Source organism: Acinetobacter sp. ANC_7553 (assembly GCF_056779895.1).
In genome coordinates this window covers 1-57,671 of sequence record NZ_JBWYIV010000015.1, presented here as the reverse complement: position 1 = coordinate 57,671, position 57,671 = coordinate 1, and the positions used below count along the sequence as shown (strand labels likewise).

Sequence of the window (57,671 nt, the reverse complement as noted above, 5' to 3'; positions counted from 1 at the left end):
GGTTGGTGTTGTCACCACTCCATTTAACTTCGAGGGTCGTCGTCGTCAACGTTCTGCTGAAAAAGGGATCGAAGAACTTGAAAAGCATGTTGACTCATTGATTATCATTCCAAACCAACGCCTACTTAGCGTTTATGGTGATATTTCGATGCAAGATGCTTATCGCAAAGCGGATGATGTCTTGCTTAACGCAGTACGAAGTATCTTTGATCTAGTTGTGCGTCCTGGTCATATCAACCTTGACTTCGCCGATTTGAAAACAGCGATGAGCACACGCGGTTATGCGATGATGGGTGAAGGTAAGAGTAGCGGTCCAGATCGTGCTGAAGATGCAGCGCGTCTTGCGATTCGCAGCCCGTTACTTGACAACGTAAATATTATGAACGCGAAGGGTGTTTTAATTAATATCACTGGCGGTAATGATGTTACCTTACGTGAAACCGAAATTATCACAGATGTTGTCAATCAGATTGTTGATCTAGATGAAGGTGAAGTCTTCTTTGGTACAGTATTTGATCCAGATGCGCGTGATGAAATCCGTGTTACTGTGATTGCGACAGGTTTAACTCGTAATGCGAATGAAACGGAAGTGAAGCGCCGTGCGCCAGTGAGTGTAAACCCATCAGTTGGTGGACAAGCTGCTGCTTTGGATGAAGATGATGTTCCAGCAATCAGTAAACGTCAGAATCAAGAGAGTGTAGCCCCAGAGCCTTCTGCAGCGCCTCGATCTGCACCCATGAGCATTCAAGATTATCTTAAAAATCAACAGCGTAAATAACATGTAACATAATGTGTTTACGATGATCAAACAGAAAAGGTGGCTCTTATGCCACCTTTTTGATTTTTATCAATGGCTAAATGTGCTAACGTATACTAGATTTTAGATGAATATTGAAGAAACATGTTGAAACAACGCACCCTGAAACGAGTCGTGAAAGCGAGTGGTATCGGATTACACAGTGGGCAAAAAGTAATGATTAACTTTGTACCACATGTAGCTGATGGGGGTATTGTTTTTCGCCGTATTGATTTAAATCCGCCTGTAGATATTCATGCCAATGCGATGCTGATTCAGGAAGCATTTATGTGTTCGAATTTGGTACAAGAAAATGCCAAAGTTGGGACTATCGAACATATTATGAGTGCGATTGCAGGTCTTGGTATTGATAATCTGATTATTGAAGTATCAGCTTCAGAAGTTCCAATTATGGATGGAAGCGCTGGTCCATTTATCTATTTACTCATGCAAGGTGAGTTGATGGAGCAAGAAGCGCCTAAAAAATTTATAAAAATATTAAAGCCTGTTGAAGCATTAATTGACGATAAGCGCGCTATTTTTAATCCGCATGATGGTTTTCAACTTAATTTTACGATTGATTTCGATCACCCAGCCTTTGCCAAAGAATATCAGTCTGCCAGTATTGATTTCTCAACGGAAACATTTGTTTATGAAGTCAGTGAGGCACGTACTTTCGGCTTTATGAAAGATTTGGATTATCTTAAGGCGAATAATTTAGCTTTGGGTGCTAGTTTAGAGAATGCAATTGGTGTTGATGATTCAGGTGTCGTGAACGAAGAAGGCTTACGATTTGCTGATGAATTTGTACGTCATAAAATATTAGATGCGGTGGGTGATCTTTATTTACTCGGACATCAAATTATTGCGAAGTTTGATGGTTACAAATCTGGACATGCACTCAATAATCAACTGCTTCGCAATGTTCAGAGTGACCCATCTAATTATGAAATTGTAACATTTGATGACGAAAAGTCTTGTCCAATTCAATATGTAAGTGTGATCTAAGTCATTGTCTTCAGGTTAAATGTTATAGTATAACATTGTTAAGTGTGACTTAATTCTCCTTTAAAATAGTGAATGACGTTTAAATCAAATGGTCCTGTTACTTTTTATTGCTTGCCAAACGTATCATAGCTTGGCTAAGCTTAGGATCGTTCACAAAACTAGCAGCGTTGAGTAACATTTCTTGCGTTGTCGGACATAAGGAAGTTTTGGAATTTTCAGTTTGTGTTTGGGGAATTTCTTTTTTTGCTCGAAGACGAACTTGGATTTTTTGTAAATCTTTGAGTTCAGGGATTTGTGATAACTGAGAAATATACTGTTTTTGAAGGTAACCGAGTTGACTAATCATGGCTTGATTTTCACCGGTGATGGTCAAAATACCGTATTGATAACAGACAACTTGCCATTGTTCATTTTTGGGCAATAGCGGTTGAATTAATTTTGTAAGTCTCTGCCAGTCAGCAACTTGCTTTGTGAGAAACGATAAGTTTCCTGTTTTTATGTGTTGTCTTGTTTGTTGAAACATATTTTTTGGTTCTGACATACATTGTTCCTACATTGTTTTGTCTTAATCTTAAACGCTTGTTTCTTTCGATATCAAGGAAGAGATCACACAAGAGACTTGAGTAAGAACAGTTTAATGAGGTTTATATGTATACGCGACGTATTTTATTAGCGTTTTCTTTAGCAGCTTCAGCAGCTTCGGTTGCATTTGCAGATTTAGTTCAATTAGATGCCACACAAGCCTCCAATCCTGATCGATTGGAAGAGTTAACAAGAACACTATCACAAGGTTCTTATAGTCATCCTGATGACATGGACATTCCATCGACAGCACAAGTCGATGTGACAGTTCGAGCGAAGGCGGATCCAATCGAATTAAATAATGCGCTGCTTAATAGTAAATACCCTGCTCAAAAAACTACAACGACAAGTTCAAATCGTTACTCTTCAAATAATGCGTATTCATGGTTAGTGACACACCCACTTCCAAGTGGTCGTGTCAGTTCAAATTATGGCGGCCGAACAATGGGCGGACGTGCTGAAAACCATTCTGGTTTGGATCTTGCGGCACCAACAGGAACTCCAATATATGCAACTGGTCCAGGAATAGTGACTAAATCAGGTTGGGGTACAGGTTATGGTCAATATGTCGAAATCAACCACGGTAATGGGTATATCACACGATATGCACATGCTTCACGCTTAATTGCTAAAGTAGGTGATAAAGTCACTGCTGGTGAGCATATTGCCAATGTAGGTTGTACTGGACGCTGTACTGGTCCTCACTTACATTACGAAGTGGTCAAAGATGGTCAGCGTAAAAATCCTTCAACTTACCTAGCGATGTTGCCTTAATTAATTATCAAACCTCATTAATACACATCCATTGTTAAGTCATTTGAATAAATCGCCAAGCATAGTCTTGGCGATTTTCGTTTTTGCAGTCAGGTCACCTGACTAAATTCAAGATTAGAATAAAGCTTTGTATAAAAAAACAGCAAAATTGGCGTTTTAGTGTTAATTTGTGTAATAAACGGTCAAGTACTATTTATTATCGAAATATTAGTCTAATGTCGTATTCATTTATAGCCATAACTGCGTATCGCGAAAATATGTTAAATATAGGGCATACAAATAGGCATGAATATAGGTGTAATATGGCGTATTACGGTGATACCGACGCACAAGAAACCCAAGAGTGGCAGGACGCTTTTGACTCTGTTTTACAGCATATGGGGACGGAAAGAGCAGCCTTTCTTCTTGAAAAACTGTATCAACGTGCGATTGCGAAACATGTTCCCATTCAGCGTCTAAATACTCCTTACTTAAATACGATTTCAGTAGAAGAGCAACCTGCAATGCCTGGCGATCCAGATATGGAGCGCCGAATTCGTGCTTTGATTCGTTGGAATGCTTTAGCAATGGTGCTTCGCGCCAATAAAACAGGCGACGATCTTGGTGGTCACTTAGCCAGCTTTGCATCCTCTGCAACTTTATATGATGTTGGCTTTAACCATTTCTTCCGTGCGAACAGTGATAACTTCGGCGGTGACATGATTTATTATCAAGGTCACTGTGCACCAGGGATTTATGCGCGTTCATTTTTGGAAGGTCGTTTAACTGAAGAGCATCTGAACAATTTCCGTCGTGAAGTTGATGGTATTGGTTTACCTTCGTACCCACATCCGTACTTAATGCCAGACTATTGGCAGTTCCCAACGGTATCGATGGGTTTAGGTCCAATCATGTCCATTTATCAAGCACATATTCAAAAGTACTTGATGAACCGCGGTTTGATTAAAGAAGAAGATCGTAAGGTTTGGGCTTATCTCGGCGATGGTGAGATGGATGAACCAGAAAGTACTGGTGCAATCTCCTTGGCAGGTCGTGAAAAGCTAGACAACTTGGTTTGGGTTGTAAACTGTAACTTACAACGTTTAGATGGTCCAGTTCGTGGTAATGGTAAGATCATCCAAGAACTTGAGTCTTTATTCCGTGGTGCAGGTTGGCGCGTGATTAAAGTAGTATGGGGTCGTCATTGGGATCCACTACTTGCTAAAGATGAATCTGGTGCGCTTAAAGCCATTATGGAAGAAGCTGTAGATGGTGATTATCAGCGTTATCAAGTGAAAGGCGGCGCTTATACACGTGCGCACTTCTTTGGTAAATACCCTGAAGCTGAAGAGTTAGTTAAACACTTAAGTGATGAAGATATCGATAATTTAAATCGTGGCGGCCACGATCCTTACAAAGTATATGCTGCTTATGCAGAAGCCATGAAATCTACAGGTCAGCCAACGGTTATTCTCGCGAAAACTGTTAAAGGTTACGGCTTATCTGAAGAAATTGAAGCGGTCAATAAAACGCATCAAATCAAGAAAATGCAACTTGAATCGCTTAAATATGTACGTAACCGTTTCAACTTGCCATTTACCGATGAGCAACTTGAAGAAGTTCCATTTTATCGACCAAGTGAAAACTCGCCTGAAATTAAGTATATGAAGGCTCGTCGTGAGGCTTTAGGTGGTTACTTACCAGCACGTCGTAAAGAAAGTGAATCTTTAGCGATTCCTGAGTTGTCTGTATTTGATGCAGTGTTAGCTGGTTCTAATGGTAAGCAACAATCAACGACCATGGTGATGGTACGTTTGATTTCTGCACTACTGAAAGAAAAAGCAATTAAAGACCGTGTGGTACCAATTGTTCCAGATGAGGCGCGTACTTTCGGTTTAGAAGGGATGTTCCGTCAATTGGGCATTTATGCCGCGCACGGTCAAAAATATACCCCTGAAGATCAAGAGCAGTTGATGCATTACCGTGAAGCGAAAGATGGTCATATGCTTCAAGAGGGGATCAATGAAGCAGGTGCGATGAGTGCTTGGGCTGCTTTAGGAACAAGTTATTCAACCAATAACCTTCCTATGATCCCAATGTACATGTATTACTCAATGTTTGGCTTCCAACGTATTGGTGATATTGCATGGGCGGCAGGTGATGCACAGGCGCAAGGTTTCTTATTGGGTGCAACTGCTGGTCGTACTACGCTGAATGGTGAAGGTCTACAGCATCAAGATGGTCACTCACATATTCTTGCGAATACGATTCCAAATTGTATTTCTTATGATCCATGTTTCGGATATGAACTTGCGGTGATTGTACATGACGGTCTAAAACGCATGTATGTGGATCAGGAGCGTGTGTTCTATTACTTAACTGTAATGAATGAGAACTATGAGCATCCAGCGATGCCACAAGGTGCTGAAGAAGGCATTAAACGTGGTATGTATTTACTTGAGGAAGATGAAAAAGCCACAGTTCAGCTTTTAGGTTCAGGTGTAATTCTGCGTGAAGTGATTAAAGCGGCTCAAATCTTACGTGATGAATATCAAATTCATTCGAATGTCTACAGCGTAACAAGCTTTAATGAGCTTGCACGTGATGGTATGGCGTGCGAAGAATATAATCGTTTACATCCACTTACTGAAGATGTGAAAGAAGCATGGGTGTCGAAGCAGTTGCGTGGTACGAAAGGTATCGTCGTTTCTGCAACAGATCATATGCGTGCTTACAGTGAACAAATTCGCGCTTACCTTCCAGATAATCGTCCATTTGTAGCATTAGGTACAGACGGTTATGGTCGCTCAGATACACGTGCAAAACTTCGTAGCTACTTTGGTGTAGATGCTGCGCATATTGTGGTTGCGACACTGAAGAAACTTGCCGACGAGGGTGAAGTAGATGCGCGTCTAGTTAAGGATGCGATTTCTAGCTTTGAATTAGATACTGACCGTCCAGTCGCTTGGGCACCTCAAACAACGCCTGAACTTCACGCTGTAGCTGACTACAAAGAGGAGAACTAAGCATGCAAATTACGACTCCTGATATTGGTGTAGATAAAGCCACAGTGGCTGAAATTTTGGTCAAAGTGGGTGATACGATTAGTGTCGATGACAGCATTGTTTTGTTGGAGTCTGACAAAGCATCTGTTGAAGTGCCAAGCACTTCAGCAGGTGTGGTGAAAAGTATTTTGGTGAGCCTTGGTGACGAAGTTGCTGAAGGTGCGATTTTGGTAGAGCTTGAAGCGGAAGGGCAAACGTCATCTGAAGCACCTACAGCACAAGTTGAAGAATTGAAAGCACAAGCTCAAGCAGAACCTGTAGCTCAATCTCAAGTGGAAGCACCAAAAGCAGCAGCAACGGCATCTGAAACCGTTGATGTACAAGTACCAGACATTGGTGTTGAAAAAGCCACTGTGGGTGAAATTTTGGTTGCTGTTGGCGACGAAATTGATGTCGATCAAAGTATCATAGTCGTTGAGTCAGACAAAGCAACAGTCGAAGTTCCAAGTGCTGTTGCGGGTACAGTTGAATCGATTGAAATTTCAGTTGGTGATACAGTGAAAGAAGGTGTTGTGATTCTGAAAGTGAAAACAGCAGCTTCAGTATCAACCGCGGCGCAAGCTGCTGCAGAAACTGCATCGTCTTCTGCTCCAGCTGCAGAAGCACCACCTGCAGAATCAACAAAAGCGACAGTTGCTTCAGCGCCAGCAGGTAAAGTTGAGATTGCTGTCCCTGACTTAGGTGTAGACAAAGCTGCTGTAGCTGAAATTTTAGTGGCTGTTGGTGATAAGGTTGAAAAAGACCAAAGCATCATTGTGGTTGAATCGGACAAAGCGACCGTTGAAGTACCAAGTACTACCACAGGTGTGATTACCGCAATTCATATTGAATTGGGTCAAAACGTGTCTGAAGGCGTGGCTTTAGTTACGATTGAAGCTGAAGGTCGAGTAACCCCAGTTACAGAAGCCCCTGTAGCAGCACCAGTGAGTACAAAAGCGGAAGCACCAAAAGCAGTCCCTGCGCAAGCTGCTGCTCCTGTACAAACAGCTGCTCCTTCAGCAGATAAGCTGACCAAAGAGCAAAATGCAGCAAATGCTAAAGTATATGCTGGTCCTGCGGTACGTAAGTTGGCGCGTGAGCTTGGTGTTGTGTTGGCAGAAGTGAAAGCTTCTGGTCCACATGCACGCTTAATGAAAGAAGACATCTTTGCGTATGTGAAAACACGTTTAACTGCACCAGCACCTGTAACTGCTGCACCGACAGTTGCTGCACCAGCAGGATTGCCTAAATTACCAAGTTTTGATGCCTTTGGTGGTGTAGAAGAAAAAGCGTTAACACGTTTACAGCAAGTGTCTATTCCACAGTTGTCATTGAACAATTATATCCCGCAAGTGACCCAATTTGATGCGGCAGATATTACGGAGCTTGAAGCATGGCGTAATGAGCTTAAAGGCAACTTTAAGAAAGAAGGCATTAGCCTGACCATTATGGCTTTCATCATCAAGGCTGTAGCGCATTTGCTAAAAGAAGAGCGTGAGTTTGCAGGTCACTTGTCTGATGATGGCAAAACCGTATTACTGCGTAAAGAAATCCATATGGGCATTGCTGTTGCTACACCAGATGGTTTAACAGTGCCTGTGCTACGTAATCCAGATCAAAAATCAATTAAGCAAATCGCAGTTGAACTCGGTGAGTTGGGTCAAAAAGCACGTGATAAGAAATTGTCACCGAAAGATCTGCAAGGTGCCAACTTCACGATTTCAAGCCTAGGCGCAATTGGTGGTACTGCATTCACTCCGCTTGTCAACTGGCCGCAAGTGGCAATCTTGGGTATTTCACCTGCAACGATGCAACCTGTGTGGAATGGACAAGGTTTTGATCCACGTTTAATGCTTCCATTGTCATTGTCTTATGACCATCGTGTCATTAATGGTGCTGATGCTGCTCGATTTACCAATAAATTGACGAAGCTGCTTAAAGATATTCGTACATTGCTTATCTAATTATTTTTAAAAGCATTTTGGATGCAGAATCAAAACCTCACTTCGGTGGGGTTTTTATTTGTAAAAACAAAAAGCCAGGCTTATAATGGAGAAACTTCATTGGGGAGTAGCCGCTGTTCTGCAACAGAACAGGTGATGGTCAACATATTTGCTCTAAAACGAGCATGGTCATCATAGCAAAGAACCAAATGAGCTCCTTTCGAGCTTTCTTTCTTTTGTTGGCAAGACCTTTGATTTACCATTCTGCAGATTTTTGGCTAGCAGGGGTGGTGGGTCATTGGTATTTGTTATGCTAGCCAGAGAAAGACATCATGTATGAATTCCTTCTGTCTACAGGTATCGTCGCATTAGCTGAAATGGGTGATAAAACCCAATTGTTGGCTTTACTGCTTGCTGCACGTTTTCGTAAACCCGTTCCAATCTTAATTGCTATTTTGTTAGCGACAATTGTCAATCATGGGGTTTCAGCTGCTCTAGGACAATGGGTTACAACAATTTTAAGTCCCGAGATCCTCATGTGGATTCTAGCAATAGGATTTATTGCTATGGCTGCTTGGATGTTGGTCCCTGATGAATTAGAGGATGAGTCAGGTAGTATTCAAAAATGGCAAAAATTTGGCGTTTTTGGAGCGACATTTATTTTATTTTTCTTGGCTGAAATTGGCGACAAAACGCAGATTGCGACAGTGGCACTTGCTGCACGTTTTGACAGTATCTGGTGGGTGATGGCTGGAACGACATTAGGTATGATGATCGCTAATGCGCCGGCAGTATTTATTGGTGATAAATTGGCGAATCGATTACCTATTTCCTTGATTCACAAAATTGGCGCAATAATTTTCCTTGTCATTGGTGTGGGCACTTTAGTACAACACTATTGGTTATAAATGGTTGTATTCGCTTAAATATTTGAATCTTCAAAATTTTTGATTCATTTATAAATCGCGTTGAAAAAATGCATCATAAAAGTGATTCATAATGGTGCATTTTTTTAACAGAAGTTATTGATTAATAAACGAATATAATAAAAAAATTCTTGTTTTTGAAATTAAGTTTTTTTAGGATTTCGTCACTAAAAAATTATTTTTAAGAGATTTAAAAATGCTCTCTCAGATTTCTGCACAGGATGCGTGTTTAAGTTGTGGTGCTTGTTGTGCCTATTTCCGTGTTTCATTTTATGGTGCGGAAGCGATGAACATCCCTACCGAGATGGTTGAGGATATTAACCCTGTATATGCTTGTATGGTGGGGACGAATCAAACTAACCCGCGATGCGTTGCTCTAGAAGGAGAAATAGGGAAGCAGGTCTCTTGCTCGATTTATACGGTTCGCAGTTCATCGTGTAGAGAGGTCCAAGCCGGAGATGCGCAATGTGCCAAAGCTCGACAAGCCCATCATCTGATCCCATTAATTGATATTGAAATTGTTCCATCGTCGAATGATGACGATTACGATCAGGTCAGTTAATTTGAATGATTTAAAATATGCTTCTGTTTTATATGTTCTTATTATGATTTTCTCGGATAGTAAGTTGCATAAAAATAGGGGTGATGGGTAAATTTCATAAAATTGTCGATAATAAGAAATGAAATTTACCTTAAAATTTGTATATAATGGCGCACGGAAATTACCAGTGAGACTGTTATGTTGACCATCGTTCAAGACGCGTTAACTTTTGATGATGTCCTATTACTCCCTGCCTACTCTACTGTTCTCCCAAAAGATGTCTCTCTAAAGACACGTTTAACTCGCGGCATTAATTTGAATATCCCTCTTGTGTCTGCAGCAATGGATACGGTGACTGAATCCCGTATGGCAATTGCAATGGCACAAAATGGCGGTATCGGTATCCTTCATAAAAATATGGATATTGCAGCGCAAGCTGCTGAAGTACGCCGTGTTAAAAAATTCGAAGCAGGCATGGTGAAAGATCCAATTACAGTAACCCCTGAAACGACTGTGCGTGAGTTAATCGCAATTACGCACGCGAACAATATCAGCGGTGTGCCAGTGGTGAAAGATGGCAAAGTAGTTGGTATTGTGACAGGTCGTGATACACGCTTTGAAACTAATCTTGAACAGCCAGTAAGCAACATCATGACTGGTCAAGATCGTTTGGTCACTGTTCGCGAAGGTGAATCGAAAGAAAACATTCAGGCACTTCTTCAAAAAAATCGCATTGAGAAAGTGATTGTTGTTGGCGAAAACAACGAACTAAAAGGTTTAATCACTGTAACAGATTTTAATAAAGCTGAGCTTTATCCAAATAGCTGTAAAGATGACTTAGGTCGTTTACGTGTGGGTGCTGCAGTTGGTACAGGTGTAGAAACTCCAAGCCGTGTTGAAGCATTGGTTGATGCGGGTGTAGACGTGATTGTGGTCGATACTGCACATGGTCACTCTGCTGGTGTTATCGAGCGCGTACGTTGGGTTAAAGCCAACTACCCACAAGTTCAAGTCATTGGCGGTAACATTGCGACTGGCGATGCTGCATTGGCTTTACTTGATGCAGGCGCAGATGCTGTGAAAGTAGGTATCGGTCCTGGTTCAATCTGTACGACTCGTATTGTTGCAGGTATTGGTATGCCACAAATTTCGGCGATCGATTCTGTTGCTAACGCACTGAAAGATCAAATTCCATTGATCGCAGACGGTGGTATCCGCTTCTCAGGTGATATGGCAAAAGCGATCGGTGCAGGTGCAAGTACGATTATGGTGGGTTCTTTACTTGCTGGTACTGAAGAAGCACCAGGTGAAGTTGAATTCTTCCAAGGTCGTTATTACAAAGCTTACCGTGGCATGGGTTCATTGGGTGCAATGGCGGGTGCAACAGGTTCTGCGGATCGTTATTTCCAAGACTCTAAAGCAGGTGCTGAGAAGTTGGTTCCAGAAGGTATTGAAGGCCGCGTACCTTACAAAGGGCCAATGGGCAACATCGTGCATCAAATGATGGGTGGTTTACGTTCATCTATGGGTTATACAGGCTCTGCAGTGATTGAAGATCTTCGTCAAAATGCGAAATTCGTGAAAATCACGTCTGCGGGTATGTCTGAATCACACGTTCACGATGTGACCATTACTAAAGAAGCACCGAATTACCGTGTTGGTTAATTGCCTGTTATAAAACAATTTTTAAAAAAAACCGTCATGTAAATGACGGTTTTTTTATTTTGGTGTAAAGTGGTGCGCATTGAAAAAGGATGATGTTAATCACCCGCTAAGAAGTGAGAGAATGAATGAGTTATTTTGGTACTGATGGTATTCGTGGGAAATTCGGTGTATTTCCAATCACACCTGAGTTTGCACTCAAATTAGGGTTTGCTGCGGGTAAAGTACTTAAGCGTAGAACAAAAAGAAATAAACCGATTGTGGTGATGGGCAAAGATCCTCGTTTATCAGGTTATATTTTAGAAGCGGCTTTACAATCGGGTTTAAACGCAGCTGGTGTTTATGTGCATTTATTGGGTCCATTACCTACGCCTGCCATTGCTCATTTAACTCGTGCTTTGCATGCCAGTTTAGGGATTGTCATCTCAGCTTCACATAACCCTTATCATGATAATGGCATTAAGTTTTTTTCTTCAGAAGGAAAAAAATTACCAGACGAGTTTCAAGATGAGATTAATGCTGAACTCGAGAAAGATATTGTCATTGATGATATTGCGAGTCTAGGAAAAAGTGTGCGTGTTGATGATGCTCCAGGTCGTTATATTGAATTTTGTAAATCAACGTTCCCATACCATTATGATTTAAACAATTTAAAGATTGTCGTCGACTGTGCCAATGGAGCAGCATATAACGTGGGTCCTGCGGTATTCCGTGAGCTCGGTGCCAAAGTGATTGCGATTCATAATGAACCGAATGGTTTGAATATTAACCAAGGCTGTGGCTCAACTCATCCTGAGAGTTTGCAAGCTGCTGTTGTTGAGCATCAAGCAGATTTGGGTATTGCATTTGATGGCGATGCAGATCGTGTCATTCTAGTGGATCAGAATGGAAAGCTGATTGATGGCGATCATATTCTATATATCTTGGCGACACAAAGTGCCAATAAACCAGCCGGTATTGTCGGTACGCTCATGAGCAATATGGCACTTGAATTAGCACTTGAAAAAGCAGAAGTTCCACTGCTACGTGCCAAAGTTGGTGACCGTTATGTATTGCAAGGTTTAGAGGAAAACGGTTGGGTTATTGGTGGTGAACCTTCAGGTCACATTTTAACTCTAGACAAGAGCACCACAGGTGATGCGATTATTGCAGCCCTACAAGTCTTAACTGTCATGGTTGAACAGAAGAAAGCATTGCATGAGTTGGTTGCTGACTTTAAATTACTGCCAAACGTGCTTGTAAATGTCCGTTTAGATGCAATGTTTGATCCATACTCAGTACCTGCATTGGCTGCAGAATTTGCCAAAGCCGAAGCGCAACTTAAAGGTCGTGGTCGATTACTGATTCGTAAGTCAGGGACTGAACCTGTAATTCGTGTGATGGTTGAAGGTGATAATCTTCAAGAAGTGACTGCACTGGCACATGCTTTGGCAGATGCTGTACGTGCTAATGCAGCAGCTTAATCGGGGATTGACTCATGAGTGATTTGATTAAAGATCTCAGTGAACTGCGCCTAAATTATCAAAAAGGCGAATTACATGAGGATCAAGTGAATGCTGATCCACATGAACAGTTTCTATTGTGGTTTAACCATGCGTTAGAAGCTCAGCTTCACGAACCGTATGCCATGTCATTGGCTACGGCAAATGCCGATGGTCGACCGCACGTACGTACCGTATTACTTCGAGGTGCAGATGAAAATGGTTATGCGTTCTATTCCAATTATGACAGCCAAAAAGGACTCGACTTAGTAGCCAATCCTTATGCGCAAATTCTGTTTTATTGGGCAGAACAAGAACGCCAAATTCGCATTTCAGGTCGAGTGGTAAAAATTTCGGAACAAGAATCCGCTGATTATTACCATAAGCGTCCGCGTGATAGTCAAATTGCAGCGCATATTAGTACCCCACAAAGTGGTGTGATTGCGAGCCGTGACGAGCTACAGCAACGCTTTAATGATTTGCATGAGCGTGTGGCAGATCAACAAACTTTAGATAAGCCTGGCTTCTGGGGTGGTTACCGTATAGAGCCAGATTATTATGAGTTCTGGCAAGGTCGCCCAAACCGTTTGCACGACCGTTTGTGTTATGAAAAAATCGACGGTGCGTGGAAATTACAACGATTGATGCCATAAATGCCAAAATTTGAAATCAAGCAACGTCCATTTTTAACACGCCCTGAAAATTTTCAGGGCGTGCCTTCATTTATTGCCGAAATTTTGGCACGTAGAGGCGTTGAATCTGAACAAGAACTAGAACTGAAATTAAAATACTTATTAGCGCCAACTATGAAGGGGTTAGATGCTGCAATTCAGTTGATCGACCAAGCCATTGATCAACACAAAAAAATTGTGATTGTCGGTGACTATGATGCTGACGGTGCGACCAGTACAGCACTGATGATGCTTGCACTACGTGACATGGGGGCAGATGTTGATTATTTAGTCCCTGATCGCTTTAAGTATGGCTATGGTTTGACACCTGCTATAGCAGATCTTGCGTTTGCCAACTTTACGCCTGATTTGTTGATTACGGTTGACAATGGTATTTCAAGTCATGATGGAGTTAAGCAAGCCCAAGATCATGGCATGCAAGTGATTATTACTGATCACCATCTCACAACCAAGCCAACGCCTATGGCTGAGGCAGTGGTGAATCCGAATCAACTCGGTTGTGAGTTTCCAAGTAAAGCTTTGGCAGGAGTAGGAGTTGCCTTTTATGTGTTGGCGAATTTATCTAGTCATCGTAAAAAAATGGGCAAGTCTTTTGCACAAATGATCAGCTATTTGGATTTGGTTGCGCTTGGGACCTATGCCGATGTTGCCAGTTTGGACTATAACAACCGAATCTTAATCGACAGTGGTCTAAAGCGGATTAAACAAGGATTATGTCGCCCTGGGATTTCAGCCTTATTAGATATTGCCAAACGTGATCCTGCAGGACTGAAAGCGCAAGACTTAGGTTTTGTGATTGGACCGCGAATTAATGCGGCAGGGCGTATGGAAACCATGGACATTGGCATCGAATGTCTCTTGGCATCCGACTTGGCTACAGCATATCCTTTAGCGGAACAGCTGAATCAACTCAATGTGGAACGTCGTCAGGTAGAAGGTAAGATTAAACAAGAAGCATTGACTGCATTAGATCAAATTCAGCTAGATAAGGATGCAATACCTGCAGCGTTAATTATGTTTGAGCCACATTGGCATCAAGGCGTGATTGGAATTGTGGCAGGACGCTTAAAAGAGCAGTTCCATCGTCCGAGTATCGTTTTTGCCCGTGATGAAGATGGCATTCATATCAAAGGTTCAGCGCGTTCAATTGAGGGAATTCATATTCGGGATGCGATTGAGCGTGTGGCTGAGCAATATCCACATATTGTCAGTCACTTTGGTGGGCATGCTGCAGCTGCAGGTCTAACCATTCAAAAAGAACATTTTGCTGAGTTTAAGCAGGTATTTGAGCAGTTGATTGCCAGTCAAGATGAAAGTCTGTTTACTGCAACCTTATGGACGGATGGGGAGTTGCCAGCTTCAGCTTTCCAAATTGAAACGGTGGACGTATTACAAAATTTAAGTCCTTGGGGGCAAAAGTTTCCTGCGCCTGTATTCGAGGGAGTATTTAAAATTTTGGATTATCGCTGGCTGAAGGATGTGCACTTGAAACTGCGTGTAGCTTTAGAAAATGGTCAAGTGGTAGAGGCAATCGCCTTTAACGCAGCAGATAAATATCAGTTTGATCCGATGCTCAATGAAATTCGCTTGGTCTATGAGCTGGATAAAAATACCTTTAATGGCAATACCAGTTTACAAATGCGCATTGTACATATGCATCAATAAAAAAACCGCTCATCAGAGCGGTTTTTAGCACTCAAAGATCAGAAGCGGTATGCACCACGTATAGCAAAGGTATTACCGTCATCTGCAAAACCAATTCGACCTTCGACACTTACTTGCTGATTGAAGAATTTTTTAGCATTTACACCAAATTCATCAAAAGATCCGCCGTTGAAATCTTGATTGAAATAGTCGACACCCACGCTGAGTGTTTTATCAATGTAATAATCGCCTCTTAAAGAGAACTTGTCTAAATCACCAAATGCAGCACCAGCCTCTAAATTCACATCGTTTGCGCCAATTTGAGTGACATATTTTGCTCGAATAGTAGGGTCAATGCCATCATCATAATCATGATCCCAACCACGTAAACCAGCTGCGACCAATAAAGATGGTGCTAAGAAATAACCAGCTTCAACTTTATAGAAAGTTATATCAAAGTCGGGAGTATTCGGAGCTTTTTCAGTTTCCTGAGAAATATTGGCATTTAGATAGAAATCAGTGTTTGGAACAAAATATTCAACTCCAACACCATAATTCCAATATTCGTTTACATCAAAGTCGTCATAAGACACTTGTGCATTCACGTTGCTTGAACGATTTAAAAATGCAGCTTCGTTTAATGGAGAGTTCTTGATTTGAACAGGATTAAAATAATATGTGCCATCAAGCGCAAAACCTGCAGAATTGCTACCATTATCAGGATCGATCAATTTGGCTGTAGCCCCAACTTCAGCTTGATACGCATGTGCAGTTCCTAAGCTTGCAATAAGTGCAGTCGCAAGTGTAATTTTTTTAAACATATATTGACTCTCTTTGTTATAGAAATATGACTGTTTTGTGACAGCTAGTTTCTATTGTAAGAACAAAAGGGGATGAGTCAATGTACATAAAATGACATTCCATCAGGTTTTTGCACAAAAAAAGCCCATCATTAAGATGGGCTTTTAAGAAACATTAAATCTTAATCAAGATATTAGAAGCGATATTTAGCAGCTAAACCGAATTTGTTGTAATCATTATTCGCAAGTTCACCAAAACCTACACGACCTTCTAAGCTGACTTGAGGTGTGAAGAATTTACGTGCGCTTACACCAAACTCGTTTGTATCTGCAGGACCAGTATCTTTACTATAGTAATCTACACCAACACTTAAAGTTTTATCGATGAAGTAATCAGCAGCTAGATTATATTCATCAAGGTCACCAAATGCAGCGCCAGCTTCTAAGTTGATATCTTTACCGTTAGACAATGTAGTTACATATTTAGCACGTAATGTTGGGTCAACACCATCATCATAGTCGTTATCGTAACCCTTAAGACCTGCTGCAATTAATAAGCCAGGTGCAGGCAAATAACCTACTTCAGCACCATAAACTGTCTCATCAAAATCAGGTCCAATATCAAATTTACGATCATCACGACCAACATTACCGCTTACATAAAAATCAGAATTAGGTACGAAGTATTCAACACCTACGCCGTATTGATGTCTTTCATCATCACCAACTTCGCTGTATTGGTATTTCGCATTTACATTACTTGCACGATCAAGGAATGCAGCTTCAGCTAGTGGAGCATTACGTGTTTGAACTGGTTGGAAATAATAAGTACCATCAACACCAAATGAACCACTTGTACTACCATTATCAGGATCGATAAGACCTGCAGAAGCACCTACTTCAGCTTGATATGCATTTGCAGTTCCAGTTACAGCTAAAGCAGAAAGAAGCGCAGACGCGATTGCTAATTTTTTCATGGATACTTCCCCTCAATAGAGTTAGTTGTTAATACATTTTTTGTTACAAGTTCAGTGTAGGGGAAAATCATGAAGGATCAATCAAGCAAAAGTAACAGTAATGTATCTTGTGTAATTTTTATGTAAAAATAAAACTTTAAATTATTGATTTTAAAAAATAAAAAATCATGTTAATTCATGTGAAAGATAAGGTGTTTTAGTCATTTTATGTTGCTTTTCAATATGAATTGTATGCAATTTGAACGAAAGTAGCAGTTTTGGCACTGCTACTTCCCCATGTTGAATGGAATTAGAATCGATATGTTCCGTTTATATTAAACTTATCTTCATCATCACTGAATCTTAAAATACTCCCAAGAGAGAGGTTATTATTGATAAAGTATTTGCCACGTAATTGGTATTCGTCTTTATGAATTTTACTAGTGCTATTCGTATCTCGCGTATAAGCACTACCTAGGCTTAAGCGTTGAGTTAAATAATAATCCCCACCAAATGTAATCGAATCAATATCATGTCCAAAGCTACCATCCAATTCTAAATTGAGATATTGACCATTTTGGTCTAATGGGGTGACATATTTGGCTTTTAAAGCAAAAGCATTTTCATCAAAGCCTTCACCTTTATAAGCATTAATACCTGCTGCTATCAGTAAATTTTGAATAGGAGTATAACCAACGAGAGCTCTATAGGTGGTTAGATCGAAACGCTGCTTAGCATGAGATGAACCGTTTAGTGAGCTTGAGCGTGACTCCACTTTATAATGTTGACGACCGACCTCACCTGTGAAGTACAGTTGATCAATATAATATTCTCCCCCTATTGAATAGCCGTGCAGCTCTTGTTTGCTTTGCGCAACTGTTTCATTTATATACAATTTATCGTCTTTAATATGCTGAAAACTATATTTCGCTGAAACGCGATTATGGTGGCCAAGAAATGCAGCCTCATTAAGTGGTTTATTTTCAGTATCAACTGCTTTGAAATAATAAGTACCTTCTGTTTCAAATACACCGTGATAATCAACCTTGAGACTATCATGGTCAAAATAGGTATATCCAGCATCAATTTGAGCTTGGTAGGCCATGGCTGAAGTTGTCAAAGGGAGGATGGCCAAAGCCAAATAGGTTTTGTTCATTTTCATAAGTCTCTGCTTATTGTTGTAAAAATAAAGTAAGTATTTTTTAATAATTAAATGTATTGTTAATAATAACTAAACAATGGTCAAGAGAATATTGAATAAAAAAGCAAACTCTCAAGTTTTACTTGGCTGTGTTAAAATATTGGCAATTTTGATATAGACATATTTAGGATCTACACCGTGGAAATTAATCCTTATCTTCTCCAGCTAAAAGACTTGAGCGAACGTGGTCAAACACTACGGGGGTATCTTTGACTACGATCTAAAGAAAGAGCGTTTAGAGGAGGTTCTCCGCGAACTTGAAGATCCAGCAATTTGGAATGATCAAAATCGTGCCCAAGCGATGGCGAAAGAAAAAGGTGAGCTCGAAAACGTTTTAAATGTTTTAGATGGTTTAGCAACACAACTTGATGATGCACAAGCGATGCTTGATCTTGCTGTAGAAGCGGATGAAGAAGAAATGCTTGCAGATGTTCAAGCAGAACTTGATTCAGCTGAGGCTGAACTGGCTAAACTTGAATTCAGACGTATGTTTAGTAATCCAATGGATCCAAATCCTTGCTATGTCGAAATTCAAGCGGGGTCAGGTGGTACTGAAGCTCAAGATTGGGCATCTATGCTATTACGTATGTACTTACGTTGGATTGAGCGTCATGGCTTTAAAGCTGAGTTAATGGAAGAATCTGACGGTGATGTGGCTGGGATTAAATCGGCAACAATTCGTGTAGAAGGCGAATATGCTTATGGTTGGTTACGTACTGAATCAGGTGTACATCGCTTAGTTCGTAAATCACCTTTTGACTCAGGCAACCGTCGTCACACTTCATTCTCAGCGGTTTTTGTGTCTCCAGAAATTGATGACAACATTGAAATTGAGATCAATCCAGCAGATGTCCGTACGGATACATACCGCGCTTCAGGTGCAGGTGGTCAGCACATTAACAAAACAGATTCTGCCGTGCGTTTAACCCATGCACCAACTGGAATTGTGGTGGCTTGTCAGAACCAGCGTTCACAACACGCTAACCGTGATCATGCTTGGAAACAGCTTCGTGCTAAATTGTACGAATTGGAAATGAATAAGCGTAATGAAGCAGCTCAAGCACTAGAAGATTCTAAATCGGATATTGGGTGGGGGAGCCAAATTCGATCTTATGTGTTGGATGATTCACGTATTAAGGACTTACGTACTGGCGTTGAAAACTCAAACACGGGTGCCGTGTTAGATGGTGATCTTGATAAATTTATTGAAGCTAGTTTGAAACAAGGGCTTTAATCATTTTTAAAAAAAAGCAGGGCAAAAGCCCTGCTTTTTTTTGTTCTAGCACGAAGCTTGCTAGATTAAATCAGTTCAATGTTAGAATCAGAATTATTCGGCACAGTCATTCATAAACTCGATTTGTTAAATATCGTAATAATTCGATATTAATATCTATAAAAATCGATATAATGAGTTCAGCACAGTGCAGATCATTAACTTGAGTGAAATGAGATGGATACTGAAGCAATTTTTAAAGCCTTATCGAACCCGATACGCCGCCAAATTTTACAATGTTTAAAAGATCCAGAGCGCTTTATTCCACAAGATGAGTGCGTGCAAGATTTTAGTCGTGGCGTATGTGCAGGACAGATTGAAAAAATTGCAGATGTATCTCAGTCAACCATGTCTAATCATTTATCTGTTTTACAACAAGCAGGTTTGGTTCATGTTACTAAGCATGGTCAATGGTCTTATTTTTCTCGTAATGAAGCACTGATAAAAAGTTTTGCAGAACACCTTCAACAATCACTCTAACGATAATGAGTGAAGAGGATAAATGAATGACTGATTTTAGTAGCCCAGTAGTCTTTGGTGAATTAAAGCTCAAAAATCGCGTGGTTATGGCACCTTTAACGCGTAGTCGTGCGACAGATGATCGTGTACCAACAGAAATGATGGCTGAGTATTATGCGCAACGTGCAAGTAGTGGATTAATTATCTCAGAAGCGACCGTAATTTCTGAGGAGGCGAATGGCTATTTAAATACGCCAGGATTATTCACTGATGCTCAAGTGGAAGGGTGGAAGAAAGTAACCCAAGCTGTTCATGACAAAGATGGCTTAATTGTCGCTCAGCTTTGGCATGTTGGACGTGTGTCACATCCAGATTTACTGAAGGGTGATATACCCGTTTCGGCGAGTGCTGTTCAACAAGCCGGACATGTCAGTTTGTTGCGTCCGAAACGTCCTTATGTCTTGCCACGTCCATTAGAAATTTCTGAAATTCACGCGATTACAGCGCAATATAAACAAGCAGCAATTCGTGCTAAAGAGGCAGGATTTGATGGTGTGGAATTGCATGCGGCGAATGGTTATTTAATTGATCAATTCTTGCAATCGAAAACCAATCAGCGTGAAGATGAATATGGCGGCTCGGTGGAAAATCGTGCGCGTTTCTTGTTAGAAGTCGTGGATGAGCTAATTGAAGTTTGGGGTGCTGGTCGAGTAGGTGTACATTTAGCTCCTCGTGGTGATGAACACGATATGGGTGATGATGATCCACGTGAAACTTTTGGTTATGTGTTAGAACAACTCGGTCAAAGACACATTGCATTTTTCTTTACACGTGAATATTTGGCAGAAGACAGTATTAGTCAAGAATTAAAAGCGCGTGGACAAGGTATTCCTTTTATTGCCAATATGCGTTTAAGTCGAGAGGATGCTTTACAACTTCTCACTTCAGGTCAAGCTGATGCAGTGTCTTTTGGTAAAGATTATATCGCCAATCCTGATTTATATGAGCGTTTGGTACAGAATGCTCCTTTGAATGAATTAAAGTTAGAAAATATGATCGGGACGAATGTGGCTGAAGGCTATATCGATTATCCTTTTTTACAAGGAAATTGAAATTTAAGATAAGTATTTGAACCGAAAAAATTCGCAGGGTATGATCTCAACTTCGTGGTCATGCCCTATTTTTTTAAGAAAGCTCGAGGTCTTACGTTTTGACAACTCCATTTTGGTATAATGCAGCATTGGCTTTATTAAAGCCAATTTATAAATGGCGTATAAAAAAGCGAGCAGACAATATTGAGCAATTTCATCAAGAGTGCTTAGAGCGCTTCGGTCCGTTTCAATCTCCAAAAAATCTTAATGCGATATGGTTTCATGTGGTTTCAGTTGGAGAAACCAATGCTGCACAACCTCTGATAGAACATTATTTAAAGCTTGGGTATGCTGTGTTGGTTACGAATACCACCAAAACAGGTCAGGCACGAGCTAAATCCTTATTTGCAAAAGCACCATATGTAGATCTTTTTCAAGCAGTATATTTACCTGCAGATCAAAAAAAATTAGTCAGTGCTTTTTTTAAAAAATATCAACCTAAAATGTTGGTTTTGGTTGAAACAGAACTATGGCCCAATTTAATTGATCAGGCGAAAATTAGTAAAATACCCACTTTTTTGGTGAACGCACGTTTATCTAAAAAGTCAGCAAAAGGATACGCCAAAGTACCAAGTATTACTCAGCCTATGCTCAGCGGTCTGACTCAACTTTTGGCTCAAGATGAAGCTTCACTCAATCGATTTAGGGCTTTAGGTGCTGCTACAGCGCATAGTCAAACAGTGGGTAGTATTAAGTTTGATATTCATGCGCCCGAAGAAATGCTATTGAAAGCGCAACAAATTCATCAAGATTGGGATTTGCAAGCACGCCAAATTATTACGATTGCAAGCACACATCATCCTGAAGAGAAAAATCTGTTATCTAAGTTTAAAGATTATGTACATGATCATCCTGCCGTCTTGCTGATTATTGTACCACGTCATCCAGAACGTTTTGATGAAGTTGCACAAGCCATTCAAAGTCATGAGTTAAAAATGCATCGACGTAGTTTAGGTGAAATCATTGAGGCTGATACACAAGTTTATCTTGCTGATAGTATGGGTGAAATGTGGATTTGGTATGCATTGAGCCAAGCAAGTTTTGTGGGTGGATCATTAAATGAACCTGGCGGTGGACATAATATCTTAGAGCCAATATCACTCAATGTCCCGACTGTGATTGGACCGAACTACTTTAACTTTCAAACCATTGTCGATGAATTTGTGGAAGAAAAAGGGATTCTAATCGGTCAAACTACGGAAGAGGTGGTGAATCATCTTATTCAGTGCTTATCTCAGGATGAAACGATTTTAGCAGTACAAAATCAGGCTCAACAGATCATGCAACGGAATACAGGGTCGTTGCAAAAACATATTCATGTCCTGAATCAATACCTTTAGTTTTTAAATATATGAATATTGTATTGCTTGATCCTGCATCAGCACAGGATGACCTCTGGACGATTCAATCAGCACGCCAAATTGAGCATCTGAAGCATCAACTTGATATTAAAATTGGAGATACTTTAAAGGTTGGTATTAGAGGTGCTGGTCGATATACAGCTGAGGTCATAGAAATTTCTGAAAGGAAAATCTTAATTCAGCCACTTTATGAAGAGCCTGTGCCGAAGAAACTACCTGTAACGTTAATCGTTGCTATGCCTAGACCGAAAGTATTGAGACGATTGATTCAAGATGCTGTAACTCTAGGCGTAGAAAAAATCATTTTGCTGCACAGCTATCGGGTCGATAAAAGCTATTGGCAAACACCATTTTTACAGCAAATTGATCACTATGTTCAACTGGGCTTAGAGCAAGCGGGTGATACATGTCCACCTGAAATCGAAATATATAAACGCTTTAAACCTTTTGTGGAAGATGTTCTTCCTCAAATGATTTCCGTTGAACGACCAGCTTATGTAGCACATCCTTATGCAACCCAAAGTATGCCTCATGCGATTGAGCACCCGTGTACGATATTGATTGGGCCTGAAGGTGGTTATATTCCTTATGAGATTGATTTACTCATAAAAAACGGCTGCCAAGCTGTCAGCTTAGGCAACCGAATTATCCGTACTGAAACGGTGATTCCTTATGTGTTAGGTCGTCTGTTTAGCACGTGGTGACCCATCTTCTTGTGAAGAATCTCCGCGATAGACTTTAACCTCTTGAACTGGATATGGAATCGAAATTTCATGTTCAGCAAAAGCTTGAATCACTTTTTCTTGAACTAAACTGATAGATGTAGATGTCGCAGTTTCACCCGTATTCACCCACCAACGTACAGTGAGGTTGATTGAGAAATCAGCTAAGGCAGAGACATTCACGCTAAATCCAGGTTGACTGAGGATTTGTTGATCGCGGTCTAAAATACTCAAAATAATATCTTTCGCTTTTTGAACATCATCTTCGTAACCAATACCGACCACGAATTCACAACGACGACGTGGATAAGCTGTATTGACGGTCACTGCATTGGTATAGACCGTTGCATTGGGAATGACGATACGACGACCATCAGGTGAACGTAAGTAGGTTGCACGAATTTGAATATCTTCAACGGTCCCTTCTAAACCATTCACAATGATATCGTCGCCAATTTTGAAGGGTTCACCGAGTAGAATTAAGATACCAGAGAGCAGGTTTTGAAAAATATCTTTAAATGCAAAACCAATTGCGACAGATCCGATCCCCAGTGCACTCATCAGCTGTCCAGGTGTAAACCCTGGAATTGCAATAACCATCGCAATTAAGAAGCCAAAGAAAATAATAAAAGAGCTACCGACGCGGTTGAGGACGAGCACTAAATTTTGTTTGGTATATGAACGCTCTGAAAGTGCTTTTCTGACAAATAATTTGAACAGCTTAGACAACAACCAAAATAAGGTAAATACAATCAAAGCAATACAGATATAAGGGATTCGTTCCCAAAAGCCATCCATGATTTTATCAATGGTGGTATATGCATCATTGTATTTCGCAGTATGTGCAATGACGGTTTGAGCCGTTTTCTCACTTGCATCTTGTAGAAGTTGAGTCGTACCTTGAGCCACCTGACTCAAAGAATTTTGTTGTTCAGCCACGAGTGTTCCAAATGTATTGAATGTTTACATTTTGCCTGAAAATACAGTGAATAAAAATCACGTTCGCAGGTTTTATCGTCATTTTTATTCATTGAATAAACTGAAAATAACAAAAAAATTGCATGTTTTTATAAACATTCAGCACCTTGTCCAACAAAAAAATCGAAATGGTATTTATTGATAAAAAAATGGAGTTTTTTGACAACGACAGATTTTACTTGCTTAGGAATGATGATCAGCAATGATTCGGATCATTGATTGTTAGATATTTTAGGTTGTTCAATTGGCAAGAAGATACGGATAACTTTTGAAATAAATGAATGCTCAGTCTACGACCAAAGCATGATTGTTTGAAATTTTAAAGTATAGTCATACTCAAGATATAAGACAAAAAATGATCAGTATGATCAAGACAACTCTCGAGATGAGAAACATAAATCAAGGATGCGAATTATGAATGAAATATATCCAGTACCCGAAGTTTTTAAAAAAACTGCACGAACCAATGAAGAGCAATATTTCGAGCGGTATAAAGCATCTATTGAAAACCCCGAAGCATTTTGGACCGAAGCAGCCAAGAAACTAGACTGGATTAAGCCTTTTACACAAGTCAAAAATACCAACTTTGATAAAGAGAATTACAAAGTTGAATGGTTTGCAGATGGCCAATTAAATGTCAGTGAAAACTGTCTCGATCGACATTTAAAAGAACACCCACATAAACCTGCGATTATTTGGGAAGGTGATCATCCATCACGCCATAAAATTATTTCATTTGAAGAATTACACGATGAAGTTTGTCGTTTTGCCAATGTTCTCAAGAAGCATGGCGTGACCAAAGGCGACCGTGTTGTTCTGTATATGCCAATGGTCCCTGAAGCAGCCATTGCGATGTTGGCATGTACGCGTATTGGCGCAGTACATTGCGTGGTGTTTGGAGGTTTTTCACCAGATTCTTTAGCAAGTCGTATTGATGATAGCCAAGCAAAAGTCATCATTACAGCAGACTCGGGCATGCGGGGTGGTAAGCCAATTCCACTGAAAGAAAACGTTGATGCAGCGATGGAGCTTGAAGGGACGAGCTCTGTACAAAATGTCATTGTGGTGCATCGTACTGGTAACCCAATCACAATGCATGAAGGTCGTGACCTGTGGTATCACATGGAAATCATGACAGTCACAGATATCTGTCCACCTGAACCAATGAATTCAGAGGATCCGCTGTTTATTTTATATACTTCAGGCTCAACGGGTAAACCTAAAGGTGTGCTACATACTACAGGCGGTTATCTGACTTACGCGAACTTTACCTTTAGGGAAGTATTTGATTTAAAACAAGACGATATTTTCTGGTGTACCGCTGACGTCGGTTGGATTACTGGTCACTCTTATGTGTTGTATGGTCCGCTTTCAAATGGGACGACAACATTGATGTTTGAGGGTGTTCCACAATATCCAACTTGGGCACGCACAGGACATATTGTAGATAAGCACAACGTCACAATTTTATATACGGCACCAACGGCGATCCGAGCGATGATGCGTGAAGGTGATGCATTTATCCGTGAAAGTGACCGTAGTAGTTTACGCTTGTTGGGCTCCGTCGGAGAGCCAATTAATCCTGAAGCTTGGAACTGGTACTACACCGTAGTTGGTGAAAGTCGTTGTCCAATTGTAGATACATGGTGGCAAACTGAAACAGGTGGCTTCATGATTTCGCCTTTACCGGGCGCAACTGCACTTAAACCTGGTTCTGCAACACGCCCATTCTTTGGTGTACAACCTGCTTTGGTTGATGCTGATGGTAAAGAGCTAGAAGGAGAGGCTGAAGGTAATTTGGTGATCAAAGATTCTTGGCCAGGACAAATGCGTACCATTTGGGGTGATCCAGATCGTTTTATCGAGGCATATTTCTCAACTTATCCAGGGAATTATTTCACGGGAGATGGTGCACGCCGTGATAAAGATGGTTATTACTGGATTACGGGGCGAGTGGATGATGTTCTGAACGTTTCGGGACACCGCTTGGGGACTGCAGAGATTGAAAGTGCATTGGTTGCACATGAACATGTTGCAGAAGCAGCCGTTGTGGGTATGCCACATGACATCAAAGGTCAAGGGATTGCAGCCTATGTAACTTTACAGGCAGATACGCCAGAGTCAGCAGAACTCAGGAAAGAGCTAGTAGGTTGGGTAAGAAAAGTTTTAGGACCTGTGGCTACACCAGATGCAATTTATTGGGCGCCAGCATTGCCAAAAACACGTTCAGGCAAGATTATGCGCCGAATTTTGAGAAAAATTGCTGCTAATGAGCTAGATAGTTTGGGGGATACCTCAACTTTGGCAGATCCACAGGTCGTGGATCAATTAATTGCTGAAGTGAAATCACAGCAGTAATCCCGATTAAACAGACGAAGTCATGTTTTAAATACCGTTAGTTCAACTAGCGGTATTTTTAGTTCAGTGATAAGAAAAGCAGGCATTGTGATAAGTCAAATCATGTTGATCTGCTAAGCTTATCAGCAGATGCGATACGGAACATAACAATGAATTCTCCCCTAAATTTTAACCCTGAAACGCCACTTGAGACTGCGCAAATACTTGCATCTGAGTTTGCGAAGACCGCAGCAGAACGCGACAAACAGGGTGGAAATCCAAAGGCTCAGCGAGATCTAATTCGACAAAGTGGTTTATTGTCTTTATCTATTCCAAAAGAACTTGGTGGGCAAGGTGCAACATGGAGCACGATTTTTAAAACCATTCAAACCATTGCTCAAGTCGATAGTTCGCTTGCGCATGTATATGGCTTTCATCATTTGCTTATAGCGACGGTACAACTTTTTGCACAGCCAGCTCAATATGGAGATTGGTTTAGACAGACCGCCAAACACAACTTATTTTGGGGAAATACGTTAAATCCATTAGATCGTAGAACAACCGCGAAACAAGTTTCTGACGAAGAATTTATCTTCCATGGTGATAAAAGTTTTTGTTCTGGATCAATTGATTCAGATATCCTGCTCTGTTCGGGATTTAATGAAGATGGAAAGTTACTGATTGGCGTGATTCCAACAGCACGAGAGGGTGTGAGCTTTCTTGGGGATTGGAATAATATGGGGCAACGTCAAACGGATAGTGGTACCAGTCATTTTGAACAGGTCAAAATTCGCAAGGATGAATTACTCCTCAATCCCGGTCCTTTAAGTACACCTTATTCAAGTTTGAGACCGCTAATTGCTCAACTGATTTTCGTGCATTTATTTTTAGGTGTTGCTGAGGGAGCGTTCAATGTTGCGAAAGAGACAGTTCAAACACAAAAAGCTTGGTCGAAATCACTGGTTGAACAAGCGGTGAATGATCCATTTACCCAAAAGCATTTCGCCGAATTTTATGTGCAACTTGAAGGTGTGCGCTTGCTCGCGGAAAAAGCGATCAATACATTACAAAAGGCGTGGGATGAAGGGGAAACATTAACTGCGGAGCAACGTGGTGAAGTCTCAATTACAATCGCTACCGCCAAAATCGCAGCGACTCATACTTCACTTTATGTGACACAAAATATTTTTCAAGTGATGGGCGCACGCGCCACTACTGCAAAACTGAATTTAGATCGATTCTGGCGTAATGTACGAACCCAAACCCTGCATGATCCAATTGATTATAAATATCAGGAAGTCGGAGAGTGGGCATTAACTGGAAAAGTTCCAGATCCGAGTTTCTACTCTTAGATCGAATTGATTATGAAAAAAGCCTCTATCGTAGAGGCTTTTATTTATTTTTGATGAATATTTTCTAAAGTATCGACAAGCGTACGTGTCATCTGATCAATTTCGTAATTGACTTGATCGCCGACTTGAATATATTTCCATGTGGTTAAGCGTAAAGTTTCTGGAATAAGATCGATTGAGATTTGATTGTTTGCACGATCAACCCGATTGACTGTCAAACTGCAGCCATTTAAACCGATAAAGCCCTTTAAGAAGAAATATTTGATATTGCCATTTGGAATTTCAAGGTCGATATGAACAGTTTCACCATTTTTGGTTAAATGCTTTACGGTTGCAGTGCCTTCAATATGACCATATAAATTATGCCCACCATTCTCAGCACCTACTTTAGCGGAGCGTTCAATGTTGACCTCATCACCGACGTTGAGTTGACCTAAAGTGGTTAATTCAAGTGTTAGATTTGAAACATCAAAATGCACTTGACCAGCGATCAGATCAATTTGTGTAGCGGTTAAGCAAACACCATTAATCGCAACACTGGCGCCGATAAATACATCATGAAAAAGATTGAGCTCATTAGAAATCACAAAAGTCCGATATCCCTCTTTATGCTGTATATCTAATACTTTTTCTAACCCTTGCACGATACCTGTATACATAATAAACCTTTGCCTAAAAATAAATCTTAATTGCTTTTAATCCTACCTGAGATCGTAGCGATGATCATCTTACGCAGATCAATTGGTTCTAGGTAAAAAGAAGGTCAATAAGCCCAGTAGTGGTAAGTATGAGCTAAAGTGAAAGACCCAACGAATACCTTGATGATCTGCCACATAGCCCAAAGCTGCTGCCGCGATACCGCTGATCCCAAACATCAAACCAAACATCAAACCAGAGACCATGCCGACACGACCTGGCATCGCTTCTTGTGCATATACAACCATTGCTGAAAATGCGGAAGACATAATCAATCCAGCAAGAATCGCAAAGATACACGTCCACATCAAATTCACATGTGGCATGAGTAATGCAAAGGGTGCCATGCCAATGAAGGAAATCCAAATGACAGCTTTACGACCTATTTTGTCACCGATAGGGCCGCCAGCAAAAGTACCGATTGCGACTGCGGCTAAAAAAGCAAATAAATAAAGCTGAGCTTGTTGAATACTGACCTGAAACTTTTCGATCAAATAGAAGGTATAGTAATTTCCAATACTTGCAATGTACGTGAATTTTGCAAACATTAACGCACAGATAATCACAATTCCCTGTACAAGTTTAGAACCTTTCAACGGTGTTGATTGCTTGGCTTTTACTGCTGAAGCAGCTTGAACACCATATTGAATGGTCCATCGACTGATTCTGTAAAGCAGATAAATAGCGAAAATGGCAAATATCATGAGCCAAGCAACTGAGGCTTGACCGTTCGGTACAATGATTGCTGCGGCCAACAGTGGCCCAACGGCAGAGCCGCTATTACCACCCACTTGAAAAGCGGATTGAGCAGTTCCGAAGCGACCACCTGATGCTGTTCTCGCTACTCGTGAGGCTTCTGGGTGAAAGGCGGATGAGCCCACACCAATGAGTGCTGCTGAAATCAGTAAGACTGGAAAAGTCCATGCAAATGCCAGCAGAACGATACCTAGCAGTGTAACACACATACCCAAAGGGAGGAGGTAGGGCTTAGGATGCTTATCAGTGTAGAGTCCAACCCAAGGTTGTAGAATTGATGCAGTCATTTGATAGACCAAAGAAATAATCCCAATTTGGGTAAAACTCAAGTCAAAATTGAGTTTCAGCATGGGATAAATGGCAGGTAAGCAAGACTGGATCAGATCATGTAATCCATGCGCTAATGCAATAGCGAAAATAATATGAACCGCCATTTTATTCGCTGAAGTACCAGAGGAATTGTTTGAATGTTCTATTGATTGAATTGAACCCATAAGGCTGTGCTGTCTTCATTTTTGAGGTGATTATAACCGTGTAACAGCGGAACAATGTACGATTTATTCAATTTTCGATGTACTGTTGCTGATCAGATTATATGAACTATCCAATAAAAAGCCCCCAAGCCGAGCCTTGGGGGGTTAAGTTGCTACTGCATGACGCTATTATTATAGTTATCAGGGTCAAAACAAGATTGAACAAAGCGCTGTTTTCATTCAGATCGTTGTTAATTAATCGAAGACCAATTAAGCTGATTTAGCGATGATGTGTTGTTGCTGTTCAGCTTCGAGTTTTCGAACTAAAGGCAGTACTTTTTCACCAAAATATTCAACTTCTTCAATAAAATGTAAGAAGCCAGATAAGATCAGATCCACACCAACTGATTTTAATTCGACGATACGTTCAGCAATTTGTTGCGGTGTACCGATGAGATTTGTTCTGAACCCATCGTTGTATTGGACGAGATCTTCAAATGTTGATTTTGCCCAGTTACCTTCACCTTCTTGAGTTGCGGCACCTGCTTCACGAGTTGCATCACCAAAGGCATTGACTGCTTCTACATTTGCATTGTCAATGATTTCTTGAAGCACAGCTTTTGCCTCTTCTTCAGTATCACGAGCAATGATAAAGGCATTCACCCCAATTTTGACTTGATGTTGATTCAGCTTGGCTTTTTCACGGATGTCATCAATCTGCTTTTTAATTTCAGCAGGCGTGTTTCCATTGGTGAAATACCAATCAGAAACACGAGATGCCATATCGCGTGCGGCACGCGAGCTACCCCCTTGGAAAATTTCAATATGTGGGCTTTGAACAGGTTTTGGCTTCAAGGTGTAGTCTTTAAATTGATAATATTTTCCATCAAAACTAAAGTTATCCTGCGTCCAAATGCCTTTTAAGCTACGAATAAACTCCTCTGAACGTGCATATCGTTGATCGTGTTCAGGCCATTCTTCACCGATGGCATCAAATTCACCACGGAACCATCCGCTCACAACATTAATAGCGATACGACCATTGGTTAAATGATCAATTGTCGCGAGCTGTTTAGCCGCCAGCGCGGGTTTCCAAGGGCCTGGTAAAATTGCTGCGATTACACGTAACTTTTCAGTTTTTGCCAATAAGCCATGACTAAAGCTTACAGATTCATGCTGATTCTCCGCACCGTATCCTGCCGTGAATCGAATCTGTGTCAAAGCATATTCAAATCCACTTTTTTCAGCAGCTTGTGCGAGTCGAACATTGTAGTCGTAGCTCCAGTCTGTTCGTTGTTCAACATTACTGACGACAAGACCACCGCTGACATTTGGAACCCAATAGGCAAATTTAATCGCTTGTTTTTCTGCATTAGACATGGCTTATACCCTCATTGATTCAATTATATTTATACCACTTCAATTTTTGGGGCAGCATTATTCTTGTGATGCAAGCGTGACTCTGCTGCATCTAAACTTGGTACTGCTGCTGAAGGCAATACTTCTTCTTGTTCGATTTGTTTGTTAATGCCCAAGTTTTGATTGGCTTGTTGGGTTTTATCTTTAACGACTTCAGCACGTTTACCTTTGGCTGGTGCCCACTCTAAAATTGGTAAAGCACGAGCAATGGCTAAGGTAATGCGCGCACGTAATAGTTCACTGTGAATGGTGTATTCAGGCGTAAAATCACGATCAGTTGCATAAACGCCAATTGGCAAAGTCTGTGCTTGGAAGAAGCTAAATAAAGGACGCAATTGATGCTCAAGTACTAAGGCATGGCGATCACTGCCCCCTGATGCAGCTAGTAATACAGGCACATCAACCAGCGCAGTTTGTTCTACAAAGTCAAAGAAATGTTTAAATAAACCTGTGAAAGATGCGCGATATACGGGCGTTCCCACAATCAACGCATCCGCGGCTTCAACAGCAGCAAGATCATCTTGAACACGTTGCGGCAGCTGATTGCGATAAATGGCACCACCTAATAAATGACCGATTTCGCTAAATTTAATAAAATGCACATTAATAGGTGTTGCTTCACCTAACTCATCCAAAATCGCTTGAACAAGCGCTTCAGTTTTTGAAGGATTATTTAGACCGCCAGAGACAGCAACGATATTTAATGGTTTTTGTTGAGCAGTAGACATAGTACAAACCTAAAAATTTAAAATTAATCTCGGATGCACTATTTATGTGGATTTATGCTTATTCTGTAAAATAAGCAAAATAAGAATAAATATCATTTTTGCGTATATGGCGATAATTTAATCTTTTTGAGATACAAATAAGTGATAAATAACTGAATAAACGTATATTTATGATTATGAATAAGCTATTTCAATATTTGAATAAATTTTATATTTAAAAGTGATGTGCTTATCGAATTTTCAAAATTACATAAAAAAATCGCGTTTGTAAGATTTAGCCCGACATTTTCTGCAAAAATTCGTTAATATTTATATATCCTTAACAGCTATAGCACAGTTAGTATATTGATTGTGTTTGAGATCTCTCGCCTCGCTTATGAATATTTTAATCGTTGATGATCATCCACTGTTTCGTCATGCTTTAATTCAAGCAGTTCGTTACAGCTTACCGCAAGCCCAAATCCATGAAACAGCTGCTGTTAATGAATTTTATGAACGTTTAGAAAAAGGTCCTGAACCAGATTTAGTGCTTTTAGATTTGAATCTTCCAGGTGCATCAGGCTTCTCAGCGTTGGTGCATGTGCGTGCACAGTATCCATCGTTACCAATTATTGTCGTATCGGCGCATGAAGAAGTTTCAATTATTCAACGCTCGATTGCACATGGTGCAATGGGCTATATTCCAAAATCAGCGCATCCAAGTCACATTGGTGAAGCGATTCGTCAGGTATTAGAAGGGGATATGTGGTTACCACCAAACCTGCCTGCGAATTTAAACTTTGATCCACGTGCTGCAGATGAAACAGCTTTAGCAGAACGTATTCAATCTCTAACACCACAACAATTCCGAGTGTTAATGATGGTTGCAGAAGGTTTGTTGAATAAACAGATCGCATACGAACTTGATGTTTCTGAAGCAACGATTAAAGCGCATGTGACCGCGATTTTCCGTAAATTAGGCGTTCAAAATCGTACTCAGGCTGTATTAGCGATTAATGCATTAAACATCGAAGAAAAACGTGTTTAATTGATTCTTAGATTTGAAAAAAAGACCTAATCAAAGGTCTTTTTTTCGATGCGTATCTACTTTAGGCTAAACAGTCCTGTTTAGGTGTCAACTCATTACAATATAGAGGATTGAGTGCACATTGAAGTTCATCAATTTGATCTTGTGTTACATAGCCCTTGCGTTTTAAATATTCTGCAACGCGATCATCTCTAAGACTTAAAAAAGCGGCATCATAAACTTTCAGATCAACAAAGAGTGCAGCCGTTTCAAGTCCATTAAAACGATCTAAAAACACCTCATTGCCATACATGAGAAAAATATGATCGAAATCTGCATATGCATCGATGCCTAATTGTTCTGCGAGTGCAAGCGGCGGTGTTTTGATAAAGAGTAAATCTGAAATTTCATCAAACTGCGTGGTATCAAGCGTATTTTCACCAGTTTTCACTTTACCAAGCCAAGCTTTAAAGACCAAAACGGCACCACCACGCAACAACATACTCCACACTTGATGACGCGTATGTTCATCTAAATCTCGGCATTCTGATGCTAAACGTTGAATAAGTTGATTTTCTTGTTGTGCCAATTTATCAAATAAACCTAAGCCTTGAGGGTGATAAGCTGCTGGTGTAAATACATCAAATTTTAATTGTTCAAAAACCTGTAAAGCCAAAGGTACTGCAGTTTGGTAAATCTGTTCCAAGGCACGTACATGTACATTTTTTAAGGATGTAGATGGAAAAATTTCTTGCCACTTGATTTCAGGCAAAATTGCATTGGCACCATATTGGCGATGAAATTCGTGATTACGATCTAAACCATGTGGCATAGCTTCTGAAATGTTCATTGCAAGACTCCATTTGATACTTTTATTCTCGAGAAAATTTGAGGCACTTTGATTGCTTTAATCGAAAGAAGATGTGCTGATGGCTAGATTTAGAATTATGTTGATTGCAATAAGAATAAGACTAAAGTATTAATTTTTATTTGATGAGTAAATTTGTCATCTAAAAACATGATGTTAGTAAACTTGTAACTATTTGTTTTAAATACTTTTTCAACTTTTGATGTGTTTTGCCATAGAAAATCAGACTTTGATTTTTTTGGTCAATCGCCAACGCTCTCTTTAGCTTTATTTTGTTCTCTTTTGCCACCTGTGAAGCTGAGGACTGCCAATCATTGTAAAGTACAGTGTCAATATGTATAAAAATCACCCAGCTCTTCTTGGAAAAACTGGGTGATGAATGTATCAAAATATAACTATTCAAATCTTATTTTGAAATTTTTAAACCTGATAACCATGAACGTAGTGAGGCAGGTTTGAGAGGTTTTTTCAGTAGGACAATATTCAGCTCTTTGAGTCGTTGAGGAAGCTCAGGATCTGAATCAGCTGTAATCAATGCCACAGGTACATTTTCTTGACGATAGTCTACAATAAAATCTAATCCTATTTTATTTGAATTCAGGTGTTGATCGACCAACCAAACTTGAATGTTCTCTTGTTGAATAATCTCAAGCGCTTGTTCAGGTTCTGTGGCTTTAAACACTTGATAACCCCATTTAGTAAGCAAAGTTGCCATGCCTTCTAAAATAGTTTCATCATTGTCTAAACATAAAATTTTATACGCTGCAGATTTTAATGGTGTGGCTTGAACTGGTGCGGTCACAACCTTTGGTGCATCGATGAGTGGGACTTCAATCATAAAACATGAACCCTTACCCAACTCGGAATACACATGCACAGGATAACCCAACATACTGGTCATTCTCTGAACGATGGCGAGTCCAAGACCTAAACCTTGTTCACCCCATGGCGAGGTATGTCCGCAACGTTCAAACTCTTGGAAGAGTTTAATACGTTGTTGTTCAGCAATCCCTGGACCAGTATCCCAAACACCAATACGAATATGATTCGCTCTTTCTGCTGAACGTAACACCCCAACAATTACACGACCTTTTGCTGTGTATCTTAGGGCATTACTGACAAAGTTTTGAATAATACGGCGAATCCATTGAGGATCTGTATCAATCCAGAACTTCACGTCATGCACTCGGAAGGAGATCGCTCGTTGTGCTGCAATTGATTTAAATTGTAGTTCTAAGTCACTCAATAGGTCATGTAATGGATAGGCTTGTCGTTTAGGTTGTATTGTTCCACCTTCTAAACGTGCAATGTCTAATAATGCAGAAAGCATACTCTCTGCACCATGTAAGGCACGGTCGAGTTGCTGTAGCGTTTTAGCATCTTCTTCATTTTGAATGCTTTGTTCTAATGCCGTACTGAATAACCGTGCAGCGTGCATAGGTTGAAGTAAATCATGACTTGCTGCAGCAATGAATCGACTTTTTGACATATTGGCTTTGTCAGCTTGTTCACGTGCCAATTGTTGTTCTGCCAAGGCATTGGCAAGTTGTTGAGTACGATCTTGAACGCGTCCTTCAAGTAGTGCTTCAGTTTCTCGGAATGCCGTGATATCAGCAAATGTCGTCACGAAGCCACCGCCTTCGATTGGATTTCCTCGCATTTGGATAACACGACCATCTTTTCGAATACGTTCGAACTCATGAGCGCTACCTACTTTCATCCAATGAATACGTTTACGTACGTGCTCTTCAACGGAACCAGGTCCACATTCACCGCGCTCTGCGTTGTATCGGATCAAGTCTGCAATTGGGCAGCCCACATATACCAAATCTTTTGGATAATCGAATAAAACGAGATATTGATTATTCCATGCGACTAAACACATGTTTTCATCGACAACACTTACCCCTTGGGTCATGTGGTCGATCATGGTCATAATTAGATTTTGGTTAAAGCGTTGCCATTGTGATGCTTGATCTAGAATATTAGCGACCTGTCCAAGTGCTAATCCATTGTTAACCATGGCTGTAGTGAGTAGGGTACGTGCCGATGCAGCTCCAATTGTGCCAGCAAGATATTGTTCAGTGAAACGCCACCACATCCCATTGGCACTGCTGTTTTCGTTTAATATCACATTATTGGATAAGCAGAATTGATTAAACGCATGCATGGTCGGACCTTCACCCGTAATCCGTTTGGCAAGCGTGATCAGGTCACCCACTTTTAATCGTGCGACATCATGATGTAAATAATTAACTTCATTTGAGGTTTGTTGCGTTTGTAGGGGTTTTGTTTCGTAATAGAAGAAACTTTCTGCCTGTATTTGCTCAGCAATACTTGGACGATAAATTCGTGAGATCCAGATGTAGAGCACGATATTTAAGCCAAGTGACCAAATTACACCATGTGTTAATGGCGCAAATGATTCAAAACCAAGTAATGCTTCAGGCTTTAATAAGTCAAATCCCAGAGGGCCAAACATCAGAAACGAATAAGTAAATTGATAATATTCATCTGGTAAACTTCTTAAAATTGTTGGTAAGAGCAGTGTGTAACTCCACATCACAAAACCAACGATGAGACCTGCATAGACCCCTTGTTTACTTCCACCACGCCAGTACAACCCCCCAATAAGTGCAGGTGCAAACTGTGCAACAGCACTAAATGCCAAAAGACCAAATACTGACAGCTGATCAATGTCATTAAAGAAATGGAAGAATAAGAATCCAAGTAGCATGACCGCCAAAATACATACGCGACGTGTGAATTTCAGCATTCGAGGTAAACGCTTGTCATGACGAGAAATCCAACCCAAACGCCATAGCGCAGGCATAATCAAGTCGTTACTGAGCATGATTGAGAGTGCGACTGAAGAGACTAAAAGCATACCAGTTGAAGCCGAAAATCCTCCAAGGAATGCTAAGAGCGTCAGCCATTCTTGGTTATAGCTCAAAGGCAGTGACAGCACGGCAACATCAGGGACTGCCATGTATTCTGGTGCAGCATGAAGTGCCCAACTTGCAATCGGAATAATCGCGACAACGGTTAAAATGATGTAAGCGGCAAACCATCTGCGCGCACCACGAATATGTTTTTCATCACGTAATTCAACTACAGCAACATGAAACTGGCGTGGCAAACATATAATCGCTAATGCTGCTAAAAGTGTTTGAATCCAAAAGGTATCTGGCACGCCCATCAGTTGAATTTCATGGAAGGTTTTGGATACGTCTGCGGAAACTTGAATGAGGTTTTCGGGGCGTTCAAATAAAAAGAAAAAAGCGACACAGAGGAGTGCAAATAATTTAACAAAGGATTCAAAAGCGACTGCCAGCATTAAACCGCCATGCTGTTCGGTGTTGGCAATCTGACGTGTACCAAACATCATAGCCAAAATTGCGAGAACCCCTGTAAGTGCAAGAACACCATTGGTGGTCAGATTCATCACTTCTGAATCTTGTTGCAACATCACGGATGCACTGAGTGCAATGGCTCTCAGTTGTAAGGCAAGATAAGGAATGATGGCGATCACGGCTAAAATGGTGACGAGTGAGGCGAGAGGTCCGCTTTTGCCATAACGTGCTGCCACAAAGTCAGCAATTGAGGAAATAGCATGGTGCTGACGTACTCGACCTAAGCGACGCCAAATATCATAACCAAACCAGACAAACAGAAGTGGGCCTAAGTAGATTGGAAGGAAAATGATCCCTTCACGAACAGCAGCACCCGTTGCGCCGTAGAATGTCCAAGACGAACAGTACACGCCTAAGGTCAAACTAAACAATAACATGCGTCCACGTGGGCTGAGCCGACTGGCATGTTTTTCACCAAAAAAGGCGCAAATAAAAAGGATGAGGATGTAGAGGGCGAGTACCCCAATAATCAACCAACTGTTCATAGGACTTACACTTGAGAATCTCGTGTAATGATAACGCATCCATGAACTGTCACGTTCAAATTGATCAAAATTTAGCGACCAAAGTCTAAATTACAACCAATGCAAAATCTTGCTAATTTAAAAATCGGAATAATTTAAATAAAAAAAATGACCTACGGTTGGGTCTCATATGGAGTCTTGTTTATGGATGAGAGACAAGTAGAGCAAATTCTACAGAATCCCAAATTCAAAGAAATGGTCAAAAAGAAAAGCACACTGAGCTGGACATTGACAGGCATTATGCTGTTTGTCTACGTTGGTTTTATGCTTTTAGTTGGCTATAACAAAGAATTTTTATTGTCATCGCTTTCAGGTGGTGTAACCACTTGGGGTATCCCTCTAGGATTAGGCATCATCGTGCTGTCTTTCTTGTTATGTGGTGTGTATTCGTACATTGCCAACAATAAGCTCGATCAATTAAACGAAGAAGCTATGCGCGAAGTTGAAGCCATCACTCACGAGAAGGGACTACACTAAGATGAAATGGAATTCTTTACTCACATTTGCAGGGACTGCAATGTTATCTGGATTGGCATTCGCAGGTCCTGATTTAGGTGCAGCAGAACAACAAGCAACAAATTGGCCTGCGATTATCATGTTCTTGATTTTCGTCGGTGCAACGCTGGGGATTACCAAATGGGCAGCTAAACAAACCACAAACACCAAAGATTTCTATACCGCAGGCGGTGGAATTTCTGGTTTCCAAAATGGTTTAGCCATTGCTGGTGACTATATGTCCGCAGCATCGTTCCTTGGTATTTCTGCGATGGTTTTCCTGTCAGGTTTCGATGGCTTACTCTATTCACTTGGTTTCATGGTAGGTTGGCCTATCGTACTTTTCTTGATAGCAGAGCGTTTGCGTAACTTGGGTAAATACAATTTATCTGACGTTGTATCATTCCGTTTACAAGAAAAACCTGTACGCACACTGGCAGCGTTAAGCTCTCTTGTTGTTGTTGCATTCTACTTGATTGCCCAAATGGTCGGCGCTGGTCAGTTGATCAAGCTTCTGTTTGGCTTGAACTATAACATTGCTGTCGTCATCGTCGGTCTGCTTATGATGGCATACGTTATTTTTGGCGGTATGTTAGCGACAACATGGGTGCAAATCATTAAGGCAGTGATGTTGTTGTCAGGTGCTACCTTCATGGCATTTATGGTGATGAAAGGCGTTGGCTTTAGCTTCACCAATATGTTCGAGCAATCGATTCAAGTCTTCTCTAAAGTACATGATTTAACCTTAGATGATGCAACCAAAATCATGGGACCAGGTAGTCTGGCATCAAACCCAATTGATGCGATTTCTCTTGGTTTAGCATTGATGTTTGGTACAGCTGGTTTACCACATATCCTCATGCGTTTCTTCACAGTAAAAGATGCGAAAGAAGCACGTAAATCAGTTGTTGTTGCAACAGGCTTTATCGGTTACTTCTATCTTTTAACTTTCATCATTGGTTTCGGTGCGATTCTCTATGTATCGAACAACCCACAATTCCTTGATATTGCGAAAATGGCAGTAACTGGCAAGCTAGAGCTTGTTGGTGGTAATAACATGGCTGCGGTTCACTTGTCTGATGCTTTAGGCGGTGACTTGTTCATGGGCTTCATTTCAGCGGTTGCATTTGCCACGATTCTCGCAGTTGTTGCAGGTTTAACGTTGTCAGGTGCTTCAGCAATTTCACATGACTTATATGCGAACGTATTGAAAAAAGGACAAACTACACCTGAATCTGAACTTCGTATGTCTAAAATCGCGACTTTAGGTCTTGCGATCTTTGCGATGATCTTGGGTATCTTGTTCGAGAAACAAAACGTTGCCTTCATGGTAGGTTTAGCATTCTCTGTTGCTGCATGTGCAAACTTCCCAGTGCTTGTACTTTCAATGTTCTGGAAAGGTTTAACAACGCGTGGTGCGGTTGCTGGTGGTGTTGTTGGATTAGTTTTAGCGGTTGTACTCATCGTACTTTCTAAAGCAGTTTGGGTAGATACGCTTGGTATTTCTGATACACCAATTAATCCATATAACGGTCCTGCATTATTTGCGATGCCTTTAGCATTCTTCTTCTGCTGGTTATTCTCTGTGACAGACAATTCTGCACAAGCGCAAGCTGAACGTAAAGCATTTGATGCACAGTTTGTACGCTCACAAACAGGTATTGGTATTTCTGGTGCATCAGACCACTAAGCCATACTGATGATGATAAAAAGCCCCTTTAAGGGGCTTTTTTCTTTACCAAATTTCTATTTTAAATGACATACAATTCATCAACTGTCCGCTATGCTTTCATTCAAACAAAACAATAAAAATAGTTGGAGTTGAGATGAGGTTAATATGCCGCGCGATACGTGATCTGGTACGTTTACCATCCGCTTGTCTACTGATTTTACAGCTGCTGATTTTATTCCTCGCAGTGGTATCAAGTCATGATTTGGCTTATCGCTCCATGACTTGGATTCTCGGTGCTTTAGTCCTTCTTATTATTGCTAAAGTCATCAAAATGACCCCAATTTTTAGTGCTGTAGGTTTATTTGGGGTACTAGGGGCTCTCATTTTTTCTTTCTTGATTCTGATTGGATACCATCAAGCCTATATTCAAATTACAGCGCATGTATTTGAAGTTATCGCGTATACGACAGCGGCTTATGGTTTGGTTCGATATATGTTCGAAGACCGCTATTTGACCAAAGATGAATTATTTGCGGCAGCGGCTGTTTTTACTTTAATTGCATGGAGCTTCGCATTTTTATATAGCATCTGCCAGCTATATGACCCACTGAGTTTTAGCATAACGCCTGAACAATCTGTTCAACATAGTTGGTTAGATTTGTTGTTTCTCAGTTTTAGTATTCAGTCGGCAACAGGTCTTTCAGATATTATGCCCTTGAGTCCGCTGGCGAGACTGATTGCCATGATTCAAATGTTTAGTGGAGTCATGTATCTGGCTTTGATTGTTTCGCGCTTAATTGCACTGCAATACATTGCTCATTTGCCAAAGCATCAGGATGATTAAAACAGAACGTTACATCTTGCTAACGGCATTCATCTGCAAAATCATGAATAATAAGTAATTAGATCAACAAACAGTCTCCGATGCTCTATATTGAGTCGATTTTCTATTCTGTTTTTGATGAAACTAACTCGGCTTTGTATGAGGTTGAGGATAAATGATCTCAATTCATATAGCGTTTTATCCAGTTTGAAGCGTTTCACCGAAAAATAAATATATAGGGGAATTATGTCTTCTCAGCATCCTTCATGGTATTCAAATGTAAATCCACGTGTTTTTATCAGCACGGTACTCATCATTTTTGTATTTTTGGCCACTGTGGTGTTATCTCCTCATGGTTTTGAATTAGTTACTCAGCAACTGAACCAATGGATTACGGATTCTTTTAGTTGGTTCTATGTTTTAGCAGTTGCCATATTTCTGATCGTGCTGGCTTATATCGCAATTTCTGACTACGGCAAAATCAGGCTCGGTCCAGATCATAGCCAACCGAGTTACAGTAATGGCTCTTGGTTTGCAATGCTCTTTACCGCAGGTATGGGGATTGGCTTGATGTTTTTTGGGGTAGCAGAACCTGTAATGCATTATGTCTCTCCGCCAGTCGGTGATGGAGAAACGGTTATGGCAGCGCAGCAAGCGATGCGAGTGACTTTCTTCCACTGGGGACTTCATGCATGGGGGATCTATGCATTGATTGGATTGTCTTTGGCCTATTTTGCTTATCGACATCAATTGCCTTTAAAAGTGCGTTCTGCGCTGTATCCGATCATTGGAAAAAAAATTCATGGTCCAATGGGGGATGCCGTAGACACATTTGCCACGATTGGAACAGTATTTGGTGTGGCGACAACGTTGGGTTTTGGTGTAACGCAAATTAACTCAGGCTTGAATTATTTATTTGATGTTCCTCAATCAGCAAGTACACAAGTGATACTGATTATTATCGTCAGTGCATTGGCATCATTATCCGTTTTTCTAGGTTTAGAAAAAGGAATTAAACGGTTGTCTGAGCTGAATTTAGTATTGGCATTAAGCTTATTACTCTTTGTATTCTTCACGAGTTCTACCATTTATCTTTTGCAAACCACAATTCAGAACATGGGTCAGTATGTTTCTAATCTCTTTACCATGACATTTAATTTATATGCTTATCAACCCAATGGTTGGATTGGTGGTTGGACGATTATGTATTGGGCATGGTGGATCTCATGGTCACCATTTGTCGGGATGTTTATCGCACGTGTGTCTCACGGAAGAACTATTCGAGAGTTTATCGTTGGAGTTATTTTGATTCCTACTGGATTTACACTCATTTGGATGGGCTTTATGGGGAATGCTGCGCTCTTCAGTATTATGCAAGAAGGCAATGAAGCACTGATGCTAGCCGTACAGAAGGATTCTTCCGTTGCATTATTCGAATTTTTAAATAGCTTACCACTCGCTTCAATGATGAGTGTGGTAGCAACATCGCTGGTTATTTTATTCTTTGTCACTTCAGCGGATTCAGGTGCATTAGTTACAGACTATTTGACGGCTAAAGGTGAAGGTTCACCGACATGGCAACGACTCTTTTGGACTGTGCTTATGGCGGTATTGGCAATTGTATTATTATTGGTCGGTGGGCTCGGTGCTTTACAATCTGCAACCATCATGAGTGCATTGCCATTCTCCGTCATTATGCTCTTTATTTGTTGGGGATTACTCAAAGCCTTAAAAGTAGATTTAATTAAAATGAATGCTTTGCAAGAAGCGAGAATTACACCTCGAGCAATTCATCAACCACGGAGTTGGCAAAAACGCTTAGGATTGATTATGCACTATCCTCATTCTAAGGAAGAGGTTGATGTATTTATTGAATCTCAAGTATCTCAAGCATTAGAGCAAGTGCAGAAAGAGTTCAAGAGAAGACAGTTTAAGGTTAGTGTAAATCGATTGGGTGAAGGAATAGAGTTGAGGGTAGATCATCATGACGAGTTGAATTTCGTATATCAAGTGATGTCACAAAGAACAACGCCACCGAGCTTTATGCCAGACACAATGGTGACTGAGCAGGACTATTATCAAGCAGAAGTCTTTTTAAGAGAGGGTGGACAGGCCTATGATGTGATGGACTGGACACAAGAAGACTTAATTCAAGATGTCATTGATCAATATGAAAGACATTTACATTTCTTAAGTGTAATTCGTAGCCCTGAGTAACTAGTGACTGATAAAAAAAGGACGCATTATGCGTCCTTTTTTGATTCTGTATCTAATAATTTATTAGAAACGGAATTTAGCATTTAAGCCAACAGTTTCAGTATCACGGCTAGAACCATTTTCAGCGTTAGCATTTACATAACTTGCACCAACAGCTACAGCTGGAGTGATGAAGTAGTTTACGTTAGCACCGATAGCTGAGCTTGGAGTGTCATTAAAGCTTGATTCAGTATAAGAAACGCCTGCGCTTAACTGTGGATTGAAGTAAAGGTCAGATTTTAATTGGTAAAGTGTATCTTCACCGTATACTAAACCAGCTTCAAAGCCAACAGACATATTTGTATCAGTGATGCCGCCTACATATTTAGTACGAGCTGTGATCGCATCTTGATCTTCAGCAATAGTACCTGTTTCAAGTGCTGAGAATACGCTGCCGTTGTTGATTGCTTTAAAGACATCAAAAGAGTATTGATCAGCAACGCTTGTATAACCTACAGCAACTAAGAAGTTTGGAAGTAACATTGCACCAAGTTCTAAAGCATAACGATCGCCGTTACCATCTGCTAATTTAGCAACTTGTGGGTGGTTTAATGGGTTATTTGCAGTGAAGTCATTTTTAGCATCAGTTTTTGAGTGGCTATATGACGCGCTTGCATATAAAGGAATAAGTTTAGTTGGGATATAAGCTTCAGCTTTTGCACCATAGTTATGTTGCTGAGCTTCAACTTTCTGATTAGCAGCTTTAATATCAGCAGAATATTCACCGAAGTTATAAGCAACAGAAACATTAGATGCTTGATTTAAGAAAGCCGCTTCAGCTAAAGGCCCTTTAGTTGAGTCTACATTCTTGAAGTAGTAAGTACCTTGAACAGAACCAGTATAGTTATCATTGTTCAATGAGTCATCAAAGTATTCAGCAGCGCCTTGTACTTCAACTTGATATGCGTGTGCCCCAGTCATTGCTACTAATAAAGCAGTGGCTAAACTAATTTTTTTCATAATAGTTACCAAATAAATGTCGAATGAATATGCAGTAAATATTGTATTGTAACAATGTATTAAGTCAATGATCTTTAAGGTAATAGCCTGCTGGTCTAAATTTATTTTGTGTGTTATGTCTTTATACAAGAAGATTAAGAACATGAATTTTTGAACATTTTATTCAAAAATAACAATGTGATAAGGAGATTTTCAAGGTCGATTAAGCTAAAAAAATGCATCGAAATTATACAAAAAAAAGATTATTAGAATCGGATAAAACGTATAAAGAAAATGTTAATTTACATGAAATTTAAGATTTTCGTTTAATTTTAACTCATTTGAAAATAAATAATGTGACTTTTTTCACCTACTTGGCTGTAAAGTGTTAGGTCGATTCGGAATTTCAAAGGGTTACGATCTTTGCAATTTAAGTTAATTTTCACATAATTACATGCTCGTTAACTAAGTTTTTTTTTATATTTAAATAAATTGAGTTTTACCTTTTAGATTTACTAAATATTATAGTGGTTATTTCTCTTATATACCCAGCTTTCTCCAAGGCTGGATTTTTTTTAACTTATATTTATTTGCACCATTATAGTGCATAATTGGGTGTATTCTTTATCAATACTGAGCAAAAAAAAACCTAGTTTTCTATGAAAACTAGGTTTTTTTGCCAAAACTTGAGGGAAATACAGAAATTCTGCTGAGGTATATTTCTATCTCGCCCTAATGTGGGGCATTATGCACCAGCATATTGCACATGTAAATATTATTTTTAAAAAAAGTGTTAAAAATAGACAAAAAAATTGGAAATAATCTGTCAAAATTGAATTAAATGCATTGGTCAAATTGGAACATTGAATTGAAAGGAATCTACGTTGTTGCACTTGTTTTAACGTCTGTTTTTTTATCTGCCTGCCAGGCCTTAGATCATATTAATCCGAGAACAAAAGCATACGATTTAAAAGACGATTCAATGCTGAATAGCAGTGAATCAAAGAATCAGCATCATATTGAGACCCTATTTAATCAGCAAAATATTCAAGGTGTATTTATCACCTATGATGGCAAACACGTTAAAACTTACGGTTCTGATCGAACAAGAGCAAAAGAAAATTTTATCCCTGCATCCACTTTTAAAATAGTGAATGCTTTGATTGGATTAGAACATCATAAATCAACTCGGTATGAAGTGTTTAAATGGGATGGAAATAAACGTTCATTTGATAGTTGGCAACGTGATTTTACGCTTGGTGAAGCCTTACAAGCATCTGTTGTACCTGTGTATCAAGCCTTAGCACACCGTATTGGACCAACATTGATGCAACAGGAATTAAGTCGAATTCAGTATGGAAATGCAAAAGTCGGGGATCAGATAGATCAATTTTGGTTAAAAGGTCCTCTAGAGATTACACCTGAACAACAAGTTAAATTTGTTTATAGATTGGCACAGTTGTCATTGCCGTTTCGTAGAGATGTACAACAAGATGTAAGGGACATGATGTATGTCGAATCACGTGGTGCGAATAAGCTATATGCCAAAAGTGGTTGGGGAATGGATATTGAGCCTCAGGTAGGCTGGTATGTGGGGTTTGTAGAACAAGCCAGCGGTCAAGTCACTGCCTTTGCATTAAATTTAGAAATGAAAAATGGTGATCAAATTCAGCAACGCAAGGAAATCACTTTAGATATTTTAGATCGACTTGGTTTCTTTCATTATTTACGTTAAAAGTCATATAAAAGATAAAAAAAACCCAGCCGATTGGGATGGCTGGGCTGAAAAAGGATGTTCTGTATGTGGGAGAAACATCCGAGGGTAGAACAAAATTCATTAAGCAAATCTGATATGAATCAGTATCTTTGCGATGTAAGCATTATGGTTTAAAGGATGAGGTTTGTATAATGATTAAAAATTATGCGCATGATCTATTTTTTCGATGCTGATTAAGTGATCAAAATAATCATCTGATTTTAATTCAAAAAAAGTAAATACTGCGAAATATATCACTTGTATATTGGTGGAAAAATAATTTAAATATTGAACAAAAAAAATTTACGGCATTACAATAGTGTGATATTTATCACATTGTTTCTTAAATAAAAACTTGTGCTTTAAGTGCTTTTTAAACATGGTTATATTGTAAAATATAACTAAGTTCAAAGAAATTTTATAAATCTTACCGCTTTATACGGTCTTTTATTTTAGAGGTAGTTTGGATGTTAAAATCACATTCCGAGCAAATTGGTCGCCGCCTATTTGTGTTCGTGATGATTATCGTCTTATCTATCCTCTGTATTTCAATCCCATTGGTCATTAGCCATTATCGCGAATATCAGAAATCACAAACAGCATTGATTGAAATTGAAAATCTTCGAGCTGTTGCTGCTCTAGCGAACCGTATTTCACGCGAGCGTGGCCCTGCGAACATGGCAATGTCGAGTTCACAAGAAGAGTTTGAAAAAAATAAACAAGCGCTTATTGAGTATCGCGCGGGAGTAGATGAACAAATTAAGGTCTCGATTCATCGATTAGATCAGTCTGGATATGATGGGTTAGAAGAGTACGTCGCTCAATACCTAAATCCAAAATTAGCGGAAGGTCGCAAACAAGTCGATCACTATATTTCGTTGCCATTTGCAGAGCGTACGCCTGAAGCTTTAGATCAGGCTATTCTTACAATGTTTAATGCGTGGGATAGCAGCCATGATTTACTGAAAAAACTGGTAATGCAGTCTAAAAGTAAAGACAGTTCGATGGGGCATTATTACACCATGATTTTGGTGTTAGCAGATTTGCGTGATCAGGCTGGACGTGTTGCTTCAAATGTAACTGCACATGTGACATTTCAGCAGCCGTTACCAAGTGACAATATTGCACGCGCATTACAAACGCAAAAACAAGTTCGCTATTTGTGGGATTTAGTGAATACCATCCAACCCGAACGCCATCGTACAGCTGAGTTCGCTCGTTTACACCAAGAAGTGAAAACTCAGTTTATTGATCAGGGCTTACCCATCATCATGCGATTAATTGATGAAAGCCGAAAAGGACAACCTTATTTTTTATCAGGGACTGAATTAAGTGTAGCTGTATCTGGTAAATTCTTAACAGTTATCGATTTGCAAGACTATTTGCTCAATAAGAGCGTTGAAATCGCAAAGTCAGAAAAAGACGCGAATCAACTCAACTTTATACTCACGTTGATAGTCTCTTTAATTTCACTATTGGCTGCTTTATTTACGATGATCTATGTTCAACGTAAAGTTATTTCGCCGCTTATCATGGTGAGAGATAAATTAGTTGAATTGTCGTATGCCAATGCTTTGGTCGATAGTCATTTTATTGAAGATCAGCAGAAACAAGTACATTCATTACACGAAGCGATGCAAAAACTTCAGAAAATGTTGCATCAACGTGATGAGTTTGAATTTGAATTAAAGAATATTGCCAATACTGATAAATTAACAGGTGTTTCAAATCGTTTTGCTTTAGAAGCCTATACCAAACTTATGGAGGCTCAGCCCAATAAGTTTACCCAAACGTGTTTGATGATTGTAGATATTGATTATTTTAAACAGGTTAATGATCAATATGGTCATGTGGCAGGGGATCAAGTCATTCAGCAGGTGGCAAATTGTTTAAGTCATAATGTTCGTTCTACGGATTTGGTCGTACGCTTTGGTGGTGATGAATTTTTGGTGTTGATTGAAAATTTAGACCTTGAACATGGTTTACGTGCTGCAGAAAAGATGCGTAAGAGTATTGGTGATATACAATTTACAGATGAGCAAGGTCAATCATTTACGGTTTCGATCAGTGTGGGTGTTGCGGTAGGTGCTGATTCTTGGAAAGCCTTATTTGCTAAGGCAGACCAAGCCTTATTTAAAGCCAAAGCAGCAGGGCGTAATACAGTGTCAAGCTGATTGTTTTTCATTTCTTTTTTATTTATAAGTATATAAAAAGCATGAATTATTTTAGGCAATGAATATTCAACAAGAACAAAGTTTAGAAACTATTTTTAAAGAGAATCAAAATAAAGGAATCGCAATTGCGATTACGGGATGTTGGGGAGTAGGAAAGACTTTTAGTTGGTATAGATTTATCAAAAGAAGAGCTGAACAAGAAGAAAATGAAATAAAGCAAAAGCCAAGTTATGAAAGAAAGAATAAAGACAAAATATTTAGTAAAAAATACGCGTATGTATCTTTATTTGGAATAGAGAGTATCTCTGATCTCAAAACTGCTATTTCAACAAATATGAGCAGTAATTATTTCAATATAGAGTCCTCTCAGAATTTTGAGATTCCTACTTTTGTAAAGAAACGATTATCAGCACTTCGTGATGTAAAAATGAGTGGAAGTACTGAAGGATTTAGTATCAACTCATCAGCTAAAATTTTTGAAGCAGTTTTGTATTCTCAAGTCAGAGATGCAATCATCTGCTTTGATGACTTTGAACGAATGTCTAAAAAGTTAGATATAAAAGATGTAATGGGTCTAGCAAATCAGCTTAAATTAGAGCGAAATTGCCAAGTTATATTGATTTTAGATGAAACGAAAAATGAAGATGACAATCAAAAAAAATATGCTGAATACAAAGAAAAATTGATTGATGAAACAATCAAAATTACTTCTGTTGAACCTTTACTTCGTGAAAATACAAAAGATATAGATGAGTCATTAGTAGGTTTAATGGTGCAGTTTGCTGATGAAATGGAAATTCATAATTTTCGATTTTTTCAAAAAGTGATCAAACTTTATAAAAAATTTAGAGAGCAATTATCGCAAGACGTTGCTGATTCAACAAAAAAGATTATTCTTATAAGAGTTCTTCAAGGATATTTCATTGAAGATTTTGGAAAAAAATATGAGTTTAATTGGGAAGATATAAAGTCAAGGCTTGAGAAAAATCAGACTGATTGGTCTGAGAGAAAACGTAAAACCTATGAATCATTGAAGTCACTAGATTACAAATTTATTTATTCTGATGAATGGTTTATGGAGTTTAAAAAATGGTTTGATCAAAAAGGAGAGCCAAATTGGACTTTATTACATGACCTAGCAAACTCCACGATGATTTCTGAAGAAAATAATAAAATTAAAGATGATTTTCATAAGTTGTGTGAAGATTTTTGGGGGCTTCGAGTAGGCAAGAATTTTCCAAAGATTTTCCATAAAGCAACGAAAGCTGTAGTTGGCTTAGAAAATATTCATAATTTAAATTTTGCTTTAAAAATTTTAGAAATTTTTAATGAGGATGTTACATCATTGGAGCAAAATATTTGTGAATGGATTAAAGAACAAAAGAATAAAGAGCGTCAAAGTTTTTATAATATTCAAGATGATGATGAAATAAGACCTGTTTTTAAGGAGTTGATTTTAAATCATCAACCTTCTAAAGAAGAATTACCAAAGCTGATTGATGCAATTTTTCAAGTTTATATAAATGAAGTTTGGAATGATCGAGATGAATTAGCAATTGAATACGCTAGTAAAGAACAGTGGGAAAAACTTCTTTTTGAAGAAATAAATAATGATGCGAGATTCACATCTCTCAATAGTAGCTATGTTGTTAAGAAAATATTAGATAATCAAGAGGATCAAGAGACAAGCCAAAGAATTCGCCAGTTGATTACTGAAATATATAAAGAAAAAGCAGAGAAAGAGCCTTTCTATACGGAGTATATGAATTATCTGATTTCAAGATTAGACAATTAAAAAGGGCTCTTATGAGCCCTTTCAAAATCACTTTAACATCGGCTTTAAGAATCTCGCCGTATGCGAAACCTTATTTTTCGCTACTTCTTCAGGCGTACCTTCGGCAATAATCATACCGCCACCAGCACCACCTTCAGGACCTAAGTCCACAATCCAGTCGGCAGTTTTAATCACATCTAAGTTATGCTCAATCACCACAATGGTATTACCTTTATTGCGTAGCTCATGAAGAATATCCAAAAGTTTCGCAATATCGTGGAAATGTAAACCTGTGGTTGGCTCATCAAGCACATACAGTGTTTTACCTGTATCACGCTTCGCCAACTCACGTGCAAGTTTCACACGCTGTGCTTCACCACCTGAAAGCGTGGTTGCCGACTGACCCAAACGGATATAACCTAAACCAACTTGATGTAAAGTTTCTAAACGACGGTGAATCACAGGAATCGCATCAAAGAAATGCATTGCATCTTCAACGGTCATCTCTAACACGTCAGAAATGTTTTTACCTTTATAGCCGACTTCCAAAGTTTCACGGTTATAACGCTTGCCGTGGCAGGCATCGCATGGCACATACATATCCGGTAAGAAATGCATCGCCACTTTAATCATACCGTCGCCTTCACAAGCCTCACAGCGACCACCTTTCACGTTAAACGAGAAACGACCTGCGGCATACCCACGTGCTTTGGCTTCTGGGGTTTGAGCAAAGAGTTCACGAATTGGCGTAAACAAACCTGTATAGGTTGCAGGGTTTGAGCGCGGTGTACGTCCAATTGGGCTTTGGTCAATATCCACGACTTTATCGAGGAATTGTAAGCCATCAATCGAATCAAATTTTTCTGCCGTTAACGTCGTTGCACCATTCAATTGTGTTGCAGCAAGCGGTAATAAGGTGCGGTTAATGAGGGTTGATTTACCTGAACCCGATACACCCGTCACACAGGTCATCACACCCAATGGAATAGTCAAATCGACATTCTTTAAGTTGTGACCACATGCACCCATCAGCTTAATTTGCTCATCAGGTTTAGGTGGTTGTACACGAACTTTAGGCACTTCAATTTTTAATTTGCCTGACAAGTATTTACCGGTCAAAGAGTCTTCATTGGCTGCCAATTCGTCATAAGTCCCCTCGGCAATGACGTGACCACCATGCACACCTGCACCCGGACCAATATCAATAATATGATCCGCTGCGCGAATGGCATCTTCATCATGCTCAACCACTAAAACGGTATTGCCAAGGTCACGTAAACGAACCAAAGTCTCAAGCAAACGGTCATTATCACGTTGATGCAAACCAATCGATGGTTCATCCAGCACGTACATGACGCCCATTAAGCCAGCACCAATTTGCGAAGCTAAACGAATACGCTGTGCTTCACCGCCTGATAAGGTTTCGGCTGAACGAGATAGACTTAAATAGTTCAAGCCGACTGATACAAGGAAGTGCAAACGCTCACGAATTTCTTTAAAAATCTTATCGGCAATTTCACCTTTGGCGCCTTCAAGATTGAGATCTTGATAATAGCTTTCAGCATCGCCAATCGACATTTTGGTAATTTCGGCAATGGTTTTGTCTTTGACACGCACATGACGTGAAATTTCATTGAGACGTGAACCGCCACAAGCGTCACATGCAGCATTCGATAAATACTGAGCTAAATCATCACGTACATAGTTTGATTCAGTTTCACGGTAACGGCGTTCTAAATGTGGTAAAACCCCTTCGAAAGCCATCACACGGTTATGACGGCGACCACGTTCATCGATATAGCTTAAATCAATTTTTTCTTTGCCTGTACCGTAAAGGAATTTCTTTTTGGTATCCGCATCAAGTTCATTCCACGGCGTATCAAGAGAAAAGTCGAAATGTGCAGCGACTCTTTCAATCATGCTGTAATAGTATGGACGCTGACGATCCCAACCACGAATTGCTCCTTGACTGATGCTGACTTCAGGGTTTGGAATGAGTTTGTCAGAACTAAAATGGCTGCGTGTCCCTAAACCATCACAGACGGGGCAAGCACCAAATGGGTTGTTAAAAGAAAACAGACGAGGTTCTAATTCGGCAACGGCACGGTCACATTCAGGACATGAGTGTTTTGCTGAAAACACACGATCAGATTGTTCGCCTTTCATCCATGACAAAATAGCAATATCACCACCTAAACGCAGTGCAGTTTCAAAACTTTCTGCAATACGGTTGCCTAAGTCATCGCGGACTTTAAAACGGTCGACCACGACTTCAATGGTATGTTTTTTCTTCTTATCCAGTTCAGGCGGTGGATCAATTTCCATGATTTCACCGTCTACACGTGCACGGACGAAACCTTGGCTTTGTAATTGCTCAAATAAATTGGTGTATTCACCTTTGCGCTCACGTACAACAGGAGCAAGTAACAATAAAGCCGTACCTTCTTCAAGTGCTTTAACCGCATCAACCATTTCCGACACGGTTTGTGCCACCATCGGCAAGTCATGCTCAGGGCAGTAGGGTGTACCCACTCGAGCATACAACAAACGTAAATAGTCATAAATTTCAGTAATCGTACCGACCGTTGAACGTGGGTTATGACTGGTCGATTTCTGCTCGATGGCAATAGCTGGGCTTAAACCTTCAATCGAATCGACTTCAGGTTTTTCCATTTGGGATAGGAATTGGCGTGCATAGGCAGATAAAGATTCAACATAGCGACGTTGACCTTCTGCATATAAGGTGTCGAAAGCCAGTGAAGATTTACCTGAACCTGAAAGTCCCGTAATCACCACGAATTTATCGCGTGGAATATCAAGGTTCACATTTTTTAAGTTATGGGTGCGTGCGCCTCGAATACGGATATGACTTTGGCTCATAAAACATCTCGAAAATATGCTGAGTGAAGGTGATATATGATAGCGATTTAATTTTGTTCAAGCACAAATGAAAAATAAAACACGACAAATTATGTCGGTAAAATTTCATTGAACAGCAAAAGTCCAATGTAAAGTGCTTTGAGAGCTCCTGCAATCTGATTTTAAATAGATGAACAAGACAGAATCAATTCACAAATTTGATGTCATGATGAGCCACAGGATGTTAAATATAAGTGAATTTCGGGTGAATATTGATCAGCAAACACGTGAATAGTGACGTTCGAAAATAGAGTCCACCTGTTCAAAACATATATGTCTTTCAATAGCATGATGTTGACGTGCGTAAAAATTTACTTCTTTTTCTAAGTGTTGAAGAAAATCGTTATATTCGGCTTCGAAATGTTGTAAATCTAGAAAATCAAAACGTATAGAGCTTGAACAAGAGTATTGTGCAATGAAGTCGAGCATTAAATTTTGAATATGATGATTGGTAAAATAAATGAGATATGTGGCAGCAGATCCACACTGTGTACATCCTTTTTCTAAATAAACTTCTTCACTATTTAACCAACAGCATTGTAAAGTGAAATATGCACGGATTGCTTCTGTTCCCAGTGAATGTTGCATAGAAAACCTCAAGTAAATTTTATTTATGATAATGAGAATTATTATCAATAGTAATTGTGCTTGAAGTTTGCTTTAAAATCCAGTCTTAAATCCATTTAAATCGAAATGAGCCTGAAAGTCGGCAATGCAGTTTAGATCACCGACCTTTAATTTGGTTATGCAGGTGATAGCATCATGAGTGATCTAGGCTTAACCATTGACGTTGATGATAGGCACTATCCCAGAATAAATATTCGAGTTCAGCTCCCCGTGTGTAAGCTTGATGCATTTTTTCAATGGTATGTTGATCGCTTTCTGCCGCAACTCGGTCAATAATTTCAATGACTTTGCGTACTTCTTCGTTGAAATGCTCGCCAGCATAAGTGTCAATCCACGCTTGATAAGGATTATTTGCAATATTACGTTTAAGAATGTCTTTGCCCACTTCCGCATAAATCCAATAGCACGGCAGTAATGAAGCTAAAACGACAGGATAACTCTCTGACCATGCAGTAGCTGTCAGAAATGAGGTGTAATGATGGCAAGCAGCAGTCAAAGGTGTATTTTCAAAATCAGCTTTAGTGATGCCAAATTCGTGCATAAAACCATTGTGCAGTTCACGTTCAACCACAATTGCTTCATTAGCGCCTTGCGTAAATTGAATAATGGCATCGGAGTCATATGCTTTAGCACCACAAATAGCCAATGCTCGACCATAGGCAACCAGATAATGCGCATCCTGAATGACGTAATGGCAAAAAACTTCTCGATCGAGTGTTCCAAGCGCCAGTTCTTGGTTAAAAGGGAGTGCTAATGTTTTTTGATATAAATCGTAGTTTCGTTGCCAAACGGCTTCTGAAAAACGCATAAATCCATCCTGAATAAAATCATCTCTAGGTATCATCTAAGATCATATCAATTTGTCGTTACAAAACTAGCTTGAGCGATACATCATCTTCAACAAAAAAATCATACGAAGAACTTTGGATAAATTTTGAAAACTCGTCATAATTAGTACAGTTTAATTGAGTGTCTTTTAGCGCTAGAAATCAGACATTCAATTTATAGAATTTTTACAAATCACTAAGCACAGACTTTGTTTAATAATCGTCATATAAAAACTCTAAGTTTATGTTTTGTAAAATTTTTATTGATTCACCTCATTTTTTATAAGGTCGCTAGATTATGTGGAAACATTTTGGTTTCTCTATCGTATTCACGATCGTGTGTCTTGCGCTGTCTGCCTATTGGGGTTATACCCATGGTCCAGAAGCTGGCCTCAAGACCATGTTCACCGTACTGACCATTACTGCAATTTTAGCTGTGATGGAAGTTTCACTTTCTTTTGATAATGCTGTCGTGAATGCTTCAGTCCTTCGTCATTGGGATCACTTTTGGAAAATGCTTTTCCTGACTGTGGGTATTCTCATTGCAGTATTTGGTATGCGTTTAATCTTCCCAATTGTGATCGTCGCGGTCACAGCGGATATGGGCATGATGGAAGTTGTCAATTTGGCATTAAATGACCCTAAAGAATATTCGGCACGACTGATGAATCATCATCCTGAAATTGCAGCATTCGGTGGTGCATTCTTATTGATGGTATTCCTTAACTTTTTCTTGGATGATGGCAAAGACACGCATTGGTTCAAATGGATTGAGCGTCGTTTAGCGAAACTGGCATCTGTACCTGCACTATCTGTATTTGTAGCTTTAGTGGCTTTACTGATCATGGCAGCTAATGTTGATGAAGCTAAACGCTTAGTCGTGACTATGGCGGGTATCTGGGGCATCGTCATTTATATTGGGGTACAAGTACTGAGCCATTTGCTGGGTGGTGAGCCTGAAATTGATGAAAATGGTAATGCAATTGGTCACGATAGTAATGGTGTGCCAACAGGCGTAGTCAAAGCGGGTATCGGTGGATTCTTGTATTTAGAAGTATTGGATGCATCATTTAGTTTTGATGGTGTGATTGGTGCTTTTGCCATTACTTCAGATGTTGTGGTGATTATGTTAGGTCTCGCGATTGGTGCCATCTTTGTTCGTTCGATTACCATCTATCTCGTTGAGAAAGGTACTTTAGATGCTTACATCTATTTAGAACATGGTGCGCACTATGCAATTGGTGCATTGGCTTTCATTATGATTGCGAGTGGTACGGGCGTACATGTTCCTGAAGTGGTAACAGGTCTGATTGGTGTAGCATTTATTGTTTGGGCAGTGATTGCATCTATTCAATATAAGAAGCGTCAAGCGCTACAAGGCTAGATGAACACATCGAAAAAAGCACAGCACAAGCTGTGCTTTTTTGGCTTAAGGCTTTTGCTCTAGGGAAAACAGATGGTGTTGATCTTTATTTCAAATAAAATTCATGCCTGTTCATCAGCCGAATATTCTATAATCAAAGTAGACATAGAAATCACGCGATAACCTAAATTTTATGATGAATGCCTTAGAACGCCGTTCCACATTTGCATTGAGCAGCATTTTTGCATTGCGAATGTTAGGTCTGTTTATGATTGTCCCGGTCTTTTCTGTTGCGGGACAGGCTTATGAATATGCAACACCTGCTTTGATTGGTTTGGCCGTAGGTGTGTATGGTTTGACTCAGGCAATACTACAAATTCCTTTTAGTTTGATTGCAGACCGCTATAGCCGAAAGCCGCTGATCGTATTGGGTTTATTGTTGTTTGCCTTGGGTGGTGCAATCGCAGCAATGTCAGACACAATCTATGGTGTGATTATAGGGCGTGCAATAGCTGGGGGTGGAGCTGTCTCTGCTGTCGTCATGGCGTTATTGGCAGATGTTACGCGTGAAGAAAATCGTATGAAGGCGATGGCAATGATGGGGATGAGTATTGGTCTCTCTTTCGTTATTGCATTTAGTTTAGGGCCATGGTTGACCAGCGTGGTGGGTATTTCAGGCTTATTCTGGGTGACCACACTCATGGGATTACTTGCCATTGCAATGCTATTTCTTGTTCCCAAAACAACACGTCATCATAAAAATTTTCAGCAAGGTTATCTCACGCAGCTAAAACAAGTTTTGAAAATGGGCGATTTAAATCGCTTACATGTTTCTGTGTTTGCTTTGCATTTATTGCTGACGGCGATGTTCATCTATGTGCCTTCTCAATTGATTGACTTTGCAGATATTCCTTTAGCTCAGCATGGTTTGATCTATCTTCCCTTATTGGTAATCAGTTTATTTTTTGCTTTTCCTAGTATCATTCTTGCTGAAAAATATCGAAAAATGCGAGGTATTTTTCTGACTGCGATTGCTGGGATCATCGCCGGTTTGATCGTGATGATTTTTGGATTTGAATCGAAATACATTTTGTTGCTTGGTTTAGGTCTTTTCTTTATTGCCTTTAATGTGATGGAAGCACTACTGCCATCTTGGTTATCGAAGGCAGCACCTATCCAATCCAAAGCGACAGCAATGGGTGTGAATGCCAGTGGTCAATTCTTAGGTGCTTTTTTTGGTGGTATACTGGGTGGGCAATTGCTGATGTTAAATAACACTGCTCTAGGCTGGGGGGGGCTGACAGGAATTGCCATTCTTTGGCTGTTGATTAGTTTTGGATTAAAGCAGCCACGTTATTTATCATCACTGATTTTGAGTTTGCCCAAAGTCCAAGAAACAGATGAATGGACTTCTCAGTTACTGGCAATTCGTGGTATTGAAGAGGTCGTGGTGATGACTGATCAACAAGTGGTCTATGTCAAAGTTGATAAGCAGCAGTTAGATGACACTGCGCGACAACATTTAACGCACTTGTTGGGTAAAGAGGTAGCCATTTAATCATAACTCTTATAAAGTAAAACATAGAATCGAATAGGAAGATTAGAGCACATGCGCGGCGTGAATAAAGTTATTTTAGTTGGTACTTTAGGTAAAGATCCTGAGACAAAAACATTTCCCAATGGTGGTTCATTAACGCAGTTTTCAATTGCAACAAGTGAATCTTGGACAGATAAAAACTCAGGTGAACGCAAAGAACAAACAGAATGGCACCGTATCGTCTTACATAATCGTTTAGGTGAAATTGCACAGCAATATTTACGTAAAGGTTCAAAAGTTTATATTGAAGGCTCTTTACGTACCCGTCAGTGGACAGACCAAAATGGTCAAGAGCGTTATACGACAGAAATCCGTGGCGAACAAATGCAGATGTTAGATTCTAATAATCGTCAGCAAGGTGATAATCAAGGTGATGGTGGTTATCAGCAACCTCGTTTCAATAATAATAACCAAGGTGGTTATGGGAACCAAGCGCCTGCTCAAGGTGGTTATGGTAATCAGGCGCCTCAAGGCAACTATGGCAATGTTAATCAAGGTTTCCAATCACCTAAACCTCAGCAGCAGCCGGTAAAGCCTATGGCGACAGCACCGTCTGATTTAGATGATGATTTACCGTTCTGAATCATATACCTAATTAATTTGTTAATTTATTTGAAGTGTAATTGTTTTAAATATATTTAAAATTAATTATTTAAATAGAAAAATAGCTTCTTTTATTTTGTAAATAAGAGGAGCTATTTTTATAATTGTGGAAAATGTTAATTTAAAAGAGCATATATATTTTATTTTGTTAAGTTGATGTGTTAAAAAGAATGTATCAAGGTTGGAAGTTTATGAAATGGATGTAGAGATGGCACTGTTGCAAATAGGCTGACATGATAAGCTAAATATCTTATTTATTTCGAGATACAGCAGATGAATCCCTTCCACGGTCGGCACTTTC

44 protein-coding genes and 1 riboswitch (1 of these 45 running past the window's edge) are annotated in these 57,671 nt (G+C 39.8%); of the genes, 29 read left to right on the top strand and 15 right to left on the bottom strand.

The genetic code is table 11. The annotated features are described in order from the left end of the window. Positions 1-778, top strand: the 3' portion of a protein-coding gene (ftsZ, locus tag AC1M9I_RS12310) for a cell division protein FtsZ (protein ID WP_035265829.1). The gene continues 401 nt to the left of window position 1, outside the view; only the last 778 of its 1,179 coding nucleotides appear in the window; its start codon lies off the left edge, out of view; it ends in the stop codon at positions 776-778. A 123-nt stretch (positions 779-901) separates the two neighbouring features. Beyond that, positions 902-1,804 carry a UDP-3-O-acyl-N-acetylglucosamine deacetylase gene (lpxC, locus tag AC1M9I_RS12305; RefSeq protein WP_481594506.1) on the top strand — a complete coding sequence of 301 codons (903 nt, stop codon included), beginning with the start codon at positions 902-904 and terminating at the stop codon, positions 1,802-1,804. A 97-nt stretch (positions 1,805-1,901) separates the two neighbouring features. On the opposite strand, the gene AC1M9I_RS12300 is transcribed toward lpxC, so the two are convergent. Next, on the bottom strand, positions 1,902-2,345 hold the full coding sequence (locus AC1M9I_RS12300; protein ID WP_035265826.1) for a DciA family protein: 444 nt from the start codon (positions 2,343-2,345) through the stop codon (positions 1,902-1,904). Between the two features lie 107 nt (positions 2,346-2,452). Between AC1M9I_RS12300 and AC1M9I_RS12295 the strand changes: the two genes are divergently transcribed. From AC1M9I_RS12295 to recJ, 9 genes are all read left to right on the top strand, one after another. Further along, positions 2,453-3,160, top strand: a complete 708-nt coding sequence (locus AC1M9I_RS12295; protein WP_481592822.1) for a M23 family metallopeptidase — start codon at positions 2,453-2,455, stop codon at positions 3,158-3,160. Between the two features lie 302 nt (positions 3,161-3,462). After that, on the top strand, positions 3,463-6,165 hold the full coding sequence (aceE, locus tag AC1M9I_RS12290) for a pyruvate dehydrogenase (acetyl-transferring), homodimeric type (RefSeq protein ID WP_092766512.1): 2,703 nt from the start codon (positions 3,463-3,465) through the stop codon (positions 6,163-6,165). Between the two features lie 2 nt (positions 6,166-6,167). Beyond that, entirely contained in the window at positions 6,168-8,147 is a 1,980-nt protein-coding gene (locus tag AC1M9I_RS12285) for a 2-oxo acid dehydrogenase subunit E2 (RefSeq protein WP_481592823.1), read from the top strand. An 89-nt stretch (positions 8,148-8,236) separates the two neighbouring features. Continuing rightward, a riboswitch (yybP-ykoY riboswitch) is annotated at positions 8,237-8,383 on the top strand. A 75-nt stretch (positions 8,384-8,458) separates the two neighbouring features. Beyond that, entirely contained in the window at positions 8,459-9,034 is a 576-nt protein-coding gene (locus AC1M9I_RS12280) for a TMEM165/GDT1 family protein (RefSeq protein WP_481594504.1), read from the top strand. Between the two features lie 214 nt (positions 9,035-9,248). Beyond that, positions 9,249-9,614, top strand: coding sequence for a YkgJ family cysteine cluster protein (locus AC1M9I_RS12275; RefSeq protein WP_179999146.1), 366 nt, complete (start codon positions 9,249-9,251; stop codon positions 9,612-9,614). Between the two features lie 177 nt (positions 9,615-9,791). Beyond that, positions 9,792-11,258 carry an IMP dehydrogenase gene (gene guaB, locus AC1M9I_RS12270; protein ID WP_481594503.1) on the top strand — a complete coding sequence of 489 codons (1,467 nt, stop codon included), beginning with the start codon at positions 9,792-9,794 and terminating at the stop codon, positions 11,256-11,258. Positions 11,259-11,383: 125 nt separating this feature from the next. Beyond that, positions 11,384-12,718 (top strand): phosphoglucosamine mutase, encoded by a 1,335-nt coding sequence (glmM, locus tag AC1M9I_RS12265; protein WP_035265813.1) that lies wholly within the window; start codon positions 11,384-11,386, stop codon positions 12,716-12,718. A 14-nt stretch (positions 12,719-12,732) separates the two neighbouring features. Further along, entirely contained in the window at positions 12,733-13,389 is a 657-nt protein-coding gene (gene pdxH / locus AC1M9I_RS12260) for a pyridoxamine 5'-phosphate oxidase (protein WP_481611115.1), read from the top strand. Next, the gene (recJ, locus tag AC1M9I_RS12255) at positions 13,390-15,093 is read left to right on the top strand and encodes a single-stranded-DNA-specific exonuclease RecJ (protein ID WP_481611114.1); all 1,704 of its coding nucleotides are present in this window, start codon (positions 13,390-13,392) and stop codon (positions 15,091-15,093) included. 38 nt (positions 15,094-15,131) lie between these two features. Here recJ and AC1M9I_RS12250 read toward each other — a convergent pair whose 3' ends face one another. The 3 genes from AC1M9I_RS12250 to AC1M9I_RS12240 all read right to left on the bottom strand — a co-directional run bounded on the left by AC1M9I_RS12250 (position 15,132) and on the right by AC1M9I_RS12240 (position 17,990). Next, positions 15,132-15,893, bottom strand: coding sequence for a putative porin (locus AC1M9I_RS12250; protein WP_481611113.1), 762 nt, complete (start codon positions 15,891-15,893; stop codon positions 15,132-15,134). A 173-nt stretch (positions 15,894-16,066) separates the two neighbouring features. Further along, on the bottom strand, positions 16,067-16,849 hold the full coding sequence (locus AC1M9I_RS12245) for a putative porin (protein WP_035265806.1): 783 nt from the start codon (positions 16,847-16,849) through the stop codon (positions 16,067-16,069). Between the two features lie 289 nt (positions 16,850-17,138). Then, a complete protein-coding gene (locus AC1M9I_RS12240) occupies positions 17,139-17,990 on the bottom strand; it encodes a putative porin (RefSeq protein ID WP_051586529.1) in 852 nt (283 codons plus the stop codon). A 177-nt stretch (positions 17,991-18,167) separates the two neighbouring features. Between AC1M9I_RS12240 and prfB the strand changes: the two genes are divergently transcribed. The 5 genes from prfB to AC1M9I_RS12215 all read left to right on the top strand — a co-directional run bounded on the left by prfB (position 18,168) and on the right by AC1M9I_RS12215 (position 22,977). Then, positions 18,168-19,263 (top strand): peptide chain release factor 2 gene (gene prfB, locus AC1M9I_RS12235; RefSeq protein ID WP_143047395.1). Its coding sequence is split into 2 segments (ribosomal slippage): positions 18,168-18,239 and positions 18,241-19,263, totalling 1,095 coding nucleotides; the frame shifts between segments, so codons are not numbered across the junction. A gap of 216 nt (positions 19,264-19,479) precedes the next feature. Beyond that, the gene (locus tag AC1M9I_RS12230; protein ID WP_035265803.1) at positions 19,480-19,782 is read left to right on the top strand and encodes an ArsR/SmtB family transcription factor; all 303 of its coding nucleotides are present in this window, start codon (positions 19,480-19,482) and stop codon (positions 19,780-19,782) included. A gap of 26 nt (positions 19,783-19,808) precedes the next feature. After that, positions 19,809-20,873: an alkene reductase gene (locus tag AC1M9I_RS12225; protein ID WP_035265802.1), complete on the top strand. Its 1,065-nt coding sequence runs from the start codon at positions 19,809-19,811 to the stop codon at positions 20,871-20,873. A 98-nt stretch (positions 20,874-20,971) separates the two neighbouring features. Continuing rightward, entirely contained in the window at positions 20,972-22,252 is a 1,281-nt protein-coding gene (locus AC1M9I_RS12220; protein WP_035265800.1) for a 3-deoxy-D-manno-octulosonic acid transferase, read from the top strand. Positions 22,253-22,263: 11 nt separating this feature from the next. After that, positions 22,264-22,977, top strand: a complete 714-nt coding sequence (locus AC1M9I_RS12215; protein WP_035265798.1) for a 16S rRNA (uracil(1498)-N(3))-methyltransferase — start codon at positions 22,264-22,266, stop codon at positions 22,975-22,977. Here the strand turns inward: AC1M9I_RS12215 and AC1M9I_RS12210 are convergent. After that, on the bottom strand, positions 22,951-23,934 hold the full coding sequence (locus tag AC1M9I_RS12210) for a mechanosensitive ion channel family protein (RefSeq protein ID WP_481611112.1): 984 nt from the start codon (positions 23,932-23,934) through the stop codon (positions 22,951-22,953). The two genes, AC1M9I_RS12215 and AC1M9I_RS12210, sit on opposite strands and share 27 nt — an antisense overlap. Positions 23,935-24,387: 453 nt before the next feature. On the opposite strand from AC1M9I_RS12210, the gene acs reads away from it, so the two are divergent. Continuing rightward, complete coding sequence (acs, locus tag AC1M9I_RS12205) at positions 24,388-26,331, top strand: acetate--CoA ligase (RefSeq protein WP_035265794.1); 1,944 nt, start codon at positions 24,388-24,390, stop codon at positions 26,329-26,331. A gap of 149 nt (positions 26,332-26,480) precedes the next feature. Further along, positions 26,481-27,662, top strand: coding sequence for an acyl-CoA dehydrogenase family protein (locus AC1M9I_RS12200; RefSeq protein ID WP_035265792.1), 1,182 nt, complete (start codon positions 26,481-26,483; stop codon positions 27,660-27,662). 44 nt (positions 27,663-27,706) lie between these two features. Here the strand turns inward: AC1M9I_RS12200 and AC1M9I_RS12195 are convergent, their stop codons facing one another. The 4 genes from AC1M9I_RS12195 to msuE all read right to left on the bottom strand — a co-directional run bounded on the left by AC1M9I_RS12195 (position 27,707) and on the right by msuE (position 31,734). Continuing rightward, complete coding sequence (locus AC1M9I_RS12195; protein ID WP_481611111.1) at positions 27,707-28,321, bottom strand: riboflavin synthase subunit alpha; 615 nt, start codon at positions 28,319-28,321, stop codon at positions 27,707-27,709. Positions 28,322-28,399: 78 nt separating this feature from the next. Next, entirely contained in the window at positions 28,400-29,548 is a 1,149-nt protein-coding gene (locus AC1M9I_RS12190; RefSeq protein ID WP_481594552.1) for an MFS transporter, read from the bottom strand. Positions 29,549-29,857: 309 nt separating this feature from the next. After that, positions 29,858-30,967 carry a dimethylsulfone monooxygenase SfnG gene (gene sfnG / locus AC1M9I_RS12185; RefSeq protein WP_481592833.1) on the bottom strand — a complete coding sequence of 370 codons (1,110 nt, stop codon included), beginning with the start codon at positions 30,965-30,967 and terminating at the stop codon, positions 29,858-29,860. A gap of 29 nt (positions 30,968-30,996) precedes the next feature. Then, entirely contained in the window at positions 30,997-31,734 is a 738-nt protein-coding gene (gene msuE / locus AC1M9I_RS12180; RefSeq protein ID WP_481611110.1) for an FMN reductase, read from the bottom strand. Positions 31,735-32,110: 376 nt separating this feature from the next. On the opposite strand from msuE, the gene AC1M9I_RS12175 reads away from it, so the two are divergent. Next, complete coding sequence (locus tag AC1M9I_RS12175) at positions 32,111-32,761, top strand: response regulator (protein WP_035265788.1); 651 nt, start codon at positions 32,111-32,113, stop codon at positions 32,759-32,761. Between the two features lie 61 nt (positions 32,762-32,822). On the opposite strand, the gene AC1M9I_RS12170 is transcribed toward AC1M9I_RS12175, so the two are convergent. Further along, positions 32,823-33,590, bottom strand: a complete 768-nt coding sequence (locus AC1M9I_RS12170; RefSeq protein WP_035265786.1) for a hypothetical protein — start codon at positions 33,588-33,590, stop codon at positions 32,823-32,825. Positions 33,591-34,014: 424 nt separating this feature from the next. Then, positions 34,015-37,506, bottom strand: coding sequence for a hybrid sensor histidine kinase/response regulator (locus tag AC1M9I_RS12165; RefSeq protein ID WP_481592835.1), 3,492 nt, complete (start codon positions 37,504-37,506; stop codon positions 34,015-34,017). 183 nt (positions 37,507-37,689) lie between these two features. Between AC1M9I_RS12165 and AC1M9I_RS12160 the strand changes: the two genes are divergently transcribed. The 4 genes from AC1M9I_RS12160 (at position 37,690) to betT (ending at position 42,752) form a co-directional block, all read left to right on the top strand. After that, positions 37,690-38,022: a DUF485 domain-containing protein gene (locus tag AC1M9I_RS12160; RefSeq protein WP_035265779.1), complete on the top strand. Its 333-nt coding sequence runs from the start codon at positions 37,690-37,692 to the stop codon at positions 38,020-38,022. 1 nt (position 38,023) lies between these two features. Then, positions 38,024-39,730 (top strand): cation acetate symporter, encoded by a 1,707-nt coding sequence (locus AC1M9I_RS12155; protein ID WP_481611109.1) that lies wholly within the window; start codon positions 38,024-38,026, stop codon positions 39,728-39,730. 136 nt (positions 39,731-39,866) lie between these two features. Next, positions 39,867-40,556: an ion channel gene (locus AC1M9I_RS12150; protein WP_481594493.1), complete on the top strand. Its 690-nt coding sequence runs from the start codon at positions 39,867-39,869 to the stop codon at positions 40,554-40,556. 225 nt (positions 40,557-40,781) lie between these two features. Beyond that, positions 40,782-42,752, top strand: coding sequence for a choline BCCT transporter BetT (gene betT / locus AC1M9I_RS12145; protein WP_481611108.1), 1,971 nt, complete (start codon positions 40,782-40,784; stop codon positions 42,750-42,752). Positions 42,753-42,815: 63 nt separating this feature from the next. On the opposite strand, the gene omp33-36 is transcribed toward betT, so the two are convergent. Next, positions 42,816-43,751, bottom strand: coding sequence for a porin Omp33-36 (omp33-36, locus tag AC1M9I_RS12140; RefSeq protein ID WP_180028475.1), 936 nt, complete (start codon positions 43,749-43,751; stop codon positions 42,816-42,818). A gap of 820 nt (positions 43,752-44,571) precedes the next feature. Here omp33-36 and blaOXA point away from each other — a divergent pair. From blaOXA to AC1M9I_RS12125, 3 genes are all read left to right on the top strand, one after another. Continuing rightward, entirely contained in the window at positions 44,572-45,465 is an 894-nt protein-coding gene (gene blaOXA, locus AC1M9I_RS12135; RefSeq protein WP_481611107.1) for a class D beta-lactamase, read from the top strand. 488 nt (positions 45,466-45,953) lie between these two features. Beyond that, the gene (locus AC1M9I_RS12130) at positions 45,954-47,660 is read left to right on the top strand and encodes a GGDEF domain-containing protein (RefSeq protein WP_481611106.1); all 1,707 of its coding nucleotides are present in this window, start codon (positions 45,954-45,956) and stop codon (positions 47,658-47,660) included. A gap of 58 nt (positions 47,661-47,718) precedes the next feature. Then, positions 47,719-49,455 (top strand): KAP family P-loop domain protein, encoded by a 1,737-nt coding sequence (locus tag AC1M9I_RS12125; RefSeq protein ID WP_481611105.1) that lies wholly within the window; start codon positions 47,719-47,721, stop codon positions 49,453-49,455. A 27-nt stretch (positions 49,456-49,482) separates the two neighbouring features. On the opposite strand, the gene uvrA is transcribed toward AC1M9I_RS12125, so the two are convergent. The 3 genes from uvrA to tenA form a co-directional block, all read right to left on the bottom strand. Next, positions 49,483-52,314 carry an excinuclease ABC subunit UvrA gene (gene uvrA / locus AC1M9I_RS12120; RefSeq protein WP_481611104.1) on the bottom strand — a complete coding sequence of 944 codons (2,832 nt, stop codon included), beginning with the start codon at positions 52,312-52,314 and terminating at the stop codon, positions 49,483-49,485. Between the two features lie 255 nt (positions 52,315-52,569). Then, the gene (locus AC1M9I_RS12115) at positions 52,570-52,941 is read right to left on the bottom strand and encodes a hypothetical protein (protein ID WP_481611103.1); all 372 of its coding nucleotides are present in this window, start codon (positions 52,939-52,941) and stop codon (positions 52,570-52,572) included. Between the two features lie 172 nt (positions 52,942-53,113). Continuing rightward, positions 53,114-53,788, bottom strand: a complete 675-nt coding sequence (gene tenA, locus AC1M9I_RS12110; protein ID WP_481586851.1) for a thiaminase II — start codon at positions 53,786-53,788, stop codon at positions 53,114-53,116. A gap of 317 nt (positions 53,789-54,105) precedes the next feature. Here tenA and AC1M9I_RS12105 point away from each other — a divergent pair, with 317 nt between their 5' ends. The 3 genes from AC1M9I_RS12105 to ssb all read left to right on the top strand — a co-directional run bounded on the left by AC1M9I_RS12105 (position 54,106) and on the right by ssb (position 57,349). After that, positions 54,106-55,191 (top strand): DUF475 domain-containing protein, encoded by a 1,086-nt coding sequence (locus AC1M9I_RS12105; RefSeq protein WP_179999088.1) that lies wholly within the window; start codon positions 54,106-54,108, stop codon positions 55,189-55,191. A 172-nt stretch (positions 55,192-55,363) separates the two neighbouring features. Next, positions 55,364-56,728 (top strand): MFS transporter, encoded by a 1,365-nt coding sequence (locus AC1M9I_RS12100; protein WP_481611102.1) that lies wholly within the window; start codon positions 55,364-55,366, stop codon positions 56,726-56,728. Positions 56,729-56,779: 51 nt separating this feature from the next. Next, a complete protein-coding gene (ssb, locus tag AC1M9I_RS12095) occupies positions 56,780-57,349 on the top strand; it encodes a single-stranded DNA-binding protein (protein WP_481586849.1) in 570 nt (189 codons plus the stop codon). Positions 57,350-57,671 lie beyond the last annotated feature (322 nt).

Coding starts and splice junctions, on each gene's coding strand:
- AC1M9I_RS12295 (WP_481592822.1), top strand. CDS start 2,453: ATGTATACGCGACGTATTTTATTAGCGTTTTCTTTAGCAGCTTCAGCA.
- acs (WP_035265794.1), top strand. CDS start 24,388: ATGAATGAAATATATCCAGTACCCGAAGTTTTTAAAAAAACTGCACGA.
- betT (WP_481611108.1), top strand. CDS start 40,782: ATGTCTTCTCAGCATCCTTCATGGTATTCAAATGTAAATCCACGTGTT.
- AC1M9I_RS12200 (WP_035265792.1), top strand. CDS start 26,481: ATGAATTCTCCCCTAAATTTTAACCCTGAAACGCCACTTGAGACTGCG.
- lpxC (WP_481594506.1), top strand. CDS start 902: ATGTTGAAACAACGCACCCTGAAACGAGTCGTGAAAGCGAGTGGTATC.
- recJ (WP_481611114.1), top strand. CDS start 13,390: ATGCCAAAATTTGAAATCAAGCAACGTCCATTTTTAACACGCCCTGAA.
- AC1M9I_RS12130 (WP_481611106.1), top strand. CDS start 45,954: ATGTTAAAATCACATTCCGAGCAAATTGGTCGCCGCCTATTTGTGTTC.
- AC1M9I_RS12170 (WP_035265786.1), bottom strand. CDS start 33,590: ATGAACATTTCAGAAGCTATGCCACATGGTTTAGATCGTAATCACGAA.
- ssb (WP_481586849.1), top strand. CDS start 56,780: ATGCGCGGCGTGAATAAAGTTATTTTAGTTGGTACTTTAGGTAAAGAT.
- glmM (WP_035265813.1), top strand. CDS start 11,384: ATGAGTTATTTTGGTACTGATGGTATTCGTGGGAAATTCGGTGTATTT.
- AC1M9I_RS12300 (WP_035265826.1), bottom strand. CDS start 2,345: ATGTCAGAACCAAAAAATATGTTTCAACAAACAAGACAACACATAAAA.
- AC1M9I_RS12115 (WP_481611103.1), bottom strand. CDS start 52,941: ATGCAACATTCACTGGGAACAGAAGCAATCCGTGCATATTTCACTTTA.
- AC1M9I_RS12240 (WP_051586529.1), bottom strand. CDS start 17,990: ATGAAAATGAACAAAACCTATTTGGCTTTGGCCATCCTCCCTTTGACA.
- AC1M9I_RS12125 (WP_481611105.1), top strand. CDS start 47,719: ATGAATATTCAACAAGAACAAAGTTTAGAAACTATTTTTAAAGAGAAT.
- AC1M9I_RS12195 (WP_481611111.1), bottom strand. CDS start 28,321: ATGTATACAGGTATCGTGCAAGGGTTAGAAAAAGTATTAGATATACAG.
- AC1M9I_RS12190 (WP_481594552.1), bottom strand. CDS start 29,548: ATGGCGGTTCATATTATTTTCGCTATTGCATTAGCGCATGGATTACAT.
- AC1M9I_RS12105 (WP_179999088.1), top strand. CDS start 54,106: ATGTGGAAACATTTTGGTTTCTCTATCGTATTCACGATCGTGTGTCTT.
- AC1M9I_RS12215 (WP_035265798.1), top strand. CDS start 22,264: ATGAATATTGTATTGCTTGATCCTGCATCAGCACAGGATGACCTCTGG.
- AC1M9I_RS12150 (WP_481594493.1), top strand. CDS start 39,867: ATGAGGTTAATATGCCGCGCGATACGTGATCTGGTACGTTTACCATCC.
- AC1M9I_RS12245 (WP_035265806.1), bottom strand. CDS start 16,849: ATGAAAAAATTAGCAATCGCGTCTGCGCTTCTTTCTGCTTTAGCTGTA.
- uvrA (WP_481611104.1), bottom strand. CDS start 52,314: ATGAGCCAAAGTCATATCCGTATTCGAGGCGCACGCACCCATAACTTA.
- AC1M9I_RS12285 (WP_481592823.1), top strand. CDS start 6,168: ATGCAAATTACGACTCCTGATATTGGTGTAGATAAAGCCACAGTGGCT.
- aceE (WP_092766512.1), top strand. CDS start 3,463: ATGGCGTATTACGGTGATACCGACGCACAAGAAACCCAAGAGTGGCAG.
- guaB (WP_481594503.1), top strand. CDS start 9,792: ATGTTGACCATCGTTCAAGACGCGTTAACTTTTGATGATGTCCTATTA.
- AC1M9I_RS12160 (WP_035265779.1), top strand. CDS start 37,690: ATGGATGAGAGACAAGTAGAGCAAATTCTACAGAATCCCAAATTCAAA.
- AC1M9I_RS12250 (WP_481611113.1), bottom strand. CDS start 15,893: ATGTTTAAAAAAATTACACTTGCGACTGCACTTATTGCAAGCTTAGGA.
- omp33-36 (WP_180028475.1), bottom strand. CDS start 43,751: ATGAAAAAAATTAGTTTAGCCACTGCTTTATTAGTAGCAATGACTGGG.
- AC1M9I_RS12155 (WP_481611109.1), top strand. CDS start 38,024: ATGAAATGGAATTCTTTACTCACATTTGCAGGGACTGCAATGTTATCT.
- tenA (WP_481586851.1), bottom strand. CDS start 53,788: ATGCGTTTTTCAGAAGCCGTTTGGCAACGAAACTACGATTTATATCAA.
- AC1M9I_RS12175 (WP_035265788.1), top strand. CDS start 32,111: ATGAATATTTTAATCGTTGATGATCATCCACTGTTTCGTCATGCTTTA.
- AC1M9I_RS12225 (WP_035265802.1), top strand. CDS start 19,809: ATGACTGATTTTAGTAGCCCAGTAGTCTTTGGTGAATTAAAGCTCAAA.
- AC1M9I_RS12230 (WP_035265803.1), top strand. CDS start 19,480: ATGGATACTGAAGCAATTTTTAAAGCCTTATCGAACCCGATACGCCGC.
- msuE (WP_481611110.1), bottom strand. CDS start 31,734: ATGTCTACTGCTCAACAAAAACCATTAAATATCGTTGCTGTCTCTGGC.
- AC1M9I_RS12165 (WP_481592835.1), bottom strand. CDS start 37,506: ATGAACAGTTGGTTGATTATTGGGGTACTCGCCCTCTACATCCTCATC.
- blaOXA (WP_481611107.1), top strand. CDS start 44,572: ATGCATTGGTCAAATTGGAACATTGAATTGAAAGGAATCTACGTTGTT.
- AC1M9I_RS12280 (WP_481594504.1), top strand. CDS start 8,459: ATGTATGAATTCCTTCTGTCTACAGGTATCGTCGCATTAGCTGAAATG.
- sfnG (WP_481592833.1), bottom strand. CDS start 30,967: ATGTCTAATGCAGAAAAACAAGCGATTAAATTTGCCTATTGGGTTCCA.
- AC1M9I_RS12100 (WP_481611102.1), top strand. CDS start 55,364: ATGATGAATGCCTTAGAACGCCGTTCCACATTTGCATTGAGCAGCATT.
- pdxH (WP_481611115.1), top strand. CDS start 12,733: ATGAGTGATTTGATTAAAGATCTCAGTGAACTGCGCCTAAATTATCAA.
- AC1M9I_RS12275 (WP_179999146.1), top strand. CDS start 9,249: ATGCTCTCTCAGATTTCTGCACAGGATGCGTGTTTAAGTTGTGGTGCT.